The sequence below is a fragment of the Sphingopyxis sp. genome (assembly GCF_016463645.1).
Lineage (GTDB): Bacteria > Pseudomonadota > Alphaproteobacteria > Sphingomonadales > Sphingomonadaceae > Sphingopyxis.
In genome coordinates, this window is record NZ_JAEMQX010000010.1 from 1 (window position 1) to 56640 (window position 56640).

The following is a 56640-nucleotide window of genomic DNA, read 5'->3' on the forward strand; positions in this document are numbered from 1 at the left end:
GGGGGTCCCTCTTCGACGCCGATCGGGGGTCCCTTTTGAACGCCGTTTGACAGTCGATCATGACGAACATCACCAGATACATGATGACGCCGCTAACGATCGTCTGCAGCGCGAGGCTGCGATAGGCTGGTTTCACGGCATTTCTCCTCGACGTGTCGCCACCCCGCGAAACTTCTAGAACCAGGCCCGCACCCCCATCACGAAGCTGACGCCGCTCGCATCCTCGCCCGCGGCGCGGGCGAAGCGCGCGGTGTCACCGACCTTGCGCGCCCATTCAACGCCGACATAAGGCGCGAATTCCTTCACGACCTCGTAACGCAAGCGAATCCCGAGCTCGAGATCCGAAAGCCCCGAACCGACGCCGGTCTCGGGCACGTCCTGCAGCGCGAAATTGACCTCCGCCATCGGCTGGAGGATCAGCTTCTGCGTGATGCGCTGGTCGTAATAACCTTCGAGCCGGGCGAGCAGGTCACCCTTGTTCGAAAGAAACAGCGCGCCCTCGACTTCGAACCAATAGGGCGCGAGCCCCTCGAAACCGATCGTCGCATAGGTGCGATCGGGGCCGGGTCCGAGGTCCTGCCTGATACCCGCCTGCGCGTTGAAATAAGGTCCGATCGCGCGGCTGTAGAGCGCCTGCACCTCGGCGCCCTCGATTCCTTCGCCAAAGACGCCTTCGCCTTCGCTCTTGATGGTCAGCCGGTTGATGTCGCCGCCGTACCATGCCTCGCCGTCCCAGCGAAAACCGTCGCGGCCCTTGCGCGCCTGATATTCGGCGAGATTGAAGCTGATGAATGCGATGGTTTGCGCGCCATTCTCTTTCATCATGTCGTGGCGCGAGTGCTCCATTTCAGCTTTCGGGTAAATGCGATCGGCATACCAGTCGCCCGGCGGCGCGGGAGCGGTCGCATCGCCGGGTGGCAGGTCGGTTCCGCTCCCGCCGCCCATGCCCGGCATCGGTTCCATTCCAGGCATCGCTTCCATCCCTGGCGTCGGCTCCATCCCCGGCATTGCGGGCATGGCGTCGGCTGAACTGGCCTTCGGAGTGCAATGACCCATTTTCGCGTGTTCGGGCGGACAATCTGGATCAGAAGATGACGACGCCTCCATTTCCATCGTTCCCATGCCGGTAGCGGGCTTCGCGGAAGCCTCGGCATCCGGCGTGCAATGCCCCATCGCGGCATGTTCCGGCGGGCAACTCGAAGGCTCGGGCGCCATGTCCATCCCTTGCATGCTGCCATGATCCATCGGCTCTTCGGCAGGCGCGGTCGGCGGCGGCGACGCTACCGGTGCGGGCGTGGGGGCCGGCGTCGGCGCGGGCGCCGAGCCGTGCATCGAATGATCCATCGATTGCGCAGCGGCCGGAACCGCGAAAGCGAGCGGCGCGATGCCGGCGAGGAGGAACGCGATCCGGGTCATTGCGCGTCCTCCTTCGGACGGACGCTGACGACGCGCATCATCCCGGCGTGCATATGGTAGAGAAGGTGGCAGTGGAACGCCCAGTCGCCGAGCGCGTCGGCGGTGAAATCGAAACTCGCGGTTCCGCCCGGCTGGACGAGCACCGTATGCTTGCGCGGCGAGCGGTCGCCTTTGCCCGTCACCAGCTCGAAGAAATGGCCGTGCAGATGGATCGGATGGCTCATCATCGAATCGTTGATCAGGTTGATCCGCACCCGTTCGCCTTCGATGAAGGGGATCGGCTCATGATAGTCGGACATCTTGATGCCGTCGAACGACCACATGAAGCGCTCCATGTTGCCGGTCAGATGGATGTCGAGCGAGCGCGACGCCGCGCGCACGTCGGGATTGCGTTCAAGCGCGACCAGGTCGTGGTAGGTCAGCACTTTGTGCCCGACATCTTCGAGCCCCTGCCCCGGCTCGCCCATACGATCCATCGGCATCGGCGATATCGTCTGGACGCTCGGATCGCGCTTGACCTGCGGCGCGACGCTGAAATCGCGCATGCTGTGCTGCATGCCGCCGGACCCATGATCCATGCCCGCCATCGCGCCGCCTTCGCCGGCGGGTGTGCAGTGACCCATCTTGGCGTGTTCCGGGGGGCAGGAAGGATTGGCCGCAGGCATGGGCATGGCGCCCATGTCACCGCCGCCCGAATGGTCCATGCCCGCCATGGAGCCGCCCGACATGTCCATGTCGCCCATGCCCATGTCCTTCATCGTGGCAAGCGGGCGTTCGCGAAGCGGTGGCACCTCGGCGATCATGCCGGCGCGCGGCGCGAGCGTCGCGCGGCCCATGCCCGACCGGTCATTGGCCTCGGCGACGAGCGCATAGGCGCGGTCCTCGACCGGGGTCACGATGACATCATAGGTTTCGGCGACGGCGATCTGGAATTCGTCGATTTCGGTCGGCACGACATTCAGCCCGTCGGCCTGCACCACCGTCATGCGAAGACCCGGGATACGCACGTTGAAGATGGTCATCGCCGAGGCGTTGACGATGCGCAGCCGCACGCGTTCGCCGGGATTGAAGAGCGCCGTCCAATTGTCGCGCGGCCCATGGCCGTTGACGAGAAATGTGTAGGTCGACCCGTTGACGTCGGCGACGTCGGTCGGGTCCATCCGCATCTTGCCCCAGTCGATTCGCTCCTTCAGCGGCTGGTCCTTGCCAGCGAGCAGTCCGGAAAGCGTCTGGCGCTGCATGTTGAAATGGCCGGGATTGACCTTGAGCTTGCGAAAGATCGCCTCGGGCGACAGCTGGCTGTGGTCCGACAACACGACCACATGTTCGCGGTCGTAGCCGATCGGATCGGGTCCGGCAGGATCGATCACGATCGGCCCATAATGGCCGAGTTGCTCCTGCAGTCCCGAATGGCTGTGATACCAATAGGTGCCCGACTGGACGACGGGAAATTCATAGACAAAGGTCGAGCGCGGCTTGATGCCGGGGAAGCTGACGCCGGGCACGCCGTCCATCTGGAACGGCAGAATCAGTCCGTGCCAGTGAATCGAGCTGTCCTCGTCGAGATCGTTGACGACGGTCAGGCGCGCTGTCTGCCCTTCCTTCAGCCGGACGAGCGGCGCGGGCACGGTGCCGTTAATCCCGATTGCACGGCTGACCTTGCCATCGATGCGCATCGTCTGGCGCGCGATGCGCAGCGTGATGTCGTTACCGGATACGGTCGGGAGGGGCGCGGTAATGCCGGACGACACCGGCTGGGCCCAGGCCGGGAACCATGCGGCCATCGCCGCAGCCGCCCCTCCGCCTAAAGCTCCACTGACGAACCGACGCCTTTCCATCTGCATATTCTTTCCGACCGTTACTGACTGTTCCTAAAGCTATACGCAGGCGGCACGGCTGCCCCTCAACAAAAATGCCGGACGATGAGGAGATGACGCCTGAACGAGCGGTCGAACCGTCAACCCTCCGCACTCGCGGACGTTCCCGCGAGTAATTCCCGGAGCCTGGTCCGCGCTCGGTAGAGGCGCGTTTCGACCGTCTTCTCGCTGACGCGCAAAATGACCGCGGTTTCGGCCTGGCTGACCTCGTCGACACCGCGGAGGAGCAAGACTTCGCGCAAATTCTGCGGCAGCTGGTCGATCGCCCCGCGAACCTTGGCGAGTTCTCGCCTGTCGGTCGCCTCGGAATCGGGCGCCGGACCATCGCTTGCTACGTGATGCGCATTTTCGAGCGGGAGCGCGCGGGAGAAAAAGGCGCGCACCTTTCGCCGTCTTGCCCAGTCGCGACATTTGTTGAGCGCGATACGGGCGATCCACGTGCGGAAGGGGCGTTCGCCATCATAGCGGTCGAGCGCCGAAAAACCGGAGACGAACGTCTCCTGCGTCAAATCCATCGCCTCGTCGGCATCGCCGATCTGCTTTACGATGAGCCGGTAGACACCCGTTTTGTAGCGGCGCAGCAACTCGCGATAGGCATCGTCACGTTGCGCGCGGGCGAGAACCGCCAAATCCTGGTCGCTACATTGCGATAAGTCGGCGCTCACCGCGCGTCGGCGGTCAGCGCCTTGACCACGCTCCTGTCGAACATTTCCGCCTGGTCGGGGTTGAGAACCCCGCGCATCGCGAAGAGATGCTGGAGCGTTTCCTTCTGCAACGTCCCCATCACCTCATGCGTCTCGTCGATCGCCTCCGTGACGCGCGGTCCATAGCCATGCTCGGCTTCGATCGCCTGCGCGAGCCGGACATTGGCGGCGCGCATCTCAAGCTCAAGCGCCTGCCGGCGACCGGCAAAGTCGGCTTCGATCCGCTCGAGTTTCGTTTCCTGCTCCGGGGTCAGATCGAGTTGACCGTGAAGAAGCGCATGAAGTTCGGTTTCGCTGGCTCTGGGCGCATCGGCCACCAGACGACCGACGAACACGCCGGCAATCGCCGCGGCGAAAGCAATGAGCCCCACGAGAAGAAGACGGCGCGACGGCATCGTTACTGCACGTCCAGCAAGGTGGAAGGCGCCAATGCGCTCGGCGGACCGAACGGGGTAAGGGGACTTGCCGCGACCGCTGGCTGGGAAATCGCGCTCCCCGCAAAAATACCGCCGCCAAGGGAGACAAAGGCCGCGAGCGCCATCAGGCGGCGCGTTGCTACCGCTTCGCGCCGGCGGATCGCCAATGCGCCCATGATGCGATCGTCGAGCGCGTCGAGCGCTGCGGGCAGATCGATCCTGTTCAAAATGCGAAGCTCCTCATCCATCGATCGTCTCTTCAAACCTTTCCATCATTGTACATACGCGCCGAAGCGCTTCACCCCTCACACTGGAATATTATACCGGAATATTTGAGGGCCATGCCGATATCCTGCGTATTAGCAGGACAGACACGCATTTGGAGGTGTTCATGTTCAAGTCTCTTCTCCCCTCTGCAGTGGCGGCTTTCGCACTGCTTATCACGCCGGTCGCAGCGAGCGCGCACACCAAGCTCGTCAGCTCGACGCCGGCCGCCAATTCGACCGTTTCGAAGGTCACGTCGGTCAATCTGCAGTTCAACGAAAAGATCGTCGCCTCGACCCTCAAGACCGAGCTGGTCATGACCGGAATGCCCGGCATGGCCAATCATGCACCGATGAAGGTGCCCTACTCGTCGATGATGGGCAAAGAGGGCAAGTCGGCGATGCTGATGCTCAAGCGGCCGCTGACGCCCGGAACCTACAAGGTCACATGGTCCGCGGCCGGCGCCGATACCCATCGCATGGGTAGCGAATTCAGCTTCACCGTTAAGTAAAGCGGTGGGGGACCCCGTCCTGATCGGCATCAGGTTCGCACTTTATGCGGACCTGATGCTCATCGCTGGCCTTGCTGCGTTCCCGCTCTATGCGCTGACACGAAGCGAACGCCTTGCGCCGCAGTCGATGATGGCCTCGATCTGGCGCGCAGAGCGATGGCTCTGCGCCGCCGGACTGCTTCTCTCCATCTTGGGGATGGGCGTGCTCGCGGCTTCAATGCAGGGTGTGGGGCTCCTCTCCCTGGAACTCCAGCCTTTCTGGGACCTTGTTCGCGAGACCGAGGTCGGCACAGCCTGGGTCTACCGGAGCGCAGCGCTACTGCTCGCGCTGGCCGTCGCGATCTGGATGGTCCGCTGGCCGACAACGTCGGCCGCCGTACTCGCGGCCGCAGGCTCGGTGGCCGTCGCGAGTCTGGTCTGGTCCGGCCACGCCGGCGCGACCGAAGGCGCCGCAGGCACCGCGCACCGGATCAGCGACATCTTGCACCTGATCGCAGCCGCGGTCTGGATCGGCGCGATCGGCGCCTTCCTGATCCTGATCTCACCACGTCGTGTCCGCGAATGGCCGGGCGGGCCCCAAATTGCGGCGCGGAGCCTCGAACAATTCTCGCGCGTCGGCACGATCTGCGTCCTCGTCATCGCCGCCACCGGCCTCATCAATAGCCAGATGATCGTCGGCGCCGAGAATCTCGGCCGGTCTCTCGGGTCGCCCTATGGACAATTGCTCCTTGCCAAGCTCGCTCTGTTTGGACTGATGCTTGCGCTCGCGGCCGCCAATCGCTGGCGACTGACGCCTGCGCTCGCGGCGGCGACGGCGGCAAGCGACGATGCAGAAAGCGTCGATTCCGATCCAGATGCGGCGCTCGCGGCCATGCGCAGGAGCCTCATCATCGAAGCGTCGGCCGCGCTCGCCATACTCGCGCTGGTTGCCTGGTTCGGGACGCTCGAGCCGTTCGTCGCCGCCGATCCGGTTTGACGCTCAACACCGTCTCCTGGTCCGGCTCGATCATGCTCGGGACCGGCTGGGCATTGATCGATGCGCGCATCGGGAACAGCCGTCCTCATGGCCATGTGGCGCATCAGGTCAGCCTCGCCGTCGAACGCGACCTCGAAATTTCCGGCGATGCCGACATGATAGTCCCTGCCGGACATGCGGTAGCCATTGCGTCGCAAGTCCGGCACCGCCTGGGGCCGCCAGGCGCCCTCGTGCGATCATTTTATCTCGACCCGCTTTTTCGCGCCGACGCGCGGCTGTCCGTCGGATCGGCGCCTGTCCTGTTGACACCGGTAGAGACAGCCGGACTATGCGATATCGCTAGCGGCGCAGACGCAAAGCGCTGGGCGTCCGGCTATCTCGACCGGTCGCAGGCGCGTCCGGTGGATGCACGCCTGTCCGAAGCGCTCGCGGCCCCCGATGATTTGTCGAGTGCCCGCGCCCTGGCCGACGTTGCCTGCCTCTCACCCTCGCGCCTGCGCGAAATCGTCAGCCGCGACTTCGGCGTGCCTCCGGCCAAATTGCTGCAATGGCTCCAGCTTCAACGCGCAGTGCGGGCGCTGGTCGGCGGCGGAAGCCTCGCCGCCGCCGCCGCCGCGGGCGGCTTTGCCGATCAGTCGCACTTCACGCGCCGCTGCGCCCAATGGCTCGGCGTCACGCCTTCGGCCGGCCTCAGCGCTTTCGCTTTCGAAATCGTGCCCTGAGCCACACGCGCCTAGCTCCGGCGAAACATTCAAGACCGGCGCGCCAGCTCGCGCCTAAACGTCTCGTCGAGACTCGCGCAGCCGCAATCCAGCGGCAAGCCAAAGCGTCGAAAGGAGACGGCCATGCCCGACCCGATACCCGTAGCGAGTTCCTACACGCCAGCGGCAGGATATCACTTCTTGACGCCCTTTTATGATTTCGGCGTCGCGGTGACGACGCGCGAGCGCGTGTGGCGCGACCGTCTCGTTCGCCATATGGCGCTCGGCGAGGGTGACGTTATTCTCGACATCGGTTCGGGTACGGGAAATCTCGCGCTGGCGATCGGCCGCCATAGCCGGGACGTCCGCTATCTCGGTATCGACCCCGACGAAGCTGCGACGCGAATTGCCCGAACCAAGACCGCGCAGATTGTTCCGCCGCCGGAGTTTCGCGTTGGCTTTTTCGCGGCTTCGGCGATCGATGACTGGCCCTCGCCTGCCAGGATTGCGATCTGCCTCGTCCTTCATCAGGTCGGGCTTGAGGAAAAGGCACGTCTGCTACGCGAGGCCTGGCAGGTGCTCGCGCCGGGCGGCAAACTCTATGTCGCCGACTATGGGGAACAGCGCAGCCGCCTCATGCGGTTGTTGTTCCGCCTCACGATCCAGCAGCTCGATGGCGTCCAGGACACCCAGCCCAACGCCGATGGATTGCTACCGGTGCTGATGAGAGAGGCTGGCTTTCGCGATATTTGCGAGCTTGAGACATTTCGCACGCTAACCGGTGCGATCGCCATCATCGAGGCCGGCAAGCCCCGGATCTGATTGGACGGGGCAAAGAAAATCCGAGGGATAATCACCTTCCTTGCGTATCGATAGGAGCGGCTCCATTCTGGAGCCGCCAGGAAAGCCACCAACGGCGAACACGGCCGGCGGCGTTCGGACGGCTCCGCCATAGGGTGGGCATCCGATATGGACGGGAGCGGCGACGATGCACGATCATCAAGGCGCGGAAAATGGCAGCGGGAGTACGACCGATCCGGTCTGCGGCATGATGGTCGACCCGGCCACCACGCCGTACATGGCGACGCACGGCGGCAAACACCATCATTTTTGCAGCGCAGGTTGCCTCGCCAAATTCGAGGCCGATCCCGATCTTTATGCCGCAAAGCGCGAGCCGGCCATAGCCGATGCACCCGAGGGCGCCATCTGGACCTGCCCGATGCATCCCGAGATCCAGCGCCCCGGCCCTGGAAGCTGCCCGATCTGCGGCATGGCACTCGAGCCCGTCATGCCAGCCGCATCCGACGGCCCGAGCGAAGAATATCGCGACATGCGGCAGCGCTTCTGGATCGGGCTCCTTCTCGCCCTCCCGGTGGTTGCGCTCGAAATGGGCGGTCATCTGACGGGCCTCCACCAATATGTCGGCCGCCAGACGAACAACTGGATCCAGATGCTGCTTGCGACCCCCGTCGTGCTATGGGCGGGCTGGCCCTTCTTCGAGCGCGCGTGGCTCTCGATCCGCAACAAAAGCCTCAACATGTTCACTCTCATCGCGATGGGGACGGGGGTCGCGTGGGGCTACAGCATGATCGCGGCGATAGCCCCGCAAATCTTCCCTGCCGCCTTCCGCGCCGCCGACGGCTCTGTCGCGGTATATTTCGAGGCCGCCGCGGTCATCACGGTGCTGGTGCTGCTCGGGCAGGTACTCGAACTCAGGGCGCGCGAGACGACGAGCGGCGCGATCCGCGCGCTTCTGGACCTCACGCCCAAGCTCGCCCGCCGCGTCCGCAGCGACGGAAGCGACGAGGAGGTCGCGCTCGAGGAAGTCGCGGTCGGCGACATGCTGCGCATTCGTCCGGGCGAAAAAGTCCCGGTCGATGGCATCGTCGTGGAAGGCCGCGGCTCGGTCGACGAATCGATGGTCACGGGCGAGTCGATGCCGGTGACCAAGGAGGCCGGCGCGGCGCTGATCGGCGGGACAATCAACCAGACCGGCGGCCTGCTCATGCGCAGCGAGAAGGTCGGGCGCGATACGATGCTCGCGCGGATCGTACAGATGGTCGCCGACGCGCAGCGCAGCCGCGCCCCGATCCAGCGCCTCGCCGATACGGTTTCGGGCTGGTTCGTGCCGGGCGTCATCGCCGTCGCCGTCGCGGCTTTCATCATCTGGTCGCTCGTCGGACCGGCGCCCGCAATGGCCTATGGCCTGATCGCCGCCGTCTCGGTGCTCATCATCGCCTGTCCCTGCGCGCTCGGCCTAGCGACGCCGATGTCGATCATGGTCGGCGTGGGGCGCGGCGCCGAAGCCGGCGTGCTGATCAAGAATGCCGAGGCGCTTGAACGGATGGAGAAGGTCGACACGCTCGTCGTCGACAAGACCGGGACGCTGACCGAAGGCAGACCCTCGGTCGTCGCGATCGAAGTCGCCGACGGCTTCGAAGAGCAGGATTTGCTGCGGATTGCCGCGAGCCTCGAGCGTAGCAGCGAACATCCATTGGCGGCGGCGATCGTCAAGGCCGCCGACGACCGGGGCCTCGCGCTGGTCGAGCCATCGGGGGTCGATCAGCCAGTCGGCAAGGGCATCGTCGGGGTCGTAGACGACAAGGCGATTGTCCTCGGCAATGCGAACTTTCTCGAAGAATATGACGTCGATCTGGGCGCGCTCGCCGAGGCAGCCGACCGCCTTCGCACAGACGGCGCGACGGCGATCTACATCGCGGTCAACGGCAAGGCGGCCGGCGTCATCGCCATCGCCGATCCGGTCAAGGAGACGACAAGCGCAGCACTCGCGGCGCTGCGCGAAGCCGGAATCAAGGTCATCATGCTCACCGGCGACAATCGCGTCACCGCCGAGGCGATCGCACGGCGGCTCGGCATCGACAATGTCGAGGCCGACGTCCTCCCCGACCAGAAGAGCGCCGTCGTCCAGCGGCTGCGCGAAGAGGGCGGGATCGTCGCCATGGCCGGCGACGGGGTCAACGACGCCCCGGCGCTTGCCGCCGCCGATGTCGGCATCGCCATGGGTTCGGGAACCGACGTCGCCATCGAAAGCGCAGGCGTCACGCTGCTGCGCGGCGACCTTATGGGTATCGTCCGGGCGCGGCACCTCAGCCATGCGACGATGGGGAACATCCGGCAAAACCTTTTCTTCGCCTTCGCCTATAATGTCGCGGGCATTCCGGTCGCGGCGGGGGTGCTCTATCCGGTCTTCGGGCTGCTCTTGTCACCGATCATCGCCGCCGCCGCGATGGCGCTTTCGTCGGTGAGCGTCATCGCCAATTCGCTGCGGCTGCGGTTCGTGAAAATCTGATCGAAGCGTCGCCGCGCCGTTCGGCGGCGGGTATTGAAAAAGGGAGAATGGGGATGAGAGGTTTCACTGCAGCGGCGATCGGGCTGGCGCTGGCCATGGCGGTTCCCGCCCACGCGGCCGCAACCCCGGATTATCAGGCGGCCGCCGCGACGCTGGCGCAATATAAGCAGGCGATCGAGAGCCGCGACCTGTCGGGCGTCGAAGCCTTGTTCGCGCCCGACGCCCAGATCTTCGAGTCGGGTGGCGTCGAAGGAAATTTCGCGCATTATCGCGACCATCATCTTGCCCCTGAATTGAAGGCGTTCAAATCCTTCGCGTTTAGCGACTATAAAATCTCGGTGCGCGGCGAAGGCGAGGTCGCGCTCGCCACCGAAACCTATAATTATACGATCGTCCTCACCAATGGCGAGACGATCGTGCGCGCGGGCGTCGCGACCAGCGTGCTCAAAAGGACCGACGGCCAATGGCGGATCATCAGCTTGCACAGCTCCTCGCGTAAGCCGAAGGCGTGAGCGGCGAGCGCGCGATAGGGTGCCTGTTCGCCGCGGCGCGATCAGCCCCGCTCGAAGACCGAAATAATCGGGCAGTGCGTCCGGTGGATCGTAACCGCGGCGGGGTCAGCCGCGAACTGCACATTTGACCCGCCCGAGTTTGGAATTGACGGCAAGTTGGACAAGGATCATGTGTCGACCGTGAAGCGTTGGCTTTCCCTCTTGCTCCTTCTGGGAGCGATGCTGGGCCTTTTGGCCCAGGAAGCGGCGTTCGCATCGGCGCCTGCCATGCCCATGCCGGCGGACACCACCATTGCCGCATCGGCGATGAGCGATGAATGCGCGGAAATGATGGGGATCGACACGTCCCAAGATAAGGCGCCCTGCAAGGGCCTGACACTCGACTGCATCGCCAAGATGGGCTGCGCATTGCCGCCAACGGTCGTGACTCCTGCCACCTTGTTGGCGACGTCCGACCATAGCGCCGAGCCGACCGACCAATTGCCGATCGCGCGTCTGCGCGGCCGCACCTTCGGACCCGAGCCCGACCCGCCCCTATTGCCCGGCTGAAACGCGCGATGCGCGGTGACCGTCGTCGCCGCGCATCCTTCTGCTTTTCAACCGAGGATATTCGACATGAAGACGATCATTGCGATGGCCGCAGCGCTTGCGGCTTTCACCACCGTGCCCTCCTTCGCCCAGGAGGCGGGCGGCCATTATGAATGGCAATCGCGGCAGGTCCCGGGCCCGAACAAGTCGGGCGCCACCACGAGGGTTCGCGTGTGGGTCGCGGACAAGCCCGAGCAGATGGCGAACTGCGACTGCGCCATGATGAAGACCGACGCGGCCGGCTGCATGCAAGCCATGCCCGGGCAGCGCATGTCGCCCTCCAAGGGCTGACGGCTTCCGTCCCCCGGCCGCCCGGCCGGGGGACATTCCCGCCTGTCTCGAAAGAGGGGGACATATGCGCATATATCTTGCGGCAATTTTGCTGATCCCGATGCCCGCGGCGCTGCGTGCCGAGCCGATGACGCTCGATGCGGCGCTCGTCCGCGCGGCATCGGAGGCGCCCGAATTGCAGGGCCGCGAAGCCGGCATCGATGCCGCCCAATCGGCGGCGATCGCCGCCGATCGGCTGCCCGACCCGAAACTCAATATCGTCCTGCAGGATTTCCCGGTGACGGGTCCCGATGCAGGCCGGTTCAATCGTGACAACTTCACGATGCAGGTCGTCGGTATCAGCCAGGATTTTCCGAACCCCGCCAAGCGGCGCGCGCGTGCAACGCGCGCGCAGGCCGACATCGGCATCGCCCGCGCCGACGAAGCGGTCACCGCGCAGGACATCCGGCTCTCGACCGCTCTCGCCTGGGTCGATCTCTATTATGCCAAGAAGCGGCTGAAGGAACTCGACCTGCTCGATGACGGCCTCGAGGATCTTCAATCGACGGTGACGGCACGGCTCGCGAGCGGCGCCGCGCGCCCGGCGCAGGCGCTCGAACCCGACCAGCTTCGCGCCGCGATCAACGATCGCCGCAGCGCGCTCGCGGCCGAGATTGCCCGCGCCCGCGCGCAGCTCGCGCGCTTTACCGGCGACGCGGCCGCCGACACGCTGGGCGATTTGCCGCCGCAGGCGATCGACGAGCAAGGATTGCGCGCCGGGATTGATGCCTTGCCAAGGCTGCGGGCGCTCGACGCCCGCGCCATCGCCGCCGACGCCGAAACCGGCCTCGCGCGCGCCGACAAGCGCCCCGACTGGAGCGTCAACGCGGCCTATGGGCGGCGCGAGCCCAATTATGGCGACCTCGTCACGGTCGGGGTTACCGTCGACCTACCCTTCTTCTCGAAAAAGCGGCAGGACCCGAAGATCGCCGCACGCGCCAGCGAAGCGACGCGCGCCCGGCTCGACCGCGAGGCCGCGAAGCGCGACATCGCCGCGGCGCTCGACGCTGATCTCGCCGACCATCGCATGCATCATGAGCAGCTTGGCAATGCACGGTCACGGCTGGTGCCGCTCGCCAAGAAGCGCGCCGAACTCGATCTTGCAAGTTACGCCGCCGGAAAGCTCGACCTCGGGACTGCGCTCCTGTCGACTCTCGCGCTCGCAGAGGCCGAAGTCGATGCGCTCGCACGCGAAGCCGAGGTCGCGCGCGACGCGATCCGGATCAACTATATTTATGGGGAGGCAGGTCGATGACCGATGCAACATCAGCGGCGCGTTGGCGCGCCGGAATCCTGACCGCGGTACTGATCGCGGGCGGCGGCGGCTATTGGCTCGGACAGAGCGGTCAGAGCGACGCACCAACCGAGGCCGGAAGCGGCGGGCGGAAGATCCTCTATTATTATGACCCGATGTTCCCGAACCAGAAGTTCGACAAGCCCGGCAAGTCGCCCTTCATGGACATGCAGCTCGAGCCCAAATATGCCGACGAGGGCAGCGGTGCGGCGCCAGGCGTGTCGGTCGACCCGGCGGCGCGGCAAAGCCTTGGCATAAGGGTGGTCGCCGCAGAAATGGGCAGCCTTGCCGCGACCTTCGACGTCAACGGCAGCATCGATTTCAACCAGCGCGACGTCGCGATCGTCCAGGCGCGCTCGGGCGGTTTCGTCGAGCGCGTCTATCGCCTCGCGCCCGGCGATGTGATTGGCGTCGGCACACCGATCGCCGACCTGCAATTGCCCGAATGGGGCAGCGCGCAGACCGAATATCTGAGCGTCAAAAAGCTCGGAAAACCCGACCTCACCGCGGCGGCGCGGCAGCGGCTGCGGTTGATGGGCATGCCCGAAGGCGTGATCGCCGAGGTCGACCGGACCGGGCGCACCGGCGGCAAGCTGACGGTGCGCGCGCCAATCGGCGGGGTCGTCCAGACACTCAATGCGCGCGCAGGCGTGACACTCGCCACAGGCCAGACGCTCACCGAAATCTCCGGGCTCGAAACGGTGTGGCTCAACGCCGCTCTTCCCGAAGCGCAGGCCGACTTGGTGAAGATCGGCCAGCGGGCGAGCGCGACCCTCACCGCTTTCCCCGGCGAAATCTTCACCGGCCGGGTCATTGCCATCCTGCCGACCGCATCGGCGGACAGCCGGACGCTGACAGTGCGCGTTGAGCTCGCCAATCGCGGCGGGCGCCTGCGCCCCGGCATGTTCGCGGTGGTGGCGCTCGGCGGCGACACGAAACCGGCGCTGCTGGTTCCGAGCGAAGCGGTGATCCGCACCGGTACGCGCAGTATCGTGATGCTCGAGAAGGGCGACGGACGCTACCATCCTGCCGAAGTGGTTGCCGGACGCGAAGGCGGTGGCAAGACCGAGATATTGCAGGGGCTCGCCCCCGGCGAGAAGGTCGTCGCGTCGGGCCAGTTCCTGCTCGATTCCGAAGCAAGCCTGACCGGCCTCACCGTCCGCCCGCTGGAGGCGGCGCAATGATCGCGAAGATCATTCATGCCTCGGTCGCGGCACGCGGGCTCGTCGTTGCGGCGGCGCTGATCCTGACATTGCTCGGGATCGTCGCGGTGCGCACGACGCCGGTCGATGCCCTACCTGACCTGTCGGATGTCCAGGTCATCATCCGCACCACCTATGCGGGCCAGGCGCCGCGGATCGTCGAGGACCAGGTCACCTATCCGATCACGACAACGATGCTCTCGGTGCCGGGCGCGCGCGTGGTGCGCGGCTATAGCTTCGTCGGCGACAGCTTCGTCTATGTCCTGTTCGACGACGGCACCGATCCCTATTGGGCGCGCAGCCGCGTGCTCGAATATCTAAGCCAGGTGCAAAGCCGGCTTCCCGAGAGCGCACGCGCAAGCCTCGGCCCCGACGCGACCGGGGTCGGCTGGATCTATGAATATGCGCTCGTCGACAAGAGCGGCCGCCACGATCTCGCCGAGCTGCGCAGCCTTCAGGACTGGTTCCTCCGCTTCGAGCTCAAGTCGGTTCCCGGCGTCGCCGAGGTCGCGAGTATCGGCGGCATGGTGCGCCAATATCAGATCATCGTAGATCCACAGAAGCTCGCCGCCTTCGGCGTGACCGCATCCGAAGTGGCAGACGCCCTCAAGCGCGCCAACCAGGAAAGCGGCGGCGGCTCCCTCGAGCTCGCAGAGGCCGAATATATCGTCCGCGCGAGCGGCTATCTGAAATCGCTCGACGACTTCCGCGCGGTGCCCGTTCGCACCGCCGCCGGCGGCGTCTCGGTAACGGTCGGCGATGTCGCGACGGTCCAGATCGGCCCCGACACAAGGCGCGGCATCGCCGAACTCAACGGCAAGGGCGAAGTCGCGGGCGGCGTGATCGTGATGCGCGAAGGCAAGAATGCCCGCGAGGTCATCGACGGCGTCCGCACCAAGCTCGCCGAGCTCAAACGCAGCCTGCCGCCCGGCGTCGAGATCGTCACCACCTATGACCGTTCGGGGCTGATCGACCGCGCGGTCGACAATCTTACCTCGAAGCTCGTCGAAGAGTTCATCATCGTCGGGCTCGTCTGCGCGCTCTTCCTCTGGCACGCGCGCTCGGCACTGGTCGCGATCCTGACGCTGCCGCTCGGCATCCTCATCGCCTTCATCGTGATGCGGCTGCAGGGACTCAACGCCAATATATTGTCGCTCGGCGGCATCGCCATCGCGGTCGGTGCGATGGTCGACGCTGCGGTGGTGATGATCGAAAATGCCCATAAGCATCTCGAACATTGGGAGCGCGATCATCCGGGCGAGGAACTGAAAGGCGCCGAACGCTGGCGCGTCATCACCGACGCCGCCGCCGAGGTTGGGCCCGCCCTCTTCCTCAGCCTCCTCATCATCACCTTCTCCTTCCTCCCCATCTTCACGCTCGAAGGCCAGGAGGGACGGCTCTTCTCGCCGCTCGCCTTCACCAAAACCTATGCGATGGCGGCCGCCGCGATCCTCTCGATCACGCTCATCCCGGTGCTGATGGGCTGGCTGATCCGCGGTAAGATACCCGCCGAACAGAGTAATCCGGTCAACCGCTGGCTGACCCGCATCTATCGCCCGGCACTCGACTGGGTGCTCGAACGGCCGAAAAAAGCGCTCGTGATCGCCGGCCTCGTCTTCGCCACCAGCCTGTGGCCGATGACCCAGATCGGCGGCGAGTTCATGCCGCAGATGCACGAAGGCGACCTCCTTTACATGCCCTCGGCGCTACCCGGCATCTCGGCCGCAAGGGCATCGAGCCTGCTCCAGCAGACGGACCGACTGATCAAGACCGTGCCCGAGGTCGAGAGCGTGTTCGGCAAGGCGGGGCGGGCCGACAGCGCGACCGACCCCGCGCCGCTCGAGATGTTCGAGACGACGATCCGCTTCAAGCCGAAGGACCGTTGGCGCCCCGGCATGACCGAGGAGAAATTGATCGAGGAGCTCGACGCGCGGGTCCGGGTTCCGGGGCTCGCCAATTTCTGGATTCCCCCGATCCGCAATCGCATCGACATGCTTGCGACCGGGATCAAGAGCCCGGTCGGCATCAAGGTCGCGGGCTCGGATCTTGCCGGGATCGATCGCACCGCCAAGCGCATCGAAGCGGTCGTCAAGACCGTACCCGGCGTAGCGTCGGCGCTGGCCGAGCGGCTGACTGGTGGGCGCTATATCGATGTCGACATCGATCGCGCCGCCGCAGCACGCTACGGCCTCAATGTCGCCGACGTGCAAGCGATCGTCTCGGGCGCGATCGGCGGCGAGACGATCGGCCAGACGGTCGAGGGGCTCGCCCGCTATCCGATCAGCGTCCGCTACCCGCGCGAGCTGCGCGACAGTATCGGCGAGCTCGCGAGCCTTCCGGTCCTGACGCCGTCGCGCCAGCAGATCACGCTCGGCACGGTGGCCAGAGTCAAGGTCAGCGACGGGCCGCCAATGCTGCGCAGCGAGAATGGCCGCCCGGTGACCTGGATCTACGTCGACAGCCGCGGCCGCGATTTGCAGGGCCTCGTGCAGGACATCCAGCGGGCGATCGCGCGCGATGTCGATCTGCCGCCCGGCGTCAGCGTTTCCTACACCGGGCAGTTCGAGTTCCTCGTTCGTGCGACCGAGCGGATGAAGGTCGTCGTGCCGGTCACGCTCGCGATCATCTTCCTGCTGCTCTACCTGACCTTCCGCCGCTGGGACGAGGCGCTGCTCATCATGGCGACCCTGCCCTTTGCGCTCACCGGCGGGCTCTGGCTCCTCTATCTGCTTGGCTATAACCAGTCGGTCGCGAGCGCGGTCGGGTTCATCGCGCTTGCGGGCGTTGCCGCCGAGTTCGGGGTCGTCATGCTCATCTATCTCAAGCATGCGCTCGCCGATCGCAGCGACGGCCACATATTGGCCGCGGTTCGCGAAGGCGCGCTGCTCCGCGTCCGCCCGAAGGCGATGACCGTTGCGGTTATCCTCGCGGGCCTGTTCCCGATCCTCGTCGGGACCGGCACCGGCTCCGAAGTGATGAGCCGCATCGCCGCGCCGATGATCGGCGGCATGCTCACCGCGCCGCTGCTGTCGATGCTTATCATTCCCGCCGCCTATCTGCTGATGCGAAGGCGTGCGGCTCATCCCGTCCAACCCGAAGGAGAAACGACATGAATAAACTCACTGCGATTACGCTCAGCCTTGCGCTCGGCGCTGGACTTGTCGCCTGCGGCAAGCAAGGCGAAGCACCGAAGACGGAAGAAAAGGCCGCGATGGCCGATGACACAGGGACCATGGCGGCCCCGGCCGAAACGAAGCATGGCAAGGGCACGGCGACCGTGACCGCGATCGATACGGCAAAAGGCCAGGTCACGCTCGATCATGGCGCGATCGCCGAACTCGAATGGCCGCCGATGACGATGGGTTTTGCGGCGAAACCCGAGCTGCTGAAGGACATCAAGGTCGGCGACAAGGTCGCGTTCGAGCTCAATTGGGACGGCAAGGCCGGGACGATCACCAAGCTCGACAAGGCGCCGTAACGCGCCGCCATTGCGCGCGGTGGCCCTAGTTGCCGCGCGCAATGGCTGCTTTGGGGCGCTGGCGGAAGACGGCTGTACTCGAACCTAGTCGGACAGCGCCTCCAGAAGCGGGCAGCCCCCGGCATCGCCGGCGCCGCACGCCTCGACAAGATCGCCCAAGACAGCGGCCATCCGGTCGAGGTCGGCGCGCTTGGCGAGGACGTCGGCAAGCTGGCTCTCGGCCATATGGCGCGCCTGATCGCAGCTATGGCCGCCGCCTTCGGCAAGAAGGAGCAAAGTCCGGACCGTATCGAGGGGAAACCCCAGTTCGCGCGCGCGGCGCACAAATGCAAGGCGCCGCACACCAGCTGAATCATAACGGCGAAATCGCCCGTACCGGACCGGCGCGGGCAGAATGCCGATGCGCTCATAATAGCGGATCGTCTCGATATTGCAGCCGGTAAGCCGAGAAAGCTCGCCGATGGGGATGGTGCTTGAGGGGGCCATTGCGATTCCGCTTGCATCTGTAGTCACTACAGATGGTAGACTTGCCGCTACCGCGAAACAAGGAGTTTGAATTTGGCTGGAGATGCAAGGCGTCCAAAAGGATTTGGGGCCATTTCGCTGGCGCTTGGCGGGATCGCATCGGGCTTTCTCGCAGCCACCTGCTGCGCCCTCCCCATGCTGCTGGCCTCGGCGGGGCTCGGGTCCGCCTGGCTCGTCGGCATAGCGGTCCCGGCCGCGCCCTACCGGCTCTGGTTCGTCGCATTCGGCGCAATTTCGCTCGTCGCCGGTGGCGTCCTGCTGGCGCGCCAGCAGATGCGCGCGGCGCGCTGCGGCGCCGATGGCCTGTGCGTGCCCGCGTCGCTGCGCTTTGTGACCCTGATCGGACTGCTCCTCGCCGCCGTCCTCCTCTGGCTCGGCTATCGCTATGCTTGATCCCTCGCCGGTCCTGCAATCGACGCTGACGTGTCCGCTCTGCGGTCAAATCGCCGACGAAATCATGCCCACCGATGCGTGTCAGTATTTCTACGACTGCAAGGGATGCGGCGCGCTGCTCAAGCCGCTGCCAGGAGACTGCTGTGTCTTCTGTTCCTATGGCACGGTACCCTGCCCGCCAATACAGGTTGACGGCGGCAAGGGCAGTTGCTGCGGCTGAGCCGCAAGCCGCCGACAGTCCCGATAGCGCGGCGGCTAGGCATTTCCGGCGGCGATGGCCTCGATGACCCGGCAATCCGACACCGGCCCGCCATCGCAGAGCTGGACGATACGGGCAAGTTCAGCACGGAGCCGCGCCATCCGTTCCAGCTTTTCATCGACATCGAGCAGGTGACGCGCCGCAACTGCGCGGATTTCGGCGCAGTCCTGCCCCGGCCCCAAGGCCAGCGCCGTCAACGACCGGATTTCATCGATCGAAAAGCCGAGGCCGCGGGCATTGCGGATGAATGCGAGGCGCCCGACATCCTCATCCCCGTAGGTGCGCCGGCCAGAGGCTGTGCGCGCTGCGCAAGGCAGCAATCCGATATCCTCATAGAAGCGGATCGTGTTTACCTTGGTGCCGGTGCGTTTCGCCAGGCCGCCGATCGGCAGCCGCGTGTCGCGCGCCATCTCCCTTCCTCTCAGTCTCGTTTCGATTTCAGCTTGCTTCTACAGTTACTGTAGAATGTAGAACAGGGGAATGAGCAACGACAGCAATTGCGGCTGCACGGGCGACACCGTCAGGGCCGAACGCGATCCCGCCTATCGAAGGGCCTTGTGGATCGTCGTAATTCTCAATCTCGGCTTCGGCGCGATCGAGATCGTCGGCGGGTTCATCGCCAACAGCCAGGCGCTGAAAGCCGACTCGCTCGACTTTATCGGCGACGGCACGATCACGTTGGCCGGCCTCGTCGCGATAGGCTGGACTGCGCTCGCCCGCACGCGTATCGCCTTGGCCCAAGGCCTGTTCCTGCTGTCGCTTGGCATAGGGGTCATCGGCGTCGCGCTGTGGCGTGCCCTGACCGCGGTTCCGCCCGAAGCCGAGCTGATGGGCGGCATCGGCGCCGCCGCCCTCCTCGTCAACCTCACCTCGGCCGCGGTCCTCTCGCGGTTCCGCGAAGGCGACGCCAATGTCCGGGCGGTGTGGCTGTTCAGCCGCAACGACGCGATCGCCAATGTGGCGGTGATCATCGCCGCCGGCCTCGTCGCATGGACCGGGCAAGCCTGGCCCGACCTTGCAGTCGCCGCCATCATTGCCACGCTTTTCCTGCATTCGGCCTATGAGATTCTACGCAGCGCGCGGACCGAATTGCGCGAACTGTCGACTGTGCCCGGACAATAGGGCCAATGCCCCCCGCCCGCCGCTTTCTCTCTCTGCTGATCGCGCTCGCTGCAATCTGCGGCCTCGTCGTGCCGACGGCACAGGCCCGCACTGATGCCGGCGAAGTCCAGACCATCTGGCGCCTGCTGGACTATGTTGCGGTCGACTATGGTGGAGCGGTCTCGAATGGCGCGGTGACGAGCACGGTCGAATATGCCGAGATGACCGAGTTTTCCGCCACCGTTCGCAAGGGGATCGAAGCGCTTCCGGTATCCCCGGCGCGGGCTCGCCTTGTCAGTGAAGCGGGACAACTCCAGACGGCGATCGCATCGAAGGCGGACCCCGGCAAGGTGGCTGGCCAGGCGCGCGGACTCGCGGCGGACCTCCTCGCCGCCTACCCTGTGCCCCTCGCGCCGCGCAACGCTCCAGATCCCCGGCGCGGAGCCCAAGTCTATCTGGAAAATTGCGCCAGCTGTCACGGCGCGCGCGGCGATGGCAATGGACCTCAGGCCAAGGGGCTCGACCCGGCACCTATCGATTTCACCGACGCCGGACGCGCTCGCAAGCGCAGTCTGTTCGCGCTCTATCAGGTGATAGGACAGGGGCTCGAAGGCACGTCCATGCCCAGTTTTGCCCATTTGCCCTCCGACGACCGCTGGGCGGTAGCAGCCTATGCCGGTGGATTTGCCTTTCGCGACGTCGCAGCCGGCCGGCGTGTCTGGAACCAGACCCCTGCGGCGCGCGAACTGGTCCCCGACCTGCAAGCCTTCACGAGTCTCAGCCCGGAAGTGCTTGGTCGTGGGCTGGGATCGGAGCAGGCCGACGCGCTTACCGCCTATTTGCGCTCAGATCCCCAAGCATTGACAACCGCTTCGCCCGCGACGCTTGCGGTTGCCCGTGACAAATTGGCGCAAAGCCTTGCCGCGTACCGCAAGGGAAATCGGAGCGAGGCAGAGCGTCTCGCGCTGTCCGCCTATCTCGACGGTTTCGAACCGATTGAGCCGATCCTGACGACGCGCGATTCCGCCCTTATGGCGCAAATCGAATCCGCGATGTCCGATTATCGCGTGTCCATCGCGCGAGGTGTGCCGGTCGATGCGGTCGCGGGTAAAGCCGCCGCAGTCGAAACCCTTTTCGCCGATGCCGAAGCTGCACTGTCTCCCGATGCAGCCAGCGACGCATCGACCTTTGTCGGGGCGCTTACCATCTTGCTGCGCGAGGGTCTCGAAGCGCTTCTGATCATCGTGGCGATGATCGCCTTCTTGCGAAAGGCCGAACGGCCTGAGGTCCTACCCTATGTCCATGGCGGCTGGATCGCAGCCCTGGCAGCCGGCGGCGCAACCTGGGCAGTCGCGACCTATGCAATCTCGATCAGCGGAGCGAACCGCGAGTTGACAGAGGGATTTGGCTCGCTTTTCGCCGCAGTCGTTCTCGTCTGGGTCGGCATCTGGATGCACGGAAAGTCACATGCGGAGAGCTGGCAGCGCTATATTCGCGAAGCGATGGGCAAAGCGCTTTCACGTCGCTCGGCCTGGTTCCTGTTCGGGCTCGCTTTCCTCGTGGTCTATCGGGAAGTCTTTGAGACCATCCTGTTTTTCGCAGCTCTCGCCGCGCAAGGAAGCCGCAGCGCGATCGCCGCCGGAGCCGGAACCGCAGTGGTGATCCTGGCAGCAATCGCATGGGTCATGCTTCGTTACAGCCGGGTCCTGCCGATCGGAAGATTTTTCGCTTACAGCTCTTCGCTCATCGCTATCCTCGCGGTTGTCCTGGCCGGCAAGGGCGCGGGCGCGCTACAGGAAGCCGGCCTCCTCGGCATCACCCCGCTAGCTCATTTTCCCCGCTTCCCGGCGATGGGGATATTTCCTTCGCTCGAACCGTTGTTGCTCCAGCTTCTCGCGCTTGCAATCCTCTGGATCGGCTATCGTTACAACAGTCGGCAACATCGCCGCATCGAGACAGCGCCCGGTCGATGAGGGGAATCATCACGGGGTCGGCGCACTCCTCCTTGGCCGTAAGACGGCTTCCGAAAAGAGCCTCCGAGCCAGAGTGCTTACCCGGCGCCCGTTACGCACACGAGTTAGGCCTGCTATTGCGACCCGATGCCCGAAACGTCCAACTGGAACGGCCGACTTAGCCTCGGCGACTATCATGCTCTCTGGTCGGGTTCGGTTGGCGATGCCGCCGCGCACCGCCATTTTGCGGCGCAGGCAGTGTTTTGTGCCGAGCCGCTTACCGTGGTCGATGCTGATGGCGCGCGCCTGTCGGGGCGTTGCTTGCTCATCGAACCCGATACCGTGCACCGGCTGCTCCCCGCGCCCACGGCTGAATTATGGTTCGTCGAGCCGACAGTGGTCTTCGGTCCGCCGGTAGATCTGAAAGACCGGCTGATCTGCTCCGATCCGATTCATGTCGCGCTGCCGGGACAGCGGTCCTTCTGGAAAAACTGGCTCACGCGAGGCGCCCGACCCCCGCTCGATCCGCGCATCACCCGCGCCGCCGCCTCGATTGACCGCCTGATCCCCATGGGCTCTGTCCGTCTCGCGGCTGTGGCGGAGGAGAGCCGCCTTTCGCTCGGCCGCTTCCGGCATCTCTTTGCCGCCGAGATCGGCATGCCCTTCCAGCGCTTTGTGCTCTGGCGAAGGTTGATTATCGCCTTCGACGAATTGGGAATGCGCCGCAGCGCGACCGAGGCCGCACACATGGCAGGGTTCAGCGACAGCGCGCATTTCGCCCGCACGATCAAGGCGATGTTCGGTATCCGGGCAAGCGACCTTTTCATCGAATCATAGCCTCTCCGTTCAAGCCGGTGCGTGATCGCGCCTGGTAGAGGCGCATCATGTCAGACGCACACAGAGACTTCGTCCCGGCACTCGGCAAGAGCGGATCGCTCGACCGCTACGATGCCGCCATAGCCCTCATGACCAGAGAGAAAAGATGGCGAAGCGACTTGCTGCGCTTCGCCGAACCGCGGCCGGGCGAGCGGATCGTCGATATCGGGTGCGGCACGGGAACCTTTGCGATCGCCCTCAAGCAGGCGGCGCCGGAGAGCATCGTTCTGGCGGTCGATCCCGACCCCGCCGTGCTGGAAATCGCGCGCGCCAAGGCTGAGGTTGCCGATGCCGAGATTCGATGGTTCGAGGCTATGGGCGACGAGCTGGACGGCATCGACGCACTCCGGCAATGCGACAAGATCGTATCGAGCCTGGTCCTTCACCAGTGCCCGATGGCCGTTAAGGAAGCGATTGCCGCGCAGATGTTCAGGCTCCTGAGGCCGGGCGGGACCCTTTTCATAGCCGACTATGGCGAGCAGCGCTCGCTGCTGATGCGCATGCTTTTTCGACAGATCCAGCTGCTCGACGGGTTCGAATATACCGAACCCAACGCTAAGGGCTGCGTCCCGGTGATCCTTAAAGCCGCGGGTTTCGAGGCGGTCGAAGAGATGAGAGTCATCCCGACGCCGACCGGCTCGATTTCAATCTATGGGGCGAAGCGGTAGTTTCTCGCCCGGCCCGCGCGGTCGCGGCTAGCCGCGCCAGTGACGCCCGCGGTGATGGTGGTGCATCCGGCGCTTCTGATAGCGCCGCTCGTAGCGGTCCCGCCGTTCATAGCGGCGATCATGGCCGCGGTAGTAGGGATCGTAGCCACGATAGCCACGATCATAGCCATAATTGGGCACGCCGTGGCGTGAGGAACGATAGTCGCGGTCATGACCACGTGGCGCGTCATGTCCGCGGCTATATCCCCCGCGATCGCCATGGTGCTGGGCAAGCGCTGTTCCGGGGAGCGCGAAGGCGAGCATCGCGGCCGCGATCGTCATCAGTTTTCGCATGTCAGTCTCTCCTTTTCGTGGCGTTCAAAATCCCCCTTCATGTTTGAATGCGCTGTGAATATTGGCTCCGATGCTGCCGATCGGACGGTGACCCGGCGTCTCCATGCGACAGGCCGATGGCGGGAGAGACAGTATCGCGCCGCATGGTGGGCACCCGTCCCGCGTGGACGAAGCGGGACGGGTGCGGGCCCTCATTTGCCCTTTGCCGCTACCGCGGCCTGGACTCGGGCCTCGACCTGTTCGGGGCTCGGCTGGACGAGCATCTCGCCATTGACGAAGAAGGTCGGCGTGCCCCGGACGCCGACCGCACGCGCGTCGGCGATGTCCTGCTCCATCCAGGCCATCGCATCGGTTGTCGGCATCGCGCGCGCCTTCGCGACATTGAGGCCGGCCTTCTCGGCGGCCGCCCAGGCACCGTCCATCTTGCCGTCGTGCCATTCGGGCTGCGCTTCGAGCAGGGCGGCCGTCACCGGCTCGAGCTTGCCCTGGACGCGGGCGGCTTCGAGGATCACGATCGCCTCGGCCGAGCCGGGGTGCAGCGGCAGGTAGCGCATAACGAGACGCACATCCTTGGGATATTTGGCAACGATGCCCTTCACCGTGGGATAGAAGGCGCGGCAGGCCTCGCACGACGGGTCGAAAAATTCGACGATGGTGACCGGGGCATTTTTCGGTCCGATGATCGGCGAATGCGGGCGAATGAGGCTGTCGACGGGCCCCGCCACGACCTTCTTCGTGGGTTCGCCCTCGGCGGTTCCGCTGTAGAGCATCGCGCCGCCGGTGAAAGCGAGTGCGGAAACGACAAGCGTGGCCACCACTCCGATGCGTTTGTTCATGATTTCAGTCTCCTTTGGAAGTTGAGCAAGAGGGTGAGGATGAGCGCGAACGCGGTCAGCGACGGGAGGGGCAGCGGCACGCCTCCGATTGCCATGCTCTCTCCCGAGCATGATGGACCGCCGGTGCAGGGGACGATCGGGGCCGGAATGACGCCGACGTAGAGCAGGCTATGATAGAAAGCGACGAGACCACCGCCCGCAGCCAGCGCCAGCCCATAAGGAACGATGGCGCGGTCCGACCTGAACGCCGCGATGCCGAGAATGATCGCAAGCGGGAACATGAAGCTACGCTGGAACCAGCAGAGGTCGCACGGCGCCTGGCCCATGACCTCGCCGACGAAGAGGACGGCCAGGCTCGACAGGAGGGCGATTGCCCAGGCCGCGCCGAGCGGACGCCATTTGTGCGGCGCGAGCAGCGGAAAGCTCGTCATCGCCGGCCACCTTTGAACTTGGACTTGGGCCGTCGCGGCGGCGGTGGCGGCTTGCTGTATTTGGACTTGAGGTAGCTGAGCAGGATGCCGTCGATCGACGCGATCATTCGCTGGAAGCTGGTCTTGATGCCGGGAAGCCGGAGCCAGGCAAAGGGCCCGCGGCAACGATAGCGGTGAACGAACTTCGTCCCGCTCGCCGTCGGCGTCAGGATATAACTCTCCTCGAACTGGAGGATGAAGCTCGGCTTGACGTCGAGTATCAGCTCCTCGCCCGGGCGCGCGGAGAGCACCGCCGCGGAGACTTCGAGAAACTTGGGCTTGTGCGGATCCATGCGCATCGAATAGCGGATCGCGATCGGGTCCTCGGCAAGCTGCTCGATCCGGACATAGGGATTCCAGATCCGGTGGTTCTCGAAATCGCCGAGGACCGCCCATATCTGCTCCGGACTATAGGGGAGGTCATGCTCCCGCTCGAACTCCATCAGCTTAACTCCTCTATCGATCGGCCGCCGGGCTTTGCCCCGCGCCGATGTCGGTGACGCCCGCAGGCGATGGGTCGGCGTGCGCGCCGCCCGTCGTGAACCAGCGGCGCAAGCGCGGGACCATCCGGCGTTCGAAGCCCGCCGCGAGGCTGAAGGACGCCGGCACGATCAGCAGTGTCAGCATCGTCGACAGGATGAGCCCGCCGATCACCGTGACCGCCATCGGCGCGCGCCATGCGCCGTCGCCGGTGAGCGACAGCGCGGTCGGGATCATGCCCGCGACCATCGCGACCGTGGTCATCAGGATCGGCTGCGCGCGCTTGTGTCCGGCGTCGACAATCGCCTCGTCGCGCGGCACCCCCGACGCCATTTCCTCGATCGCGAAGTCGACGAGAAGGATGCTGTTCTTGCCGACGATACCGAGCAGCATCAGCACGCCGATGAACACGGGAAGCGAGAGCGGATAGCCCGTCAGCAGCAACGCGACCGCCCCGCCGAGCGGGGCGAGCAGAAGCGAGCCCATGTTGACGAAGGGCGGGATGATCTTGCGATAGAGTAGGATCAGCACAGCGAGCACGAGAAAAATCCCCGATACGACCGCGATCGCGAAGTTGCGCAGCATCTCGGCCTGCCACTTGGCGCTCCCGAGTACCAGCCGCGTGACCCCGGCGGGCAGCGCCTTGAGCGCCGGCAGCGCCTCGACCTTGTCCATCGCCTGACCGGTCACGAGACCCGGAGCCAGGTCGGCCCCGATGGTGAGCTGGCGCACCTGGTTGGTCCGATTGATCTGGGTCGGGCCGGCGCCGAAGCCGATCTCGGCCACAACCGAGAGCGGCACCGTTCCCCCGTTCCGGGTCGGAACAGGCATATTGCGCAGCGTATCGAGCCGCTCGCGCGCGGTTTCCGCAAGCGCGACGCGCACCGGTATCTGCCGGTCGGACAGCGAGAATTTCGCGCTATTCTGGTCGATCTCGCCCAATGTCGCGACGCGGATCGACTGGCTGAGCGCCTGCGTCGTCACGCCGAGCTGCGCCGCGAGCGCGAAGCGCGGGCGAATGACGATCTCGGGGCGCTGAAGATTGCCCTCGACACGCGGCGACCGGATTTCCTTCACGCGGGCCATCTCGGCAAGCAGCCGGTTGCCGACATCTTCGAGCTTCTTCGGGTCGTCGCTGCCGAGCGTGATCGAGATGTCGCGGCTGCTGCCGCCGCCGCCGCCATGCTGCGACTGGAAGTTGATTCGGGCATCGGGAACCTGCGCTAGCCGCGGCGCGCGGTCCTTTTCGAACTCGGTCGAGGTCAGCTCGCGGTCCTTGCGCAATTTCAGATAGACCGTCGCCGTGCCGACATCGATCCGCGACAGGGCGGATTCGACGAGCGGGTCGCGCTTCATGAGATCGGTCACCTCGTCGGCCACTGCCTCGGTCTGTTCGAGCGTTGCGCCCGGGGCGAGCTGGATGGCCACGCGGCTCGTGTCGGAATCGATCGACGGCTGGAAGGTCATCGGGAGCAGCGAGAAGCTGAAAATGGTCGCAAAGAGCGCCAGCACACCGATGCCGACCACCCAGACGCGATGGTCCTTGATGTAACCGAGCCATTTCCAGCGCCCGCCGCGCGCACGCGCGGCAGCGGCCCCGCTGGTGTCGAGGCTCCAGCGCAAGATGCGCATATAGGTGTCGATCAGCGGGCCCTCGCCATGCTTTTGCGGACCCTGCGCAGAGAGAAAATAGGCGGCGAGCATGGGTGTGATCATGCGCGCGACCGCGAGGCTCATCAGCACCGCGGCCACGACCGTCAGTCCGAAATTCTTGAAATATTGCCCGGCGACGCCCGGCATCAGCCCGACCGGCAGGAACACCGCGACGATCGTCATGGTTGTCGCGAGCACCGCGAGGCCGATCTCGTCGGCCGCATCGATCGAGGCCTGATAGGCCGATTTGCCCATCCGCATGTGGCGCACGATATTCTCGATCTCGACGATCGCATCGTCGACCAGCACGCCGGCAACGAGGCTGAGCGCGAGCAAGGTCATCATGTTGAGCGAGAAGCCCATGAGGTCCATGAACAGGAAGGTCGGGACCGCCGACAGCGGGATGGCGAGCGCCGAGATCAACGTCGCCCGCCAGTCGCGCAAGAAAAGGAAGACGACGACGACCGCGAGGATCGCGCCCTCGACCATCGCATTGATCGCCGAATGATATTGGCCTTTGGTATATTCGATATCGCTGAACAGCTCGGTGAATTTGACCTTGGGGTTTTCCTTCTCGAGTTTTCGCAGCTCCTCGACCGCAGCGTCATAGACGGTCACATCCGAGGCGCCCTTGGCGCGCTCGAAGCCGAAGGTCAGCACCTGCCGCCCGTCCTGCTTCGAGACCGAGCGCTGCTCGGCGTAGAGATCCTTGACCTCGGCGATATCGGCGAGGCGCACGGTCCGGTTCGTCCCGACCGAGATTAGCGTTTCGCCGAGCGCGTTGGCGCTGCTCGCGTTCCCGAGGATACGCACCGCCTGCTCGGAGCCCGCGACCTCCATCCGGCCGCCGGCCGCATTGACATTGAGCTGGACGAGCTGGGTGTTCACCGCGGCGGCGGTAAGGCCGTAGGCGCGCATGCGTTCGGGGTTGAGGATGACGCGGATTTCGCGGCTGACGCCGCCCCGGCGATAGGCGTCGCCCATGCCGGGGACCGCGATCAGCCGCTTCGCGACGACATTGTCGACATACCAGCTCAATTCCTCGAGCGTCATATCGGTGGCCGAAGCCGACCAATAGGCAAGCGTGTTGCCCGAGGTAGAGAGGCGGATAACCTGCGGTTCGAGGATGCCGTTCGGCAGGTTGCTGCGGATCTGGGTGATCTTGTCGCGAATGTCAGTCACCGCCCGGTCGATCGGCGTGCCGATCGCGAACTGGACGAAGGTCTGCGACTGGCCTTCGGTAACCGTCGAATTGAGCTCGTCGATCCCCTCGATCGTCCGCACCGCCGCCTCGACACGCTGCGTGACCTGCGTTTCGAGTTCGGTGGGCGCGGCGCCCGGCTGGGCGATGATGACGATGGCGCCCGGAAAATCGATGTCGGGATCGCTCTGGACCCCCATCATGAGGAAGGAGACGATGCCCGCCACCGTCAGACCGAAGAACATGACGAGCGGCGGGATCGGGTTCCGGATGGACCAGGCCGAGATATTCTTGAAGTTCATCCTCTCTCCCCCTTCCGGTTCGATCCCACCGCGACTGTGCGCCCTCAGCCCATGCTGCGATCGCGATAGGCGAGCAGGCGAAGCGCGTTGGCGACGACGACGAGGGTCGAGCCTTCGTGCGCCGCGACCGCCGCACCGATTCCGAGTCCGAAGATCGTCGCCGGCACGAGGACCACGACGACGCCGAGGCTGACCACCAGATTCTGGCGGATGATGCGGCGCGTCTGGCGGCTAAGTCCGATCGCGAACGGCAGATGAGCGAGGTCATCGGCCATCAGCGCGACGTCGGCGGTTTCGAGGGCAACATCGGACCCCGCGGCGCCCATCGCGATCCCGACGGTGGCGCTCGCCATCGCCGGTGCGTCATTGACGCCGTCACCGACCATGGCGACCGGCTGCTGCGCCTTGAGGTCGCGAATGGCGTCGACCTTCTGATCGGGCATCAGGTCGCCCCAGGCCTCGTCGATCCCGACCTCGGCGGCAATCGATTCCGCGACCTTCTGGTGATCGCCCGAAATCATGATCATCCGGCCGATGCCGAGCTCGCGCAGTTTGGCGATCGCGGTGCGCGCCGCTTCGCGCGGCGTGTCCATCAGACCGATCGCGCCAAGATCGCGGTCGCCCATACGAACGACCATCGTCGTGCGGCCCTGCTCGCGGAGGCCGGCGATCGCAGCCGCCACTTCGCCGCCGATCGGCGCGATGCCGTCGGCACCGAACATTTCGGCCTTGCCGATCAGGACGGTTTCGCCCTCGACCTTTGCCGTGACGCCGCGACCCGTCAGGCTGTTAAGGTCGTCCGCCACCGGTACGCGCGTCGACGTCAGCATGGCCTCGCCATCGCGCGCGATGGCAGCGGCAAGCGGATGATCGCTCAGCCGCTCGACCGCCACCGCGATCCGCAGCAGTTCCTCCTTCGGCACGCCGCTGGCCGGCAGGACGTCGGTGATGCGCGGCTTTCCTTCGGTGAGCGTTCCCGTCTTGTCGAACGCCAGCGCGGTCAGCGAGCCGAGATTTTCGAGCGGGCCACCGCCTTTGACCAGCACGCCGCCGCGCGCCGCACGCGCAACGCCCGACAGGACGGCACTCGGCGTCGCGATCGCGAGCGCGCACGGGCTTGCCGCGACAAGGACCGCCATGGCGCGATAGAAGCTGTCGCGGAACGGCTCGTCGACAACGACCCAGGCGAAGAGCAGGACGAACACAAGCGCGAGCACGCTCGGCACGAAGATGCGCTCGAACTTGTCGGTGAAGCGCTGGGTCGGCGATTTCTGCGTTTCCGCCTCGCTCACCATCTTCACGACCTTAGCGAGCGTGGTATCGGCCGCAAGACGGGTTACCGCGATCTCGATCGCGCCATAGCCGTTGATGGTGCCCGCGAAGACGCGATATTTTGCGTCGAGTGCATCGGGCTTTGCCGCGGCCTGCGCACGATCGGCCACCGGTTCCTTGTCGACGGGGACGCTCTCGCCGGTCACCGGAGCCTGATCTATCGCCGTGCGGCCAACGACGACGAAGCCGTCGGCGGCAAGACGCTCGTTGGGCTTGACGATGACGGTGTCGCCAATCGCCAGCTGCTCGACCGGGACTTCGCGAGCCGTCCCGTCGGCATCCTTCACCGTCGCGGTCTGCGGCGCCAGCTCCGCAAGCGCCTCGATTGCGCGCTTGGCGCGGCCCATGGCATAATGTTCGAGCGCATGGCCGAGGCTGAAGAGGAAGAGGAGCAGCGCGCCTTCGGCCCACGCACCAAGCGCGGCAGCGCCGGCCGCGGCGACGAGCATCAGCGTGTCGATCTCGAAGCGCTTGAGCTTCAGATTCTCGATGGCCTCGCGGACAGTGAACCAGCCACCGAAGCCATAAGCGGCAATATAGAATGCGAGCGGCACCCACTCCGGCGCCGCGGCGAGCTTCTCGATCGCAAAGCCGATGCCGAGGACGAGACCGCACAGCAGCGCGAAGATCAGCTCGGTCCGCTCGCCGAAGATGCCGCCATGATCATGGCCATGGTCGTGGCTATCCTCGCCCGTATGGCCATGTTTGTGATCTGGCCCATGCGCGTGATCCGGACCATGGTCATGGCCATCATCGCCATGTTGGTGGGCGGCTTGTGCCGGGGCAGCCGCGGCGACGGCAGTCGATTTCTGAGTGACGCCCATATCCGAGAGTGTCTTTCTGATCATTTCGATGGAGGTCTCCGAGCGCTGGAACTCGGCGCGCAGCGTACCGGCGGCGCCGACTTCGGCCTCGATCACGCCCGGCATTTCGCGAAGCTTCAGTCCGATCGTCCGCGCGCGACGGGCGTGGCCGACGCCTTCGAGGTCATCCCAGAAGAGATGCTGATACTGGCCGGTGAGCTCGGCACCGGCGCTGCGCGCGAGCTGCCGCACGCGTTCGAGCGGGAGAATATCCGGACGGTAATGGATGCAGAGCTGTGGCGGCGAACCGTCGCTTGAGCGGACAACATGGACCTTGTCGACGCCTTCGCGTCCTTCGAGTTCGCTCGTCAGGCGCGCGACGCAGCGGTCGGCGGTATCGGCGACTTCGGGGAGGAGAAGCGGAATATCGAGCCGCAACTGGTCACTCATGATGCCATCCTTTTCTGTTGGCGGTCGGCAATGCGATCCGGGCGCATGTTAAACGCGCGGCAGGATGAGGTGCGGGAGCCATTGCGGGATGCGACCCGGCTCCCGCACCTCCCTGACAGCCGGAAATCCCTGCCCGTGGTGAGGGGGGCGATTGAGAGGGGCCTCCGACGGCCAGGTTTCGAATTCAAGATCATGCGCGGCGCCCGCTTGGCCGCGCGTAGCGGGACTGAACTGTCGTGCGACGGAGTTGCTGTTCGAGCGCCATGTTCGAGCGCTTGAGAAAAACGCTGCAAACCCGCCGCAGAATGGGATAGCCGAGCCATGAGAAGAGACCCGCGCATTCCAGGCGATGGGTAACCTCCACCCCTTGGCCGAGCTTTTCGAGCCGGTAGCTCTCCTCGATGACGAGCAGCCCGCGCGTGCCTGTCCGCCAGGAGAAGCCCGTCAGCCAGTCGAGGCCGGTTATCCGCCCCTCGGATGCAAATTCCGGACCCCGCTTCCCGCGCGGAGAATAGACATAGCCTACGCGCTCATCATCTCCCGGACGATCGGTGAAACGGAGCGTCGGATGCCAGTCGTCGTACCGCTCGATATCGACGAGCAGTCGCCAGACCCGCCCGATCGGGACCGGCAAGCGGAGCGAGGTGCCTACCGAGAACATCGGAGACCTCCTCGCTCGCACGAGCTGGTCCGCGACGCAGGCCGGGGACCTGCGCCGCGGTGTAGACCGGCAAGATGCCGGTCAGCTCTGAACATCGGGGGGCTCCGCGGCGGATTTCCCGCCGAGGATTTCGACCGCTTCGAGCGTGATGAGCCCGATGTCCGGTATTTCGGTCAGCTGCGCCGCAAAGTCGCGGAGCCGCTGCTCCTCGTCGATGATCTCGATCACGACCGCCCGGTCATTCTCCAGCGCATGCTTGCGGTGGAGATGCGCCGAGCGACCGAAACCGAGAACCGCTTCGAGCACCGTAACGCCTGCCAGCTTTTGCTGGCGAGCGAGTTCGGAAATGAACTCGAAGACCCGCTGATCACCGAAGAAGGCGGATTCATCGGTGTAGATGCGCAAGAGCTTGGATGCTTTTGTCATGACAGTCTCTCCCTATTCCGTGACCGGCTGGACCGCCGACTCCGCTTTTCGCTTGAGGAACTTCGGCTGCCAGTTCGCCCCGAGGACGACTTTTGCGATCGCGGGGAGAACGAGCAGCGTCAGGATGGTCGCCGCGATGAGACCGCCGATGACGGTCGTCGCGAGAGGCTTCTGCACCTCGGCACCCGTGCCGGTCGCGATCGCCATCGGCACGAAGCCGATCGCGGGCACGAAGCCGGTCATGATCACCGCACGCATCTTCTCGGTCATGCCCTCGCGGATTGCCTCCGTGAGCGGGACATCATTCTCGAGCCGTTCGCGGATCGCCGTCATGACGACGAGACCGTTGAGCACCGCGACGCCGGCAAGGCAGATGAAGCCCACCGCCGCCGACACCGAGAAGTTGATGCCCGTAAGCGCGAGAGTGAACACCCCGCCCGCGAGCCCAAGCGGCACGGCGAGGAACACGGCGGTCGCGCGCCCGAACGTGCCGAGCGCCATGTAAAGCAGGATGAAGATGCCCGCGAAGCAGAGCGGCACCACGATCGAGAGCCGCTGCGATGCGGCCTGCAGACTTTCGAACTGCCCGCCCCATTCGAGGTAATAGCCCGCCGGAAGCTTCACATTGGCGATCTTCGCCTGCGCTTCGGCCACGAAGGATCCCGCATCGCGGCCTTCGAGGTTCACCTGCACGACGACGCGCCGCTTGCCATTTTCGCGGCTGATCTGGTTGAGCCCTTCGGTCAGCCGGATCTGCGCCACCTGGGCGAGCGGTATCTGTCCGCGATTGCCGCCCTCGGAGGGCAGCAACACGGGCAGCGCGCGGATGTCGTCGAGATTGACCCGGGTCGCGTCGGGGACGCGAACCGTGATGTCGAAGCGCCTGTCGCCCTCATAGAGCAGGCCGGATTCCCGCCCGCCGAGCGCCGCCGACACCGTATCGGCAACCTCCTGTACCGAGAGACCGTAGCGCGCGATCGCATTGCGATCGAGCTTCACGTCGAGCGTCGGAGCGCCGCCCACTTGGTCGGCCTTGACGCTGCCCGCACCCGGTATGCCCTGGAGCACGCGCACCATCTCGTTCGCCGCGAGCGACATCTTGTCGAGGTCGTCCCCGTAGAGCTTGATGGCCACGTCGCCGCGAACGCCCGCGATCAGTTCGTTGAAACGAAGCTGGATCGGCTGGCTGACTTCATAAAGCTGGCCGAGCTGGCCGCCAGCGGCTTTCTCGATACGCTCGACGACATCGGCCTTCGAATCGACACCTGCCGGCCACTGATCCTGGGGTTTCAGGATCACGAAACCGTCGGAGATGTTCGGCGGCATCGGGTCGGTCGCCACCTCGGCCGTACCCGTCTTCGAAAACATCAGCTCGACTTCGGGCAGGCTCGAGATCGCCGTCTCGACGTTGCGCTGCATGACCAGAGACTGTTCGAGGCTCACCGAAGGCACGCGCGTCGAGGCAAGCGCCATATTCTTCTCGTCGAGCTGCGGAATGAATTCCGAGCCGAGCAGTCCGAACGCCGGGATCGCAAGGACGAAGAAGGCAAAGCCGCCGGCGATGAAAGCCCACGGCTTGGCGAGCGCCTTGTCGAGCAAGGGCAGGTAGCGCTCCTTCGACTTGCGGATCGCCCAGACTTCCTTCTCGGCAACCTTGCCGCGAATCATCAGCGCGACAAGCGCCGGAACCAGGGTGATCGCGAGAATGAAGGCCGCAACGAGCGCGAGCATGATGGTGATGGCCATCGGCGAGAAGGTCTTCCCCTCGACGCCCGTAAACATCAGCAACGGCGCGAAGGCCAGTAGGATGATCGCCTGGCCGAAGACGGTCGGTTTGATCATCTCCTGGCTCGCGCGCATCGTCTCCTCGAGACGTTCGCGAAGGTTGAGCAATCTCCCTTCATGCTCCTGCCGGTGCGCCAGTCTGGCGAGGCAGTTTTCGATGATGATCACCGCCCCGTCGACGATCAGACCGAAGTCGAGCGCGCCGAGGCTCATCAGGTTACCGGGGACCCGGAAGGCGTTCATGCCCATCGCCATCATCAGGAAGGAGAAGGGAATGACGAGCACCGCGATGATCGCGGCGCGCCAGTTGCCGAGCAGGAAGAAGAGCGCGGCCGCTACGAGCAGCGCGCCTTCGGTGAGGTTCTTTTCAACCGTGCCGACGGTTGCGTTCACGAGCTTGGCGCGGTCGAGTACCACCTTCACTTCGACGCCGGGCGGCAGGGTCTTCGACACCTGCGCGATCTTCGCCGAAACATCCTCCGCAACAGTGCGGCTGTTCTGCCCGATCAGCATGAGCACGGTCCCGATGACCGCCTCCTTGCCGTTCATGCTGCCCGCACCGGTTCTGAGGTCGCCGCCGATCTTCACATTGGCGAGCTGTCCAACCGTCACGGGCACGCCGCCGCGCGTCGCGACGACGGCGTTGCGGATTTCGTCGACCGAGCGGACGCGTGCATCGACGCGCACGAGATAGGCCTCGCCTGCCCGGTTATAGTAGTTGGCACCGACCGCGAGGTTGGCGCGTTCAAGGGCTTCGCCCAGTTCGCTATAGGAAATGCCGTAGCTGGTGAGGCGGGTCGGATCGGGTTCGACCACGAAGGTCTTGGCATAGCCGCCGATCGAGTCGACGCCGGCGACGCCGCCGACCGACTTCAATTGCGGGCTGACGATCCAGTCCTGGACCGTGCGAAGATAGCCCGATTTGGCGATCTCGTCGGTGAGGATATCGCCCTCGGGGGTCAGATAGCTGCCGTCGGGTTGCCAACCTGGTTGGCCCGCGACCTTCTTGGCGCCCTTCCCGTCGGGATTTTTGTAGCCGACGGTGTACATGACGACCTCGCCGAGACCCGTCGTGACGGGACCGATCTGCGGCTGGGCCCCGTCGGGAAGATTCTCGCCCGCCTGGAGAAGCCGTTCGCCCACCTGCTGGCGCGCGAAATAGAGGTCGGTTTCATCGGTGAAGATTGCCGTCACCTGGCTGAAGCCGTTGCGCGAGATCGAGCGTGTCGTCTCGAGCCCCGGAATGCCGGCGAGCGAGATTTCGATCGGATAGGTTACGAGCTTCTCGATTTCGACCGGCGAGAGACGCGGATCGATCGTGTTGATTTGCACCTGCTTGTTGGTGATGTCGGGAACCGCGTCGATCGGCAGCTTGGTGAGCTGCCATACGCCGAGTCCCGCGATCACGAGGAAGAGAAAGAGTACCGCCCAGCGCGCGCGGACGGATAGCGCCATCAGTTTCGCGATCACGGTTTATTCCTCCTCGCCCGCGCCCTTGCCGAGTTCGGCCTTGAGCAGGAATGCGTTCTTGGTCGCGACGATCTGGCCCGGCTTCAGCCCGGCGAGGATTTCGACACGGCCCGCGCTGCGCTGGCCGACGGTCACCTGCTGCGCGCGGAAGCCGTCCTTCGTGCGGACGAACACCACGTCGCGGCCTTCGAGCGTCTGGAGGGCTTCGTCCGCGATCACGATCCGGGCCGGCCCACCGGTTTCGGCGCCGCGGCTCGGAAGCAGCCGCACCCGGACCGCCAAGCCCGGCTGGAGCGCCCCGGGCACATCGAGCACGGCGGTTGCCGAGCGCGTGTCGCCCGACAGGCCGGGCGTGACGGCGCGCACGCGGGCATCGATCGTCCGTCCGTCGGGAAGTTCGATGATCGCACGGTCTCCGGGCGAGAGCCGCTGGGCATCGGCCGGACCGACGGCGGCCTCGATCTGCACCTTGCTGGGATCGGCAACGCGGAACAATTCGGTTTCGGGCTGAACGAAGGCGCCAAGGCTGGCGTTCTCGGCCGTGATCCGTCCCGAGATCGGGCTTGCCACGATGACGCTGCTGCCATCGCGCGTGACCTGCGCGGCGCTCGCTGCGGCACGCGCGCGCTGCGCTTCGGCCGCGGCGGCCGCGGCTTCGGCTTGCGCCTGCTCATAGTCGACGCGCGCCGACACCTTCTGGTCGAACAGGGTCTTCTCGCGGTGGAGATTTTTCTGCGCGAGCGTCGAGCGCGCATCGGCGGCAATCCGTTCGGCCGCAATCTGGGCGGCGTCGCGGCTTTGCACGATCGCGATCGTCTCACCGGCGCTGACCGGATCGCCGAGCCGCTTGAAGAGACGGGTGACCGCGCCGCCCGCGCGGGCGGTGACGATCGCCTCGCCGCTCGGCGCGGCGGTAACGGTCGCTTGCGAGATGATTTCCGAACCGAGTCCGCCGGCGCCGATCGTCTCGACGCCGATCTCGGCGGCCTTGATCGCTTCGGGCGTGATGGCGAGGCTGCTCGGAAGGGCTTCGCTCGCCGCTTCCTTTTCGCCTTCGGCAGCCGGCGCGGCGGCCGGGTCGGCGGTGCAGCGTGCAACGCCGAAGCCCGTGACGGCAGCGAGTATCATGGCGCCCGCGACAGTGCCGAGGAGACGCTTGTCCTTGGTGATCATATTCTATCTCCGCTGTTGATGCGGTTCGCGCGCCGACCGGCGGCGCACCCCTGTTGACTTGGAAGGACGATGGCGAAGGCGCCTCCGTCCACTGGAAGGCTCGGCGCGCTCATGGCTGATGATCCGCATCGCCGTCGGCGGCTGCCTGGCGCGATAGGATGGCGCGGGCTTCGGCCCGGGCCTGGCGCGCCGCGATCAGTTCGGCCTGCGTTGCCGCATAGGCCTGCTGCGCGTCGATATATTCGACGAGCGAGGACTTGCCGGCGCGGTAGCTGAGTTCGGCGAGCCGGACACCTTCGCGCGCCTGCTCGATGCCGCTACCCTCAAGCGCCGCGAGGCGGGCCTCTGCGGCTTCGAGTTCGGCCTGCGCATTGGCGATCTCCGCCTGAGCATTGACCACTGCATTCTCGCGCCGCGCAATGGCGGCGGCGACATCGGATTTGGCTGCCGAGATGTTGCCGCGGTTGCGGTCGAAGACGGGGAGCGGCACGGAAACATTGGCGATCAATGCGCGATCGCCGGTGTCGCGAAGCTGACGCACCCCGAAGCCGACCGACGGATCGAGCCGGCCATCGGCGCGCTGCCCCTGGAGCCGCGCTTCAGCAATCAGCTTCTCGGTTTCTGCCAAGCGAACGTCGAGCGTCGCGAGCGAGTCCACCGTCTCCGGTGCCACCCACATATCGCCTTCCATCAACTCGGCAGGCGGGACCGAGCTTCCAAGGAGCGCCGCGAGCGAACGCCGGGCGGTCCTTTCTTCGGCCTCGGCCGTGCGTAGCTCGGCGGTGGCCTGAACGAGAGCCGCATTGGCGCGGAACGCACGGAGCGGCGGCTCGTTGCCGGTATCGACCATGGCCTGTGCCACGCGGACGAGTTCGCGGGCACGCGCTTCATTTTCGCGTGCGAGCGCGAGGCTATCGCGGGCCGCGAGAGCGGTCGCGAACTGGTTGCGGACATCGAGCGCAAGATCTGCGCGTGCAATCTCCAACTTGTACTTCGCGGCCAGAAACTCGGCGTCGGCGAGCGTCATGCGCGACCGGCGCCGGCCCCCGATATCGAGACGCTGATTGACCGACACGGTCGTTTCGAGACCGTTCAGGCCCGAGTAGGGGCCGGTGCCTGCGAAATTCTCGACATCGACATTGAGCGTCGGATTGTAGCGATAGCCCGCCTGACGCTGGCGACCGCGAGCGGCCTCCACTTCGGCTTCGGCGGCAACCACGCGCGGCGAGCGCGCGTCGGCTTCCTCCATCGCCTGCGCGAGGGACAATCGAGCGGGAAGCGGGCCGGTACGCACGGCCTCGCCTGCGGAAGAAGGCGGTCCCACCAGCTCCGTCGCTGCCGACTGGGCAGCGGCGGGCGCGGAATTTGAGCCTGCAACGAGCGCCACGAGACTCGCGGCGACAACTATGGATTTCATGAAAAGGAGACTCCTGACGTTTCCAGGGAGAAGCGCACGCGAAGGGCACGCGCAGACCTAGAGCGTCAGGCGATTGGAGGGCGGAACGTCCCGATATAGGCGACGGGCGGCAAGGCGGCCGTCAGGATGCGCGTATGCGCTTCAGGGGCAGGCGTTTCGGTCGCTGCCGACAGCGATTCCGCCGGGACGCCCGAATGGTGACCGTGGCAGCCATGAGCGGCGGCAGGCACCTGCTGCTTTTCGCCGGGAGAGGATTTTTTCTTGTCGACTTCGGCGCCTTCGATCGCCGGTGCGGGAACGCAGCCGGCTTCGATCACAGCAACGAAAAGGCTCGCCTCGGCCCGATCCTCGGTCGCATGTGCGAGCGACCCCGCAACCGTTCCGGATGCAAGGAGAAGGGTCAGGAGGAAGAGGATCACCCGTCGCATTGAAACCGGCCCCTAGCATCGAAACGGCGCGGTGAAAAGTAGAAGATTTTCAATCAACTTCGGCGGCACTCTTCGAACCCCCGAACCGGCTCCGTAATTTTATCTCATGGAGGTAAGAGAGCAGTGCACCTTGCCCCTCTATAGTTGCAGATGCGCCTCAAGAAACAGGATATCGGCCGAACAATCACGCGTTAAGCACAATAATTCTACAATTGTCTTTCACTCTTATTTCTATCGCTTCGCTATTGGCTCCCGCCTCCTTTGTTCGGGACGACATTCGAGCGATATGCTTCCCGTGAGACGAGGGGGTAAATCGGACGCAGAGCGGCACAGCGTCCTGCCGGAACATCAGGGCTTGACCCTGTATCTACTACAGGGTGCAAGAGCCTGCCCTGCACAAAAAAGGGGGAAAGAGGATGGTGCCGCCGACAGTAAATCCCGTGAGCATGGCCGTCATCGAGCCGCTGCTGCGCGAGCAATATCGCCTGTTTTGCGAATCACGCCGAATCGGAGATGAAGCCGCTGCGTGGCAGGCGCTGGAATGGGAACATATATTGAGCCAGCCCTATATGGGCGCGCATCTCGCCTCCCACTGGCACATGTTTCGCTATGCGATCGAGCTCGGCGATGCCCGTGAAGCTACCGGTCAGGCAATGCGGTTCCTGCTCGTCCCGCTCGGTTCGCTGACCGGCCGCCTCCCCGCAGGGAATAATGGTCGCGCGCGGGTGAGCGCCTTCGAGCCGATGCCGATGCCGCAGGCCCTCGAAGCGCTGATCGAAACGGCCCGGTCGACGGAGAGCCGCGCTGCGCGAACCGATTGATCCGGTTTTGGACTTCCGGAACGGGTCATTCGCTGTTAGGGGCGCGACCATGTCCGGCGCTACCCTTCGCCTGTTGCTTGTGTTCATCCTGCTGCTCAGCGGGCTCCACAATGCTGCGCCGGCGATGGCGGGCATGACGCACCATGCGACGGATTCGCATCTTTCGCACCATGTCGAGCCGGGCCATGCGTCGGACAAGGACACGCAAAAAGGTCAGCAGGACGCCGACCTCCACGGCAGTCACCATAATTGCCCGGTCGCATCCGATCAGGCCCTTTCGGGTCATGACGATCTGTCCTGTTTTTCCGGCGGCCTGCACTTTGCGTTGCCCGCGACGCGCCTCGCTTCGCGCGCGCTCGCACCGCCCCTGAACCCTCCCCTCGCCTGAACGCCGCCTGCCGCGCGGCCCCTTTTCGGCCTGCGCTCAGTCGAATCGTTCAGGAGTGATCATTCATGCATATCCATATGCGCGCCGCCCTGTTGGCCGGGGCTGCGCTGCTGGCGGGGTCCGTTTGGGCCCAGCCGCTAACGCTCGACCAGGCGGTCGAGCGGGCCATCGCTGCATCGCCCGAGCTTAGAGCGGGCGAAGCGGGGGTCGACGCCGCGCGCGCCGACCAGCTGCAAGCCCGCGTCCGTCCCAATCCGACCGTGTCGGTCGACATGGACAATGGCGTCGGGACGGGCGGCTATGGCCTGTTCCGGCAATCGGAACTCACCGTCACCTATTCGCAGCCGCTCGAACGCGGGGGCAAGCGCGAGGCGCGAATGGCGCTTGCCGAGCGCGGTGTCGTTCTCGCCGAGGCGCAGTGGCGGCTCGTCCGGCTCGACATCGCCCAGGAAGTGCAGCGCGCCTATATCGACGTCCAGATCGCCGAGCAGATGGTCTGGATCGCAGAGGATCGCGTCAAACTTGAAAAGGAGATGCGGACCGAAGCGATCAGGCGCGTGCGCGGCTACAAGGATCCGCTCTTCGTCGAGACGCGCGCCGATGCCCGCATTCTCGAAGCCGAACTGGCCCTGAAGGAAGCCCAGGCGAAGCGGCAGTCCGCACGCGCATTGCTCACCTCCTTCTGGGGCGGCACGCCTGACAGCCTCGTTATCGCCGAGGGGATCGAGAAACCCGATCCGCGCGATCCGCCGCTCGCCGAAGCCGACGCGGCGGTCTTCGACGCCGCCGTCGACCGGGCCCGCGCGCAGGTCGTCGTCGAGCAGAGCCGTGCGCACCAGGACTATACGGTCTCGGGCGGCACGCGCTTTCTTCGCGAGACCAATGATGTCGCCGTTCTTGGCGGCATCTCGATCCCGCTCGGACGGTTCGACCGCAACCAGGGCAATATCGCCCGGGCGCAGGCCGAACGGCGGCAGCTCGAGTTCCAATCCGAAGCGAGCCGGCTCGAGCGGCTGCGGCGCCTCGCGTCGCTGCGCGCCGATGCCGACGCCGCACGCGTCCGGGCCGAGGGCATCATGAACGACGTCTATCCCAAGGCGGTGAAGACGCTCGGCCAGGTGCGCGAAGGCTATGCCCGCGGCGGGTTCCTGTTCGCCGACGTACAGGATGCCGCCGACGTCATCATCCAGATCCAGGGTCAGTGGGCCGAGGCCATGACACGCTACCGCGATTTGCTCGCGGAGATCGATCGCCTGACCGGCCGCTTCGATGCGGCTCCCCTTGCGGAGAATATTCCATGAAGAAGTTTCCATTTCCCGCCGCGGCTGCGGCGCTGTTCCTTGCTGTGCCTCTCGCTGCCTGCGGTGGCGGAGCCGAGGGCGAAGACAAGCATGAAGAAGGCGAAAGCCACGCTGAGGGCGAAGGCGAGGAAGATGCCAAAGGCCCGAACGGTGGCAAATTGCTCAAGAATGGCGATTTCGCGGTCGAGGTCATAATCTTCGAGAATGGCACCGAGCCGCAATTCCGCGTTTTCGCAACGCGGGACGGCAAACCGGTCGACCCGAAGGATGTCCAGCTCGCCATCACCCTCACGCGGCTTGGCGGCGACGTCGATCGCTTCACCTTCCGCCCGCAGGGCAAATTCCTCGCAGGGCAAGGTGTCGTCACCGAACCGCACAGCTTCGACGTCGAGGTTGTCGCGGTGACGGGCGGCAAGCGGCACGTTTGGAAATATGCGAACCCCGAAGGGCGCACGCGGATCGGGGCTGACGCCGCCAAGGCCGGAGGCATCGAAACCGCGGTCGTCGGACCGGCGACGGTGGGCGAAATGCGCGAACTCTACGGCACCGTCCAACTGTCGCCGACCGCCCGCTCCGAAATTCGCGGCCAGTTCCCCGGCCGCGTCGTCTCGGTGACCAAGGCGGTGGGCGACAGCGTCCGCCGTGGGGAACTGCTCGCGCGCATCGAGTCGAGCGAGAGCCTCCAGGTCTATCCGGTATATGCGACGGTCGGCGGCGTGATCGCCGAGCGCAACGCCAACCCCGGCGACGTCACCGACGGGCGCGCACTCTATGTGGTCACCGACCCGGCGCAGACCACGGTCGTCTTCAACATCTTCCCCCGCGACCTCGCGATCATACGTCCGGGCATGCGGGTGACGGTGGAGACGCAGGACGGCGCCGAAATCGCGACCGCGCCGCTCGGGCAGTTCCTGCCCGACGGCAATGTCGAGGCGGGCACTGCGCTCATCCGCGCGACCATCCCGAACCGCTCGGGAACGCTCCGCCCTGGCATGGCCTTGCGCGGCCGCGTGATGGTCAACCCCGTCACCGTGCCGCTTGCCGTGCGCACCGAGGCGATCCAGCCCTTCCGCGACTTCAAGGTGGTCTATGCCAATTTCGGGCAGGACTATGAGGTCCGGATGCTGAAGCTCGGCCGTTCGTCGCCCGAATGGACCGAGGTCCTGTCGGGCATCAAGCCCGGCACCGCCTATGTCACCAAGGGCAGTTTCCTCGTTCGCGCCGACATCGAAAAGTCCGGCGCGGGCCACGACCATTGATCGGGGAGCAGGATAACATGCTAGCCAGAACCATAGGCTTTTCGATCCGGCAACGATGGCTCGTCCTCGCGGTGGTCGCGCTCCTCTGCGCGATCGGCGCGTGGAGCGCGACCAAATTGCCCATCGACGCCGTTCCCGACATCACCAACGTCCAGGTCCAGATCAACACCAAGGCGGAAGGCTATTCGCCGCTCGAGTCCGAGCAGCGCATCACCTATCCGATCGAGACCGCGATCGCGGGCATCCCGAACCTCAACTATACCAGGTCGATCTCGCGCTATGGCCTGAGCCAGGTCACTGTCGTCTTCGAGGACGGGACCGACATCTATTTCGCGCGCCAGCAGGTCAACGAGCGGCTCCAGGCCGCGCGCGGCCAGCTTCCGCCCGGGATGGAGCCCGAAATGGGCCCGATCTCGACGGGCCTCGGCGAAATCTTCATGTTCTCGATCGAGGCCGAACCGGGCGCGCGAAAACCCGACGGCACGCCTTATACGGCGGAAGACCTCCGGACGATGTCCGATTGGGTCATCCGGCCGCAGATGCGCACGATTCCGGGGGTCGCCGAGATCAACACGATCGGCGGCTATGCCCGCCAATATCATGTGACACCCAACCCGGCCTCGCTCGCCTCGCTCAATCTCTCGCTCAACGATGTCGTCACCGCACTCGAGGCCAATAATGCCAACCGCGGGGCCGGTTATGTCGAGCGCAGCGGCGAACAGATTCTGATCCGCGTGCCGGGTCAGGCCAATAATGAGCGTGACCTGTCGCAGATCATCGTCACCACCCGCGGCGGGGTTCCGATCCGGATCGCCGACGTCGCCGATGTCGCGATCGGCTCGGGGCTCCGCACAGGCGCCGCAACCGAAAATGGCAAGGAAGTCGTCCTCGCGACGGTCTCGATGCTGATCGGCGAGAATCCGCGCGTGGTGGCGCAGGCCTCGGCCGAACGCCTCGTCGAAGCCTCGCGTGCGTTGCCGAAGGGTGTCGTTGCCAAGCCGCTCTACGATCGCACCGCGCTCGTCGAGCGGACGATTTCGACGGTGCAGAAGAATCTCGCCGAGGGCGCGCTGCTCGTCATCGTGATCCTGTTCCTGCTGCTCGGCAATTTCCGGGCCGCGCTGATCACGGCGGCGGTCATTCCGGTCGCGATGCTGATGACGCTGACGGGCATGCTCCAGACGCGGACATCGGCAAACCTCATGAGCCTCGGGGCGCTCGACTTCGGCCTCATCGTCGACGGGGCCGTCATCATCGTCGAGAACTGCCTCCGCCGGCTCGGCGAGGCTCAGCACAGGCTCGGACGCCTGCTCGACCGCGACGAGCGCTTCGGCCTAGTCGCTTCCGCAAGCGCAGAAGTGATCAAGCCGAGCATCTTCGGCATTATTATCATCACCGCAGTCTATCTGCCGATCTTCGCGCTCGAGGGCGTCGAGGGCAAAACCTTCCATCCGATGGCGATCACCGTCGTCCTCGCGCTTACCGCCGCTCTGCTGCTGTCGCTCACCCTGGTTCCGGCCGCGGTGGCGCTGTTCGTGACCGGCAAGGTCGAAGAAAAGGAAAATTGGCTGATGCGCGGGCTCGGCAAGGGCTACCGCCCGATGCTCGACCGCGTCCTCAATTGGCCGAAGGCTGCGCTGGCTGGTGCTTTGGCGCTTGTCGCGCTGAGCGGCGTGGCGGCGACCAGTCTCGGGTCCGAGTTCATCCCGGACCTCGACGAAGGCGATATCGCGATGCACGCGATGCGCATTCCGGGGACGAGCCTCATCCAGTCGATCGCGATGCAGGAGGCGCTGGAGAAGAGGATCAGGCAGTTCCCCGAAGTCGAGCGGGTGTTCGCGAAGATCGGCACTCCCGAGGTAGCGACCGATCCGATGCCCCCGTCGGTCGCCGATAATTTCATCATGCTCAAGGACCGGAAGGAATGGCCCAATCCGAGAAAGACGCGCGACCAGCTCGTTGCCGAACTCAACAAGGCGGCGAACGAGGTGCCAGGGAACAATTATGAGTTCACCCAGCCGGTGAAGATGCGCATGAACGAGCTGATCGCCGGCGTTCGCGCCGACGTGGCGATCAAGTTGTTCGGCGACGACCTCGATCAATTGCTCGAATCGGGGCAGGCGATCGAGGAAGTCGCGGGCGGGATTGCGGGCGCGCAGGACGTGAAGCTCGAACAGGTCACCGGCCTGCCGATGCTCTCGGTCACGCCCGATCGCGACAAGCTCGCGCGCTACGGTGTCAGCATGGAAACGGTGCAGGATGCGGTTTCGACAGCGACCGGCGGCCGTCAGGCCGGCGAGCTTTTCGAGGGTGACCGCCGCTTCGACGTCATCGTCCGGCTTCCCGAGGCCATTCGCACCGATCTCGCGTCGCTCGGCAATCTCCCCGTTGCACTTCCGGCCGGCGGCTTCGTGCCGCTTTCGGAGCTGGCGGAGATATCGCTCGCGGCGGGGCCGAACCAGATCAGCCGCGAAAATGGCAAGCGCCGCGCGGTGATCACGGCGAATGTTCGTGGGCGCGATCTGGGCTCGTTCATCGACGAGCTCACGCAAAAGGTCGAAGCTGAGGTCGTGCTGCCCGATGGTTACTACATCGAATATGGCGGCACATTCGAGCAGCTTCAGTCCGCGACCGAGCGCCTCCAGATCGTCGTGCCGCTGGTGCTGCTGCTGATCTTCGGGCTGCTGTTCATGCTGTTCGGCACGGTGCGCGATGCTGCGATCGTCTTCTCGGGCGTGCCTCTGGCGCTGACGGGCGGGGTCGCGGCGCTGGCGCTGCGCGACATTCCGTTATCGATCTCGGCGGGCGTCGGCTTCATCGCTTTGTCCGGGGTCGCGGTGCTGAACGGCGTGGTGATGCTATCCTTCATCAAGGATCTGCGCGAACGCGGAAAAGCGCTCGTCGAGGCGATCCGCGAAGGCGCGCTGACCCGCCTCAGACCGGTGATGATGACGGCGCTGGTGGCGTCGCTCGGGTTCGTACCGATGGCGCTCAATGTCGGGGCTGGGTCCGAGGTGCAGCGGCCGCTGGCAACTGTCGTCATCGGCGGGATCATCTCGTCGACGATCCTGACTTTGCTCGTGCTGCCGGCCCTGTACCTCCTGGTCCATCGACGGACCGCGAAGGCCGAAGAGGAAGAGCTGGCGCGCCCGAGCAGCGTCCCCAGCCCCGAAGGCTGAGACACTCCCGGATGGCCGCCATTCCCCCCTGTCGGCGGCAACCGAGAGTGCTGACTGGGGCGGAACCCAAGCGGGTTCCGCCTCCTTTTAGGGATGGTGAGGATTGAGGAGCTTGCAATGAATGAAAAAGCATCCGGGAGCGAACGCGAAAAGCGAACGCTCCAGATCGTTCTCGTCCTGAACTCGGCTATCGCGATCGCCTTCCTCGTAACCGGCGGGCTCGGCGATTCGAGCGCGCTCATCGCCAATGGGCTCGACAATCTGTCCGACGCCGCGGTCTATGCCTTGAGCCTCGTTGCGCTCAGCCACGGCCTGAAATGGAAAACCCGTGCTGCCACGGCATCGGGTGTCATGCTGCTGGTCTTCGCGGCCGGCGTCCTGTTCGATGTAGGACGGCGCTATTTCGAAGGCAGCGAACCGATCGGTCCGACAATGATGATCATGTCGGCCGTCGCTGCGGTGGTGAACTATGCTTGTCTGAAGCTCTTGCAGCGCATTCAGGATCCGGACGTCAACCTCAGAGCCGCGACAACCTTCAGCTACAACGACTTCATCTCGAACGGCGGCATCCTGATCGCGGGTGTCCTCGTCTGGTGGCTCGGTACGAACTGGCCGGACCTTCTGGTTGGATTTGCGACTGCGCTGATCGCGATCAAGGGCGGCATCGAAATCCTTCGCGACGCCCGCCAAGAGGCCAAACAGCAGAAAGATTAGAGCATGTGAGGCGTGTCGGATCGGCGGAAGAATGTTCGGACCTCTGCGAACAACGTCGCCGATCCTGCCCTAGAGGCACCCGACAGCTCGCTCCCATCATATTACGTCCTTATTACGCGAGGCAAAAATCGAGCCCACGTAACGACGCGTATTACGCCGCCATTCGGCGTAAGTGTCTGAAATTGTTAGGAAAACTGGAGCGGGCGAAGGGATTCGAACCCTCGACCCCAACCTTGGCAAGGTTGTGCTCTACCCCTGAGCTACGCCCGCTCTGGCGGCTGGAAACGAGTGGTTCCCAGCGGGTGAGGCGGGCGATTAGCACCGGCTTTTGGACTCGGCAAGCCCTGATTGCGCATTTTCTGCGAAGGGTTGGCATATCGGCGACAAATCCCACATAAGCGGGACAAGAGTCCTTTCCGTTTATGCGGAAGCGGCGCCGGTCCGCTCCCCACCAGGGCTTCCCATACGACAGTCGCCTTTGGGAGGCGGGCGGGAGAGCGGACCGGCGCCGGACTCGCAGATAAAACAAGGAGCATGTTTTCGTGGCCACTCTCGGTCTGAACCCTCAGGAAAAGGAAGCCGTCGAAGCCTTCCGCCGCGATGTCGTCGAACCGTCGATGACCAACCTCGTCATCCTCGATTTCTGGGCCGAATGGTGCGGACCGTGCAAACAGCTTGGCCCCGTGCTCGAAAAGGTCGCCGAGGATTATGCCGACAAGGGCGTTGTGCTGGTCAAGGTCGATGTTGATGCGAATCGCTTCATCGCCGGCCAGTTTCAGGTCCAGTCGATCCCGACCGTCTACGCGATATTTCAGGGCCAGCCGGTGGCGAACCTGACGAACGCCCGGACCGAAAGCCAGCTCAAGGCGATTCTCGATCAGCTGCTCGCGCAGCTCCCCATCGAAAGCGAAGCGTCGGCGCGCGCGGTCGAGATCGCACCGCTCATTGAAATGGGCGAGGGCGTGCTCGCCGAAGGCGACGGCGCGCGCGCCATGAGCATCTTTGCGCAGATCCTCGACATGGCACCCGACAATGCCGCCGCACATGCGGGCCTGATTCGCGCGCTGGTCCTCGCGGGCGATATCGAGGGCGCACAAGCGTCGCTCGACACCCTGCCCGCCGATATTGCCGCGGACCCCGCTATCGCCCAGGCCAAAAGCGCGCTCGCGCTCGCTGCCGATGCCCCCGACGCCAATGAACTCGCGGCCTTTGAAGCCGCTGTTGCCGCGAATCCCGAGGATCATCAGGCACGCTTCGACCTCGCCGCGGCGCAGATCGGCGCGGGGCAGCGCGATGCCGCCGCCGACAATCTGCTCCACATCGTCGCCGCCGACCGCGAATGGCAGGACGGGGCGGCGCGCGCGAAGCTGCTCGCGCTGTTCGAAGCCGTCGGGCTTGAGGACGCATGGGTTGCGGCGCAGCGCCGCCGCCTGTCGCTGATCCTGTTCGGCTAGGGCGGACCATGGGCGAAACCGCGCCTTTGACCATCCAGCGGATCGCGATCTTTCCGCTTACCGGCGCGGTGCTGTTTCCCGGGCTGCACCTGCCGCTGCATATCTTCGAACCGCGCTATTCGGCGATGGTACAGGAGGTGCTCGCGCGCGATCGCCAGATCGGGATGATCCAGCCACGTCATATTCCCGGCGAAGAGGACCGCGAGCCGCCGGCGCTCTACGACATCGGCTGCGTCGGACGCATCGTCGATGTCGAGGCACTCGACGAGGGGCGTTTCAATCTCGTCCTCGAAGGCGTCGCACGTTTTCGCGTCCGCCGCGAACTCGACGTCACGACGCCGTTCCGGCAAGTCGAGGCCGAAATCGAGATCGAAGCCGAGGGTGACGCCGTGCTGGCGAGCATCGAGCGCGCGAGCCTGGAACGCGAAGCCAAGCGCTTTGCGCAGCGCCAGGGCTATGTCGTCGACTGGGATTCGGTCGGCCAGCTCGACGACGCGACGCTCGTCAACGGCATCGCGCAGGTCGCGCCGTTCGACGCGGCGGCGAAACAGGCGCTGCTCGAAGCCTCGCCGATCGACGCGCGCGCCGAACTGGTCGTCCAGATGATGCAGTTCTTCGGTCGTTTCGACGGCGACGACGGGCGCGCGACGCTCCAGTAATCGCGATCAGTGGCGTTTGCGGACCGGCGCGTGATGGACGATGTCGGCGAGCGCGCGGCGCACGATATGGCGGTCGCTTTCGCGCAGCCGTTCGGCGGTCCCGCTCACCATCAGATGATGACGAACGAGCTTTGCCTCGACCGCGATGCGCGCTTCCTGCCGCGCGCCATCGCCGCGCGATGTACCGAGCCTTGTCCGGCGACGATCCGCCCATTCCTCGACCAGACGGTCCGCAAGAAGCGCGGCGAGATTGTCGGCCGCAGCGCGCTCGGTTTCCTCTTCCGCCGCCGGGTCGACCAGCCATTCGTCGTCGCCCTCCTCCTGCAAGGCATCGAGCGAGAAGATGGCCGCGACCTCGCGCCGTCCGGCGCAACGCTGGTCGCCGTGAAGCCGGAGCCGCAGCGCCTGCAGTTCGGCGCGGAATTGCCAGTTCACATAGGTCGTGAAGCGCGCACGTGCCGGATCATAGCGCTCGGCGGCGCGATGAAGCGCGATCGCGCAGACCTGCGCGGCGTCCTCGGCGACGTCGCTCAGCCCGTAGCTGCGCGTGAAATAGCGGATGCGGGGCGCCGCCAGCGCCGCGAGACGCGCAAAGGCGCGATCGGCGAGCAGCCGTGCGCGCGCGTCCGGCGCAGCCTCGAGTGCGGTTCGCGCCTGGATATAATCTGTGACCGCCGTTTCGAGCGCATCGCTTTTTGCCGACATGGTCCTGCCCCAATCCTGCCGCGGCATGGTTGCCGCGCTCGCAGGGATAGGACATCATGATTAGCGACGGGCTGCCGGCCATTTAGGTGATAACACCTAGATTTCCGCTCCCGCGAGCAGGCGCGGCAGGTCGCCCGCCTCGCCGCGCGCCTCGTCCATGAAGAAACGCTTGAGCATCGGCATGCGCTGCACCGCGCCGAGCCCGGTACGTCGCACCGCGGCGGCAGTGCGCCCGGGAATGCCGAACAACCGCGTCAGCCCGTCGGTTGCAAGGCTGACCATCATATTGTCGAGCCCGCGCCAGCGCTGATAGCGGGCGAGGAGCGCGGCGTCGCCAAGGTCGAGCCCGAGCCGCGCTCCCTCGACGAGCACTTCGGTCAGCGCCGCGACGTCGCGGAGGCCGAGGTTGAGTCCCTGCCCCGCGATCGGATGGATGCCGTGCGCAGCATCGCCGACAAGCGCGATACGGTCGGCAACGATCGACGCGCTGTGATGGAAACCGAGCGGATAGGTCATGCGCGGTGCGACCAGTTCCATGGCGCCGAGTACGCCGCCCGCGCGTTTCTGCAATTCGGCGATGAAGCCACGCTCGCCAAGCTTGGCAAAACCGGGACCGTCCTTTTCCGAAACGGTCCATACGAAGGCCGAACGGTGGCGCCCCCGATCGTCGTCGACGAGCGGCAGCAGCGCGAAAGGCCCCGACGGATAGAAGATTTCGTGTGCGACATTGCCATGCGGCTTTTCGTGCGCGACCGCGCCGATCATCGCATGATGGTGATACGACCAGTTGGCGATGCTGAACCCTGCGGCGTCGCGCGTCGGCGAACGTCGCCCCTCGGCGACGATCAGGAGCGGCGCTGCAAGCCGCGTACCGTCGGCGAGCGCCAGCGTGACGCCATGGCGGTCGATCTCGCGCGACAAGACCGTGGCGGGCATCGAAAGCCGCGCCAGCGGCGCGTCGGCAAGCGCCGCTGCGAGCGCAAGGCGCAGCTGGCGATTCTCGACCATCGTACCGAGCGGCGGATCGCCGTCGGCAGTGACGAAGTCGAGTTCGCCGCCGCGGCCGCTGTCGGGCGCGCCGTCGCCCACCCTGATGGCGCGGATAGGGCAGCCGTGACCCGCAAGACGCTCGGCGATTCCCAGCACCTCGAACATCTGCCAGGTCGCGCTGGCGATCGCCGAGGCGCGGCCATCGAAGCCCGGGGCGATCGTCGCCACCGGATCGGCCGGATCGACGATCCGGACCGACAGGCCATGGCGGGCAAGGGCAAGGGCGAGCGCCTGGCCGACCAGACCACCACCCGAAATCAGGACATCGCTGCGCAGCGTTTCGCTCATCGCTTCGCCCTAGCGTGCGACAGGACGGTTGGAAAGGCTGTGGGCGAGCGCGGGGCCGCGCTTGACGGCGAGTCCGGCGCATGCGCATATCGCCGGGGTTAACTGACAGGGACCGGAAAAAGAGCATGGCTAGCCGCAAGGCCGCACCCGCAAAGGCCGATTGGCGCACGGTTTTCCGCCAAAGTATCGCGCGATCGCTCGTTATCGCGGCGGCGGTGGCGCTCGGCCTGTTCACCCTGTTCCTGACCCTCGCGCTCGTCACCTACGACAGCACCGACGCGGCGCTGAATACGGCTGCCGACGGGGTTGCCGCCAACTGGATGGGCAGCGCGGGTGCATGGTTCGCCGACCTTGGCCTGTCGATCGGCGGCGTCGGCGTCGCGCTGCTGCTGCCGCTGCTCGGCATCATCGCCTGGCGGCTCTGGGCCGGCGAAGCGCAACCCTATTGGCCGCGCCAGCTCGCCTACAGCTTTATCGGCATCCTGCTCGTCGGGCTGGGCGCCGAGCTCTGGTCGCCCGCGACCAATTCGCCCATGCCCGCGGGCTGGGGCGGGATCATCGCGTTGCTCGTCGGCGGCGCGATCGCGCCGCTCTTTGCGAGCGCGGGCGAGCCCGCTGCGGCGCTGATCCGCTTTGCGACCATCCTCCTGCTGGTCGGCATCGGCCTCACGCTCGCGTGGCGCGCGCTGCGGCTCGAAAAGGGCTGGGCGTCGCGCCTGAAGCTGCCGGCGGCCGAGAGCAGCCGCGTCGTCGAACCCGCACGCGCGGCGCCGGCCGACGCCGCGAAGGCGCCCAATCTGATGGAACGCGTCGTGCGGCCGCGCGCCGTCGCCGAACCCGTAGACCGCGCCCCGCCCGAGATTGCCGATCCGGCGCAGCGCAGCGCGCCATCGAAGCCCAAACCCAAGCCGCAGACCGAGTTGTTCACCAATTATCAGCTGCCGTCGATCGATCTGCTCGCCCCTGCGCCCGACCGCCCCGCGGGGCAGATCGACAAGGCGGCGCTCGAACGCAACGCGCGCCTGCTGGAATCGGTGCTCGAGGATTTCCAGGTCAAGGGCGTCGTCACCGCGGTGCGCCCCGGGCCGGTCGTCACCATGTACGAGCTCGAACCCGCGCCCGGTACCAAGGCGAGCCGCGTATCGAATCTCGCCGACGATATCGCGCGCAACATGTCGGCGCTGTCGGCACGCATCGCCCCGATCCCCGGCCGCACCGTCATCGGCATCGAACTGCCCAACGCGCATCGCGAATCGGTGGTGCTGCACGAGATCATCGGAAGCGCGCTGTTTCAGGATCACAACGGATCGCTGCCGATCATCCTCGGCAAGAATATCAGCGGCGACGCGATGATCGCCGACCTCGCCCCGATGCCGCACCTGCTGATCGCGGGCACGACGGGCTCGGGTAAATCGGTCGGCCTCAATGCAATGATCCTCTCGCTCCTCTATCGCCTCGGTCCCGACCAGGTGAAGATGATCATGATCGACCCCAAGATGCTGGAACTCAGCGTCTATGACGACATCCCGCATCTGCTCGCCCCGGTGGTGACCGAACCCAAGAAGGCGATCCGCGCCCTCAAATGGGCGGTCGAGCAGATGGAGGACCGCTACCGGATGATGTCGTCGCTGTCGGTGCGCAACCTAGCGAGCTACAACGACAAGGTCCGCGGCGCGCTGTCCAAGGGCAAGTCGCTCGGGCGCCGTGTCCAGACGGGCTATGATCCCGACACCGGCCAGCCGGTTTATGAGGAAGAGACACTCGACTATCAGCCGCTGCCGCAGATCGTCGTCGTCGTCGACGAACTCGCCGACCTGATGATGACCGCGGGCAAGGAAGTCGAATTCCTGATCCAGCGCCTCGCGCAAAAGGCGCGCGCGGCGGGCATCCACCTGATCCTCGCGACGCAGCGTCCTTCGGTCGACGTCATCACCGGCGTGATCAAGGCGAACCTGCCGACGCGCATCAGCTTCAACGTGACGTCGAAAATCGACAGCCGCACGATCCTTGGCGAAGCGGGCGCCGAACAATTGCTCGGCAAGGGCGACATGCTCTACGTCCCCGGCGGCAAGCAGATCACGCGCATCCACGGCCCCTTCGTCTCCGACGACGAGGTGCGTGCGGTCGCCGACCACTGGAAGGGACAGGGCCGTCCCGACTATGTCGAAAGCGTCACCGAGGACCCCGAGGATGGCGGCTTCGCGATGGAAGGCGCCCCCGCGGGCGGCGACAGCGCCGAAGACCGCATGTATGCCAAGGCCTGCCAGATCGTCGCCGAAAGCCAGAAGGCCTCGACCAGCTGGCTGCAACGCCAGCTCCGCATCGGCTATAACAGCGCGGCGCGCCTCATCGAGCGGATGGAGGAGGAAGGCATCGTCAGCCCCCCGAACCATGTCGGCCGCCGCGACGTGCTCACCGATCAATATGGCCAGCCGCGCTGAACCTTCGCCGGCCTCGCGACTTGAACAGCCTCTGACGGCGGGGTTCAGGGCGGGTTCAATGCGTGGCCGCCATGACCCGGCCGACTATCGGAAAAGATGAGAAGCAGATGATCAAAACCAAACTGACCCGCCTCGCCGCCTGGACGCTGGCCCCCGTTGCCGCCGCGAGCCTCGCCGTCGGCGTTCCCGCGATCGCCCAGTCGGCGAATGCGCTGGCGTCGGTGCAGTCGCATCTCAAATCGACGAACTCGATGACCGCAAGTTTCGTGCAGACAGACCGCAACGGCCAACGGCTGAGCGGGCAGCTGACGCTCAAGCGCCCGGGCAAGATCCGCTTCCAGTATCAGAAGGACGTGCCCCTGCTGATCGTCGGCGACGGCAGCCGGCTGACCATGATCGACTATCAGGTGAAACAGGTGCAGAGCTGGCCGGTGAAGAATTCGCCGCTCGGCGCCTTGCTCGACCCCGACCGCGACCTGTCGAAATATGCCAAGGTGTTGCCGACCGGGAACAACGACGTGCTGAGCATCGAGGTCAAGGATCCGAAGCGCCCCGAATATGGCACGATCACGATGGTGTTCGTCCGCGACGGCGCGGCGCCGGGCGGCCTGCGCCTGCGCGGCTGGGTCGCGCTCGATTCGCAGAACAACCGCACGCGGATCGACCTGTCGAACCAGAAATTCAACGTCGCGGTCGCCGATTCGGCGTTCCGATGGACCGATCCGCGCCCGGGCCGCCGCGGCCGTTAAGCTTCGCCCCGGGGGTGATGGCGCCGATCCCGACAGGAAAGGCGCCGATTTCCGGACCAACGGACGTCTCGTATCGACGAACTGCAAAAGGGCCCCCGGAGCGCGACTTTTCGTTCAGCTTGGCGACAGGGAAGAGCCGCTATTCCAGCACTCGAAGGCGCCAACACGGCCCCCGGATTTGGGTTTCCCCCTGTTGCCCCGCCCGGGCTGCCAGGCACCTTCATTCAAGAGCGTGACGAACGCTGACCTTGAACCCCCGTTCCACCGCCCCTGGGACGGGGGTTTAATTTGCCCGGCGCCATTTTCTGCCGCTGATACGGCATGCGACGCCGGCCCACTCTCCCACCGGGCCTCCCATTTCAGGATACACCGTGGGGGAGTCGGCTGGTGCCGCAACGCATTGCGAACGACGCCACGCGCCGATAGAGCCGACCCCATGACTCGCACCAGCATCGCATCGTGGAACATCAACAGCGTTCGCGCCCGCATCGGCATCGTCGAGAAATTCCTGCGCGAAGAAGCCCCCGACATCCTTTGTCTTCAGGAGACGAAGGTCGAATGCGGCCTGTTTCCGCCCGAGATGTTCAAACGTCTTGGCTACGAGCATATCGTCACCCACGGCCAGCGGATGCATCACGGCGTCGCGATCGTCAGCAGGATACCGCTCGCCGAGGTGCGCAAATATGACTGGCAGGCGAACGGCGAGGCGCGCCACGTCGGCGTGACGCTGCCGTCGGGCGTGCGGCTCGACAATGTCTATATCCCCGCGGGGGGCGATATTCCCGACCGCGACCTCAACCCCAAATTCGGGCAGAAGCTCGATTTCTTCGGCCGCATGACCGAATGGTCGGGTGCGCTTGTCGATACGCCGACCGTGCTCACCGGCGACTTCAACGTTGCGCCGCTCGAAAGCGATGTGTGGAATCACAAGGCGCTGCTCGATGTCGTCAGCCACACGCCGATCGAGGTCGAAACGCTGGCGAAGCTGCAGGCGGCTTCGAACTGGGTCGACCTCGGACGCCACTTCATCGAGGCGCCGGCCCCGCTTTACACCTGGTGGAGCTACCGCGCGAAGGACTGGGAGGCGTCGAACCGCGGACGCCGGCTCGACCATATGTGGGTAACGCCCGACCTGATGGCGAAAGCGGTATCGCACCGCATCGTCCAGCCCGCGCGGAGCTGGGAGCGGCCGTCGGACCATATCCCGCTGATCACCGAGTTCGACTTTTGAGCGACCCCGCCGACCCCGGGGGTGCCAAGAGGGCGGCGCGCGCGATCGATGCGCTGCGCCGTGGATGGCCGTTCCGCATCGAAGGAAGCGACGGCGCGCTCGACCTGATCGCGGTCGAAAGCGCGCGCGACGCGGCGCTCGCAGACTTCGCCAGCCGCGATGTGCTGCTCTCGGGCGAACGCGCGATGACGCTTAAGCTCACCAACCAGCGCGCCGCCGCGACACCCGGCCCGGTGCGGCTGGCGAATGCTGCCGACAGCGTCGCCGCCGCGCTCGCGATCGCCGACCCCGCCCTCGACCTCGCGAATCCGCTCAAGGGCCCGTTTCGGACCATGGCAACCGGCGGCGAAACCGCGGCCGCCGCGGCGATGACGATGGCCCGCCACGCGGGGCTGCTGCCCGCCTTCCTCGTGCGCGAGGCGACCGGCGATGCCGAGACAACCTGCTCGGTCGACGACGTTGCCACGCTGCTCGATCCGGCGCGGCTCGAAGTCGCGGCGCGCGCGCGCCTGCCGGTCGAAGCGAGCGAAACGGCCGAGATCGTCGCCTTCCGTTCGCCCGAGGAGGCGTCGGACCATGTCGCGCTGGTCATCGGCAGGCGCGATGCGAACCCGCCCGTCGTGCGGCTGCACAGCGAATGCCTGACCGGCGACGTGCTCGGCAGTCTCAAATGCGATTGCGGGCCGCAACTCCACGCCGCGCTCCACGCGATGGCGGATGCCCCGTGGGGCGTGCTGCTCTATCTTCGGCAGGAAGGCCGCGGGATCGGCCTCGTCAACAAGCTGCGCGCCTATGCGCTGCAAGATCAGGGCTATGACACGGTCGACGCCAACCTCCGGCTCGGCTTCCCGGTCGAGGCGCGCGATTTTGCGATCGCGGGGCGGATGCTCGAACTGCTGAACATCCCACGCATCCGGTTGATGACGAACAATCCCGAAAAGGTCGCACGGCTCGAGAAGGAAGGCGTCGAAGTCGTCGAGCGCATCCCGCTCGCGCTGCCCACGAACAAATATAACGAGCAATATCTCGCGACGAAGCGCGACCGGACGGGGCACCAGCTCTGAACGAAAAAGGCGCCGGACGATACCGGCGCCTCCATCAAATCAGTGCACGAAGCGCGCAACAACGTCGCGATAACTTCGGCTGACCTTCACCTGCGCGCCCGATCCGAGCACGAGGAAACATTCGCCGTTGGTATGCGGCTTGACCTGTTTCACCTGCGACAGATTGACGATCGTCGAACGGTGAACGCGCTGGAAGTTGCGCGGATCAAGCCGCTTTTCCAGGTCCTTCATCGTCTCGCGCAGGATCAGGCTGTTGTCGGCGGTATAGATACACATATAGTCGCCCGCCGCGTCGATGCGTTCGATACTGTCGACATCGACGCGGAAAATCTGGCCGCGATCCTTGATGTTGATCATCTTTTCATAGCGGTCGGCAGCGTGCGCGTCGGGCTGGGTCTCGGCGTCATAATCCTCGACCGCCTCGGGCGCGACCTCGGCCAGCACGTTCTTGAGCCGTTCGACCTCCGCGGCGCCGCGCTTTTCGGCGAGGCGCTGGCGTACGCGGTCGAGCGCGTCGGCGAGCCGCTCGGGCTCGACCGGTTTCACCAGATAATCGACCGCCTGCGCCTCGAAGGCGCGGATGGCGTGATCCGAATAGGCGGTGACGAAGACGACGAGCGGCGGCTCGACCTCCATCAGCCCCTGGATCACCGAAAAACCGTCGAACCCCGGCATCTGGATGTCGAGGAACACAAGGTCGGGTTTGTGCGTCTTGATCTTGCGGATGGCCTCGCGGCCATTCTGGGCGGTGTCGACGACTTCGA

At 65.3% G+C, this 56640-nt stretch carries 52 protein-coding genes and 1 tRNA gene (1 of these 53 only partly in view); 30 read left to right on the plus strand and 23 right to left on the minus strand.

Translation table 11 applies throughout. The features are described from left to right. Window positions 1–174: 174 nt before the first annotated feature. The 5 genes from JHC57_RS04290 to JHC57_RS04310 form a co-directional block, all read right to left on the minus strand. The gene (locus tag JHC57_RS04290; RefSeq protein WP_294028811.1) at window positions 175–1416 is read right to left on the minus strand and encodes a copper resistance protein B; all 1242 of its coding nucleotides are present in this window, start codon (window positions 1414–1416) and stop codon (window positions 175–177) included. Next, window positions 1413–3260, minus strand: a complete 1848-nt coding sequence (locus tag JHC57_RS04295; RefSeq protein ID WP_062767659.1) for a copper resistance system multicopper oxidase — start codon at window positions 3258–3260, stop codon at window positions 1413–1415. The genes JHC57_RS04290 and JHC57_RS04295 overlap by 4 nt, the downstream gene beginning before the upstream one ends. 113 nt (window positions 3261–3373) lie before the next feature. Further along, window positions 3374–3958 carry an RNA polymerase sigma factor gene (locus JHC57_RS04300; RefSeq protein ID WP_062767657.1) on the minus strand — a complete coding sequence of 195 codons (585 nt, stop codon included), beginning with the start codon at window positions 3956–3958 and terminating at the stop codon, window positions 3374–3376. After that, entirely contained in the window at window positions 3955–4392 is a 438-nt protein-coding gene (locus JHC57_RS04305) for a periplasmic heavy metal sensor (protein ID WP_062767655.1), read from the minus strand. Before JHC57_RS04305 ends, JHC57_RS04300 begins: the two co-directional genes overlap by 4 nt. A 2-nt stretch (window positions 4393–4394) precedes the next feature. Continuing rightward, a complete protein-coding gene (locus JHC57_RS04310; RefSeq protein WP_062767653.1) occupies window positions 4395–4661 on the minus strand; it encodes a hypothetical protein in 267 nt (88 codons plus the stop codon). Between the two features lie 143 nt (window positions 4662–4804). Here JHC57_RS04310 and copC point away from each other — a divergent pair, with 143 nt between their 5' ends. The 12 genes from copC (at window position 4805) to JHC57_RS04370 (ending at window position 17579) form a co-directional block, all read left to right on the plus strand. Next, window positions 4805–5188 (plus strand): copper homeostasis periplasmic binding protein CopC, encoded by a 384-nt coding sequence (copC, locus tag JHC57_RS04315; protein ID WP_058802399.1) that lies wholly within the window; start codon window positions 4805–4807, stop codon window positions 5186–5188. A 4-nt stretch (window positions 5189–5192) separates the two neighbouring features. Then, a complete protein-coding gene (copD, locus tag JHC57_RS04320; protein ID WP_062767651.1) occupies window positions 5193–6164 on the plus strand; it encodes a copper homeostasis membrane protein CopD in 972 nt (323 codons plus the stop codon). Next, window positions 6161–6886: an AraC family transcriptional regulator gene (locus JHC57_RS04325; protein ID WP_294028812.1), complete on the plus strand. Its 726-nt coding sequence runs from the start codon at window positions 6161–6163 to the stop codon at window positions 6884–6886. Before copD ends, JHC57_RS04325 begins: the two co-directional genes overlap by 4 nt. Before the next feature lie 123 nt (window positions 6887–7009). Then, entirely contained in the window at window positions 7010–7687 is a 678-nt protein-coding gene (locus tag JHC57_RS04330) for a class I SAM-dependent methyltransferase (protein ID WP_062767647.1), read from the plus strand. Between the two features lie 166 nt (window positions 7688–7853). Further along, entirely contained in the window at window positions 7854–10175 is a 2322-nt protein-coding gene (locus JHC57_RS04335; protein WP_062767645.1) for a heavy metal translocating P-type ATPase, read from the plus strand. Between the two features lie 53 nt (window positions 10176–10228). Continuing rightward, complete coding sequence (locus JHC57_RS04340) at window positions 10229–10687, plus strand: SgcJ/EcaC family oxidoreductase (RefSeq protein WP_062767643.1); 459 nt, start codon at window positions 10229–10231, stop codon at window positions 10685–10687. A 156-nt stretch (window positions 10688–10843) separates the two neighbouring features. Then, window positions 10844–11236, plus strand: coding sequence for a hypothetical protein (locus JHC57_RS04345; RefSeq protein ID WP_255265929.1), 393 nt, complete (start codon window positions 10844–10846; stop codon window positions 11234–11236). A 15-nt stretch (window positions 11237–11251) separates the two neighbouring features. Further along, window positions 11252–11566, plus strand: coding sequence for a hypothetical protein (locus JHC57_RS04350; RefSeq protein WP_294028813.1), 315 nt, complete (start codon window positions 11252–11254; stop codon window positions 11564–11566). 64 nt (window positions 11567–11630) lie between these two features. Further along, on the plus strand, window positions 11631–12860 hold the full coding sequence (locus tag JHC57_RS04355) for a TolC family protein (protein ID WP_062767641.1): 1230 nt from the start codon (window positions 11631–11633) through the stop codon (window positions 12858–12860). Continuing rightward, window positions 12857–14083, plus strand: a complete 1227-nt coding sequence (locus JHC57_RS04360; RefSeq protein ID WP_294028814.1) for an efflux RND transporter periplasmic adaptor subunit — start codon at window positions 12857–12859, stop codon at window positions 14081–14083. The genes JHC57_RS04355 and JHC57_RS04360 overlap by 4 nt, the downstream gene beginning before the upstream one ends. Beyond that, a complete protein-coding gene (locus JHC57_RS04365; protein WP_062767637.1) occupies window positions 14080–17214 on the plus strand; it encodes an efflux RND transporter permease subunit in 3135 nt (1044 codons plus the stop codon). Before JHC57_RS04360 ends, JHC57_RS04365 begins: the two co-directional genes overlap by 4 nt. After that, window positions 17211–17579 carry a copper-binding protein gene (locus JHC57_RS04370; protein ID WP_003046451.1) on the plus strand — a complete coding sequence of 123 codons (369 nt, stop codon included), beginning with the start codon at window positions 17211–17213 and terminating at the stop codon, window positions 17577–17579. The genes JHC57_RS04365 and JHC57_RS04370 overlap by 4 nt, the downstream gene beginning before the upstream one ends. Window positions 17580–17663: 84 nt before the next feature. Here JHC57_RS04370 and JHC57_RS04375 read toward each other — a convergent pair whose 3' ends face one another. Further along, window positions 17664–18065 carry a helix-turn-helix domain-containing protein gene (locus tag JHC57_RS04375; protein ID WP_003046453.1) on the minus strand — a complete coding sequence of 134 codons (402 nt, stop codon included), beginning with the start codon at window positions 18063–18065 and terminating at the stop codon, window positions 17664–17666. A gap of 174 nt (window positions 18066–18239) precedes the next feature. Here JHC57_RS04375 and JHC57_RS04380 point away from each other — a divergent pair, with 174 nt between their 5' ends. Beyond that, complete coding sequence (locus JHC57_RS04380; protein ID WP_003046455.1) at window positions 18240–18497, plus strand: hypothetical protein; 258 nt, start codon at window positions 18240–18242, stop codon at window positions 18495–18497. Then, the gene (locus JHC57_RS04385; protein WP_081611194.1) at window positions 18490–18717 is read left to right on the plus strand and encodes a GDCCVxC domain-containing (seleno)protein; all 228 of its coding nucleotides are present in this window, start codon (window positions 18490–18492) and stop codon (window positions 18715–18717) included. The genes JHC57_RS04380 and JHC57_RS04385 overlap by 8 nt, the downstream gene beginning before the upstream one ends. Before the next feature lie 35 nt (window positions 18718–18752). On the opposite strand, the gene JHC57_RS04390 is transcribed toward JHC57_RS04385, so the two are convergent. Further along, the gene (locus tag JHC57_RS04390) at window positions 18753–19166 is read right to left on the minus strand and encodes a helix-turn-helix domain-containing protein (RefSeq protein ID WP_003046458.1); all 414 of its coding nucleotides are present in this window, start codon (window positions 19164–19166) and stop codon (window positions 18753–18755) included. 70 nt (window positions 19167–19236) lie between these two features. Here JHC57_RS04390 and JHC57_RS04395 point away from each other — a divergent pair, with 70 nt between their 5' ends. The 4 genes from JHC57_RS04395 to JHC57_RS04410 all read left to right on the plus strand — a co-directional run bounded on the left by JHC57_RS04395 (window position 19237) and on the right by JHC57_RS04410 (window position 23353). Then, on the plus strand, window positions 19237–19878 hold the full coding sequence (locus JHC57_RS04395) for a cation transporter (protein WP_037553278.1): 642 nt from the start codon (window positions 19237–19239) through the stop codon (window positions 19876–19878). 5 nt (window positions 19879–19883) lie between these two features. After that, entirely contained in the window at window positions 19884–21830 is a 1947-nt protein-coding gene (locus JHC57_RS04400; protein ID WP_003046463.1) for a cytochrome c/FTR1 family iron permease, read from the plus strand. Between the two features lie 300 nt (window positions 21831–22130). Beyond that, the gene (locus tag JHC57_RS04405; protein WP_161786522.1) at window positions 22131–22646 is read left to right on the plus strand and encodes an AraC family transcriptional regulator; all 516 of its coding nucleotides are present in this window, start codon (window positions 22131–22133) and stop codon (window positions 22644–22646) included. 47 nt (window positions 22647–22693) lie between these two features. Continuing rightward, window positions 22694–23353 carry a class I SAM-dependent methyltransferase gene (locus tag JHC57_RS04410; protein ID WP_037553277.1) on the plus strand — a complete coding sequence of 220 codons (660 nt, stop codon included), beginning with the start codon at window positions 22694–22696 and terminating at the stop codon, window positions 23351–23353. 27 nt (window positions 23354–23380) lie between these two features. Here JHC57_RS04410 and JHC57_RS04415 read toward each other — a convergent pair whose 3' ends face one another. The 12 genes from JHC57_RS04415 to JHC57_RS04470 all read right to left on the minus strand — a co-directional run bounded on the left by JHC57_RS04415 (window position 23381) and on the right by JHC57_RS04470 (window position 38573). Beyond that, window positions 23381–23686 carry a hypothetical protein gene (locus JHC57_RS04415; protein ID WP_003046472.1) on the minus strand — a complete coding sequence of 102 codons (306 nt, stop codon included), beginning with the start codon at window positions 23684–23686 and terminating at the stop codon, window positions 23381–23383. 191 nt (window positions 23687–23877) lie between these two features. Next, window positions 23878–24522 carry a thioredoxin domain-containing protein gene (locus tag JHC57_RS04420; protein ID WP_003046475.1) on the minus strand — a complete coding sequence of 215 codons (645 nt, stop codon included), beginning with the start codon at window positions 24520–24522 and terminating at the stop codon, window positions 23878–23880. Next, the gene (locus JHC57_RS04425; RefSeq protein ID WP_003046478.1) at window positions 24519–24953 is read right to left on the minus strand and encodes a disulfide bond formation protein B; all 435 of its coding nucleotides are present in this window, start codon (window positions 24951–24953) and stop codon (window positions 24519–24521) included. The genes JHC57_RS04420 and JHC57_RS04425 overlap by 4 nt, the downstream gene beginning before the upstream one ends. Next, entirely contained in the window at window positions 24950–25435 is a 486-nt protein-coding gene (locus JHC57_RS04430) for an SRPBCC family protein (RefSeq protein WP_003046480.1), read from the minus strand. The genes JHC57_RS04425 and JHC57_RS04430 overlap by 4 nt, the downstream gene beginning before the upstream one ends. Window positions 25436–25448: 13 nt before the next feature. After that, window positions 25449–28628 (minus strand): efflux RND transporter permease subunit, encoded by a 3180-nt coding sequence (locus JHC57_RS04435; RefSeq protein WP_003046483.1) that lies wholly within the window; start codon window positions 28626–28628, stop codon window positions 25449–25451. 44 nt (window positions 28629–28672) lie between these two features. Continuing rightward, window positions 28673–31213, minus strand: a complete 2541-nt coding sequence (locus JHC57_RS04440) for a heavy metal translocating P-type ATPase (protein ID WP_003046486.1) — start codon at window positions 31211–31213, stop codon at window positions 28673–28675. 190 nt (window positions 31214–31403) lie between these two features. Next, window positions 31404–31874, minus strand: coding sequence for an SRPBCC family protein (locus JHC57_RS04445; RefSeq protein WP_003046490.1), 471 nt, complete (start codon window positions 31872–31874; stop codon window positions 31404–31406). 81 nt (window positions 31875–31955) lie between these two features. Continuing rightward, window positions 31956–32300 carry a DUF190 domain-containing protein gene (locus JHC57_RS04450; RefSeq protein WP_003046493.1) on the minus strand — a complete coding sequence of 115 codons (345 nt, stop codon included), beginning with the start codon at window positions 32298–32300 and terminating at the stop codon, window positions 31956–31958. A gap of 12 nt (window positions 32301–32312) precedes the next feature. After that, window positions 32313–35555, minus strand: a complete 3243-nt coding sequence (locus JHC57_RS04455; protein WP_003046495.1) for a CusA/CzcA family heavy metal efflux RND transporter — start codon at window positions 35553–35555, stop codon at window positions 32313–32315. Window positions 35556–35558: 3 nt separating this feature from the next. Beyond that, a complete protein-coding gene (locus JHC57_RS04460) occupies window positions 35559–36728 on the minus strand; it encodes an efflux RND transporter periplasmic adaptor subunit (RefSeq protein WP_003046498.1) in 1170 nt (389 codons plus the stop codon). Window positions 36729–36837: 109 nt separating this feature from the next. After that, on the minus strand, window positions 36838–38145 hold the full coding sequence (locus JHC57_RS04465) for a TolC family protein (protein ID WP_037553274.1): 1308 nt from the start codon (window positions 38143–38145) through the stop codon (window positions 36838–36840). 65 nt (window positions 38146–38210) lie between these two features. Next, window positions 38211–38573, minus strand: a complete 363-nt coding sequence (locus tag JHC57_RS04470; RefSeq protein ID WP_003046504.1) for a hypothetical protein — start codon at window positions 38571–38573, stop codon at window positions 38211–38213. A 446-nt stretch (window positions 38574–39019) separates the two neighbouring features. On the opposite strand from JHC57_RS04470, the gene JHC57_RS04475 reads away from it, so the two are divergent. The 6 genes from JHC57_RS04475 to JHC57_RS04500 all read left to right on the plus strand — a co-directional run bounded on the left by JHC57_RS04475 (window position 39020) and on the right by JHC57_RS04500 (window position 46235). Beyond that, on the plus strand, window positions 39020–39394 hold the full coding sequence (locus JHC57_RS04475; RefSeq protein WP_037553271.1) for a DUF3703 domain-containing protein: 375 nt from the start codon (window positions 39020–39022) through the stop codon (window positions 39392–39394). Window positions 39395–39443: 49 nt separating this feature from the next. After that, complete coding sequence (locus JHC57_RS04480) at window positions 39444–39782, plus strand: hypothetical protein (protein WP_003046510.1); 339 nt, start codon at window positions 39444–39446, stop codon at window positions 39780–39782. A 65-nt stretch (window positions 39783–39847) separates the two neighbouring features. Continuing rightward, window positions 39848–41083 (plus strand): TolC family protein, encoded by a 1236-nt coding sequence (locus tag JHC57_RS04485; RefSeq protein ID WP_003046513.1) that lies wholly within the window; start codon window positions 39848–39850, stop codon window positions 41081–41083. After that, entirely contained in the window at window positions 41080–42342 is a 1263-nt protein-coding gene (locus tag JHC57_RS04490; RefSeq protein WP_003046516.1) for an efflux RND transporter periplasmic adaptor subunit, read from the plus strand. Before JHC57_RS04485 ends, JHC57_RS04490 begins: the two co-directional genes overlap by 4 nt. Before the next feature lie 17 nt (window positions 42343–42359). Beyond that, the gene (locus JHC57_RS04495; protein ID WP_294028815.1) at window positions 42360–45521 is read left to right on the plus strand and encodes a CusA/CzcA family heavy metal efflux RND transporter; all 3162 of its coding nucleotides are present in this window, start codon (window positions 42360–42362) and stop codon (window positions 45519–45521) included. Between the two features lie 117 nt (window positions 45522–45638). Next, window positions 45639–46235 carry a cation transporter gene (locus JHC57_RS04500; RefSeq protein WP_003046522.1) on the plus strand — a complete coding sequence of 199 codons (597 nt, stop codon included), beginning with the start codon at window positions 45639–45641 and terminating at the stop codon, window positions 46233–46235. Between the two features lie 195 nt (window positions 46236–46430). Here the strand turns inward: JHC57_RS04500 and JHC57_RS04505 are convergent. Further along, a tRNA-Gly gene (locus JHC57_RS04505) sits at window positions 46431–46505 on the minus strand. 272 nt (window positions 46506–46777) lie between these two features. Between JHC57_RS04505 and JHC57_RS04510 the strand changes: the two genes are divergently transcribed. Together JHC57_RS04510 and JHC57_RS04515 are read left to right on the plus strand one after the other, a co-directional pair. Further along, window positions 46778–47689 carry a tetratricopeptide repeat protein gene (locus JHC57_RS04510; RefSeq protein WP_294028816.1) on the plus strand — a complete coding sequence of 304 codons (912 nt, stop codon included), beginning with the start codon at window positions 46778–46780 and terminating at the stop codon, window positions 47687–47689. 8 nt (window positions 47690–47697) lie between these two features. Next, window positions 47698–48348, plus strand: a complete 651-nt coding sequence (locus tag JHC57_RS04515) for an LON peptidase substrate-binding domain-containing protein (RefSeq protein ID WP_294028817.1) — start codon at window positions 47698–47700, stop codon at window positions 48346–48348. A 6-nt stretch (window positions 48349–48354) separates the two neighbouring features. On the opposite strand, the gene JHC57_RS04520 is transcribed toward JHC57_RS04515, so the two are convergent. Beyond that, window positions 48355–49053: a sigma factor gene (locus JHC57_RS04520; protein WP_294028818.1), complete on the minus strand. Its 699-nt coding sequence runs from the start codon at window positions 49051–49053 to the stop codon at window positions 48355–48357. A gap of 96 nt (window positions 49054–49149) precedes the next feature. After that, a complete protein-coding gene (locus JHC57_RS04525) occupies window positions 49150–50391 on the minus strand; it encodes an FAD-dependent monooxygenase (protein ID WP_294028819.1) in 1242 nt (413 codons plus the stop codon). A gap of 125 nt (window positions 50392–50516) precedes the next feature. Between JHC57_RS04525 and JHC57_RS04530 the strand changes: the two genes are divergently transcribed. The 4 genes from JHC57_RS04530 to ribA all read left to right on the plus strand — a co-directional run bounded on the left by JHC57_RS04530 (window position 50517) and on the right by ribA (window position 55876). After that, complete coding sequence (locus JHC57_RS04530; RefSeq protein WP_294028820.1) at window positions 50517–52832, plus strand: DNA translocase FtsK; 2316 nt, start codon at window positions 50517–50519, stop codon at window positions 52830–52832. A 107-nt stretch (window positions 52833–52939) separates the two neighbouring features. Further along, window positions 52940–53581 (plus strand): outer membrane lipoprotein carrier protein LolA, encoded by a 642-nt coding sequence (locus JHC57_RS04535; protein WP_294028821.1) that lies wholly within the window; start codon window positions 52940–52942, stop codon window positions 53579–53581. 436 nt (window positions 53582–54017) lie between these two features. Beyond that, on the plus strand, window positions 54018–54812 hold the full coding sequence (locus tag JHC57_RS04540) for an exodeoxyribonuclease III (protein WP_294028822.1): 795 nt from the start codon (window positions 54018–54020) through the stop codon (window positions 54810–54812). Then, entirely contained in the window at window positions 54809–55876 is a 1068-nt protein-coding gene (gene ribA, locus JHC57_RS04545) for a GTP cyclohydrolase II (RefSeq protein ID WP_294028823.1), read from the plus strand. The genes JHC57_RS04540 and ribA overlap by 4 nt, the downstream gene beginning before the upstream one ends. Before the next feature lie 39 nt (window positions 55877–55915). Here the strand turns inward: ribA and JHC57_RS04550 are convergent, their stop codons facing one another. Further along, a protein-coding gene (locus tag JHC57_RS04550; protein WP_294028824.1) for a LytTR family DNA-binding domain-containing protein crosses the window boundary here: on the minus strand, window positions 55916–56640 show its 3' portion. Its footprint extends 82 nt past the window's final position; 725 of the gene's 807 nt are visible here — the last part of the coding sequence; its start codon lies beyond the right edge, outside the window; its stop codon occupies window positions 55916–55918.

Bases quoted from the DNA above. Each gene is read 5' to 3' on its own strand.
- JHC57_RS04465 (WP_037553274.1), bottom strand. From the start codon at position 38,145: ATGAAATCCATAGTTGTCGCCGCGAGTCTCGTGGCGCTCGTTGCAGGC.
- JHC57_RS04395 (WP_037553278.1), top strand. From the start codon at position 19,237: ATGAGCAACGACAGCAATTGCGGCTGCACGGGCGACACCGTCAGGGCC.
- JHC57_RS04425 (WP_003046478.1), bottom strand. From the start codon at position 24,953: ATGACGAGCTTTCCGCTGCTCGCGCCGCACAAATGGCGTCCGCTCGGC.
- copC (WP_058802399.1), top strand. From the start codon at position 4,805: ATGTTCAAGTCTCTTCTCCCCTCTGCAGTGGCGGCTTTCGCACTGCTT.
- JHC57_RS04480 (WP_003046510.1), top strand. From the start codon at position 39,444: ATGTCCGGCGCTACCCTTCGCCTGTTGCTTGTGTTCATCCTGCTGCTC.
- JHC57_RS04340 (WP_062767643.1), top strand. From the start codon at position 10,229: ATGAGAGGTTTCACTGCAGCGGCGATCGGGCTGGCGCTGGCCATGGCG.
- JHC57_RS04530 (WP_294028820.1), top strand. From the start codon at position 50,517: ATGGCTAGCCGCAAGGCCGCACCCGCAAAGGCCGATTGGCGCACGGTT.
- JHC57_RS04475 (WP_037553271.1), top strand. From the start codon at position 39,020: ATGGCCGTCATCGAGCCGCTGCTGCGCGAGCAATATCGCCTGTTTTGC.
- JHC57_RS04415 (WP_003046472.1), bottom strand. From the start codon at position 23,686: ATGCGAAAACTGATGACGATCGCGGCCGCGATGCTCGCCTTCGCGCTC.
- JHC57_RS04290 (WP_294028811.1), bottom strand. From the start codon at position 1,416: ATGACCCGGATCGCGTTCCTCCTCGCCGGCATCGCGCCGCTCGCTTTC.
- JHC57_RS04370 (WP_003046451.1), top strand. From the start codon at position 17,211: ATGAATAAACTCACTGCGATTACGCTCAGCCTTGCGCTCGGCGCTGGA.
- JHC57_RS04440 (WP_003046486.1), bottom strand. From the start codon at position 31,213: ATGAGTGACCAGTTGCGGCTCGATATTCCGCTTCTCCTCCCCGAAGTC.
- JHC57_RS04515 (WP_294028817.1), top strand. From the start codon at position 47,698: ATGGGCGAAACCGCGCCTTTGACCATCCAGCGGATCGCGATCTTTCCG.
- JHC57_RS04450 (WP_003046493.1), bottom strand. From the start codon at position 32,300: ATGACAAAAGCATCCAAGCTCTTGCGCATCTACACCGATGAATCCGCC.
- JHC57_RS04445 (WP_003046490.1), bottom strand. From the start codon at position 31,874: ATGTTCTCGGTAGGCACCTCGCTCCGCTTGCCGGTCCCGATCGGGCGG.
- JHC57_RS04420 (WP_003046475.1), bottom strand. From the start codon at position 24,522: ATGAACAAACGCATCGGAGTGGTGGCCACGCTTGTCGTTTCCGCACTC.
- JHC57_RS04400 (WP_003046463.1), top strand. From the start codon at position 19,884: ATGCCCCCCGCCCGCCGCTTTCTCTCTCTGCTGATCGCGCTCGCTGCA.
- JHC57_RS04390 (WP_003046458.1), bottom strand. From the start codon at position 19,166: ATGGCGCGCGACACGCGGCTGCCGATCGGCGGCCTGGCGAAACGCACC.
- JHC57_RS04470 (WP_003046504.1), bottom strand. From the start codon at position 38,573: ATGCGACGGGTGATCCTCTTCCTCCTGACCCTTCTCCTTGCATCCGGA.
- JHC57_RS04490 (WP_003046516.1), top strand. From the start codon at position 41,080: ATGAAGAAGTTTCCATTTCCCGCCGCGGCTGCGGCGCTGTTCCTTGCT.
- JHC57_RS04310 (WP_062767653.1), bottom strand. From the start codon at position 4,661: ATGGATGAGGAGCTTCGCATTTTGAACAGGATCGATCTGCCCGCAGCG.
- JHC57_RS04335 (WP_062767645.1), top strand. From the start codon at position 7,854: ATGCACGATCATCAAGGCGCGGAAAATGGCAGCGGGAGTACGACCGAT.
- JHC57_RS04355 (WP_062767641.1), top strand. From the start codon at position 11,631: ATGCGCATATATCTTGCGGCAATTTTGCTGATCCCGATGCCCGCGGCG.
- JHC57_RS04430 (WP_003046480.1), bottom strand. From the start codon at position 25,435: ATGGAGTTCGAGCGGGAGCATGACCTCCCCTATAGTCCGGAGCAGATA.
- JHC57_RS04495 (WP_294028815.1), top strand. From the start codon at position 42,360: ATGCTAGCCAGAACCATAGGCTTTTCGATCCGGCAACGATGGCTCGTC.
- JHC57_RS04365 (WP_062767637.1), top strand. From the start codon at position 14,080: ATGATCGCGAAGATCATTCATGCCTCGGTCGCGGCACGCGGGCTCGTC.
- JHC57_RS04360 (WP_294028814.1), top strand. From the start codon at position 12,857: ATGACCGATGCAACATCAGCGGCGCGTTGGCGCGCCGGAATCCTGACC.
- JHC57_RS04435 (WP_003046483.1), bottom strand. From the start codon at position 28,628: ATGAACTTCAAGAATATCTCGGCCTGGTCCATCCGGAACCCGATCCCG.
- JHC57_RS04525 (WP_294028819.1), bottom strand. From the start codon at position 50,391: ATGAGCGAAACGCTGCGCAGCGATGTCCTGATTTCGGGTGGTGGTCTG.
- JHC57_RS04460 (WP_003046498.1), bottom strand. From the start codon at position 36,728: ATGATCACCAAGGACAAGCGTCTCCTCGGCACTGTCGCGGGCGCCATG.
- JHC57_RS04385 (WP_081611194.1), top strand. From the start codon at position 18,490: ATGCTTGATCCCTCGCCGGTCCTGCAATCGACGCTGACGTGTCCGCTC.
- JHC57_RS04485 (WP_003046513.1), top strand. From the start codon at position 39,848: ATGCATATCCATATGCGCGCCGCCCTGTTGGCCGGGGCTGCGCTGCTG.
- JHC57_RS04330 (WP_062767647.1), top strand. From the start codon at position 7,010: ATGCCCGACCCGATACCCGTAGCGAGTTCCTACACGCCAGCGGCAGGA.
- JHC57_RS04500 (WP_003046522.1), top strand. From the start codon at position 45,639: ATGAATGAAAAAGCATCCGGGAGCGAACGCGAAAAGCGAACGCTCCAG.
- JHC57_RS04540 (WP_294028822.1), top strand. From the start codon at position 54,018: ATGACTCGCACCAGCATCGCATCGTGGAACATCAACAGCGTTCGCGCC.
- JHC57_RS04520 (WP_294028818.1), bottom strand. From the start codon at position 49,053: ATGTCGGCAAAAAGCGATGCGCTCGAAACGGCGGTCACAGATTATATC.
- JHC57_RS04410 (WP_037553277.1), top strand. From the start codon at position 22,694: ATGTCAGACGCACACAGAGACTTCGTCCCGGCACTCGGCAAGAGCGGA.
- JHC57_RS04380 (WP_003046455.1), top strand. From the start codon at position 18,240: ATGCTGCTGGCCTCGGCGGGGCTCGGGTCCGCCTGGCTCGTCGGCATA.
- JHC57_RS04305 (WP_062767655.1), bottom strand. From the start codon at position 4,392: ATGCCGTCGCGCCGTCTTCTTCTCGTGGGGCTCATTGCTTTCGCCGCG.
- JHC57_RS04535 (WP_294028821.1), top strand. From the start codon at position 52,940: ATGATCAAAACCAAACTGACCCGCCTCGCCGCCTGGACGCTGGCCCCC.
- JHC57_RS04375 (WP_003046453.1), bottom strand. From the start codon at position 18,065: ATGGCCCCCTCAAGCACCATCCCCATCGGCGAGCTTTCTCGGCTTACC.
- JHC57_RS04295 (WP_062767659.1), bottom strand. From the start codon at position 3,260: ATGCAGATGGAAAGGCGTCGGTTCGTCAGTGGAGCTTTAGGCGGAGGG.